This window comes from Streptomyces durocortorensis, from assembly GCF_031760065.1.
In the GTDB taxonomy this organism is placed as follows: domain Bacteria; phylum Actinomycetota; class Actinomycetes; order Streptomycetales; family Streptomycetaceae; genus Streptomyces.
On record NZ_CP134500.1, the window covers coordinates 2,798,238 to 2,855,908 of the forward strand.

The window sequence follows — 57,671 nt, forward strand, 5'->3', positions numbered from 1 at the left end:
GCGCGGGGTGGAGACGACGACGAGCACGAAGCCGAAGACGGCGGCCAGCTTGCAGTGCGGGGGCAGCCGGTGGACCGGCGAGTGTCCGTGCCGGTAGAGCTTGTGGGCGTGGCCCGATCCCATGTCAGGCGTTCTCGTGGTCGCGCGGGTTGGTACGGGGTGCGCCCTGCTCGTCGTCCTTGCGGCGGCGGACCATCCAGAAGACGCCCGTGCCGACGACGACGGTGGCGCTGACGCCGATCATCCCGGCGAGGCCGCCGGAGAGCCGGGCGTTCTCGATGTCGCCGACCCCGTAGTCGGCGAGCGGGGAGTCGGCGGCGCCGTGCTCCTCAGCCTTCTCGTCGATGCCCTTGTCGGCGGCGACCCGCTCCAGGCCGTCCGGGTCGGCGGAGGCGTAGAAGGAGACGACCCCGGCGAGGAGGAAGGCGGAGACCAGGCCGGTGGTCCAGAACCCCCGGGTGGACCGGGCGGGGGCGGGCTCCGGCTCCCGGGTGGCGGCCGGGGCGTCGACCAGTTCGCCGTCGACCCGGAGCTTGAGGGGCGTGGCGGGCCCCTGGACGCCGTGGACGAGGTCGGGGCGTACGGCGAGGACGGCGCCGACGGTCAGCGCGGTGATGACCGCTTCGCCGATGCCGATCAGGACGTGCACCCCGATCATGGCCGTGAAGACCGTGCCGATCGGGATGTCGGTGGTGCCGCCGATCCAGTAGAGCAGCGTGAACGCGGCGGCCGAGGCGGGCACGGAGACCAGGGCGGCGACGAACGCCGAGGCGGTCACGGACCGGCGGGTGCGCGGCAGGAGGCCGGTCAGCAGCCGGAATAGCGCGTACGCGACGACGACGGTGACCACGCCCATGACGGTGATGTTCACGCCGAGCGCGGTGAGACCGCCGTCCGCGAAGAAGATGCCCTGCATCAGCAGCACCACGGACAGACAGAGCACCGCTGTACAGGGCCCGACCAGGATCGCGGCCAGCGCCCCTCCCATCAGGTGGCCGCTGGTGCCGGCGGCCACCGGGAAGTTCAGCATCTGTACGGCGAAGATGAACGCGGCCACCAGCCCGGCGAGCGGCGCCGTGCGCTCGTCCAGTTCCCGGCGCGCGCCGCGGAGGCTGACGGCGAGGGCCCCGGCGGCGAACACCCCGGCGGCCACGGAGACAGGTGCATCGATGAATCCATCGGGTACATGCATGGGAGGCTCCGCTTCCTGCGGGGTCCGCGCGGCCTCCGCGCCCGTGCGGACGCGGTCCTGCGGGCGGGGTCATGAACCCGTCAATAGTAGTGCCCTCCTGCGAACCATGCGCAAGAGCGGGACCCCGGCAGTATCGCGAACGACGCCCACCGGGCCGCCCCCTCGGGGCATCCACCACGCCACCCCCACGAAATATGGGACATTAGATGACAGAGAGATGCATATAGGAGGAGCCGGCCCATGTCCCCTGTGATCGAAGAACATGCACGCGCCCGGCTCATCACGGACGGCCCCCTCACCCGCCCGGTCCCCGTCGAACTGCGCTACGACGCGTCCGACGACCCACGCACCGTCCACATCACCCTGCCCGGGGGCACCGACTGGGCGTTCGGCCGCGACCTCCTGGAGCGCGGCCTGCGCACCCCGATCGAGCGCGGGGCCGTCCGGGTCTGGCCCTGCGGCCGTACGCAGCTGATCGTGGAGCTGCACTCCACGGACGGCGTCGAGGTGTTCCAGTTCGAGATCCGGACGCTGACCCGCTTCCTGGCCCGCACCCGCGCGCAGGCACCGGCCACGCCGTCGGACGGCACCGGAGAGGCGCGCCCGCCGTCCCGCACCACCCGCCCTGAACGGGGCACCCAGCCGGCCCGCGGCTGAGGCGGCCACCGCGGGAAAGCCCCTGGGAAAGCCCCGGACCACCGCGAGAAAGGCCCCCGTGCGCGTCGCACGGGGGCTTTCTCTCCGCGCCCGGCCTCCCGTCCCCACAGGTGACCGGCGCTTCCGGGGCCGCGCTCCGCTCGGACGCGGCCCCGGGGCTCGATGAATCCGGACGGGGTCAGACGCGGGCGAGCTCGCGGTCGCTGTCGCCCTCTCCCGGCCCCTGCGGGGAACCGGACTCGTCGGTGAGCTGCTTCTGGAGCTTCTCGCCCTCCACGTCCACGTTGGGCAGGACCCGGTCCAGCCAGCGCGGCAGCCACCAGGCCCGCTTGCCGAGCAGGGCCAGCACGGCGGGCACGATCGCCATCCGCACCACGAAGGCGTCGAAGAAGACGGCGACGGCCAGCGAGAAGCCGATCATCTTGACCATCTGCTCGGAGGAGCCGATGAAGCCCGCGAAGACCGCCATCATGATCACGGCCGCCGCCGTGACCACCCGGGCGCCGTGCTTGAAGCCGGTCACGATGGCCTGCCCCGGGCTCTCGCCGTGGACGAACGCCTCGCGCATCCGGGTGACGAGGAAGACCTCGTAGTCCATCGCCAGACCGAAGACCACACCGACCATGAAGATCGGCATCATGCTCATGATCGGACCGGTCTGCTCGACCCCGAAGAGCGAGCCCAGCCAGCCCCACTGGAAGACCGCGACGACCGCGCCGAGGGCGGCGACCACCGAGAGCAGGAAGCCGAGGGCCGCCTTCAGCGGGACCAGGACCGAGCGGAAGACCAGCATCAGCAGCAGGAACGCGAGGCCCACGACGAGCGCCAGGTAGGGCAGCAGCGCGTCGTTCATCTTCTGCGAGAAGTCGATGTTCATCGCGGTGGCGCCGGTGACCAGTACCTCGGCCCCGGTGTCGGCCTTGACGCCCTCACCCGCGTCGCGGATGGCGTGGACGACGTTCTCCGTCTCGACGGAGGACGGCCGGTCCTTCGGGATGACCACGATCGTCGCGGTGTCACCGGCCTTGTTGAACTCGGCCGGGGCGACGGCGACCACGCCGATGGACTTGATCTCCTCGGAGACCCGCGCCACCGCGGCCTCGCCGTCCGCGCTGTTCTTGGTGTCGACGACCGTGACCAGCGGCCCGTTGAACCCGGGGCCGAAGCCGTCCGAGAGCATGTCGTACGCCTGGCGCTGCGTGGTCGACTTCGGCTGGGCGCCGTCGTCGGGCAGGCCCATCTCCAGCGAGGCGGCCGGTACGGCGATGACGCCGAGGCCGAGGACGCCGACCAGCATGACCCAGACCGGCTTGCGCAGCACGAACCGCGCCCAGCGGGTGCCCATGTTCGGCTTGGCCTTGCCGAGGTCGGCCTTGCCCGCCGACTCGGCGGCCCTGCGCGCCTTGCGGCCCATGACCCGCTTGCCCGCGAAGCCCAGCAGGGCCGGGACGAGGGTGAGGGCGATGACGACGGCGATGGCGACCGTTCCGGCGGCGGCGAAGCCCATCTTCGTCAGCATCGGGATGTTGACGACGGCGAGGCCGACCAGGGCGATGACCACGGTCAGGCCCGCGAAGACGACCGCGGACCCGGCCGTTCCGACGGCCCGCCCGGCGGCTTCCTCGCGCTCCTTGCCCTCGGCCAGTTCGGCGCGGTAGCGGGAGACGATGAACAGCGCGTAGTCGATGCCGACCGCGAGGCCGATCATCATGGCGAGCGTCGAGGTGGTGGAGCCCAGGTCCAGGACGTTGGCCAGGGCGGTGATGAGCGAGACCCCGATGCCGACCCCGATGAGGGCGGTCACCAGCGGCAGCCCGGCGGCGATCAGCGAGCCGAAGGTGATGACCAGGACCACGGCGGCGATACCGACACCGATGATCTCGGCGGCCCCGCTGTGCGGCATGACCTGGAGCGCGTCACCGCCGATCTCCACCTTCATGTCACTCTTCTGCGCGTCCTCGCCCACGCCTTCCAGGGCGTCCCGGGTCGCGTCGGTCAGCTCCATGGAGTTGACCTTGTAGGCGACCGAGATGTACGCCGTCGAACCGTCCTGGCTCACGGCCTGCGCCTGGAACGGGTCGGCGACCGAGGCGATCTGGTCCGAGCCGGACTGGAGCTCCTTGACGAAGCCGGTGATCTCGCGCTTGTTGTCGGCGTCGGTCACCTTCTCGCCCGAGGGGGCCTTGAAGACGACCCGGGCGGTGGCGCCGTCGGCGCTGGAGCCGGGGTTGCGCTGTTCCAGCAGGTCGAAGGCGCGCTGCGCCTCCGTACCCGGGATGGAGAAGGAGCTGGAGGTGGCGGTGGACGCGGAGGCCGCACCGAATCCGGCGAGCGCCAGCAGCGCCACCCATATCAGGGCGACGAAGCGGCGGCGGCGGAAGGTGAGCCGTCCGAGCTTGTAGAGGAAAGTGGCCACGGGGGCGTACTCCCGGTCAGGTCGTGTGTCTGGAAAACGGGCAGAGGAAACCAGCCCGACGACGAGAGCGGCGTGTCAGGTGGGGCGGGTCGGGGAGAGGGCCGTACGGAGGGGACGGGGACGTCAGACGCCGAGGGCGGGGAGAACCACGGAGTCCACGTAATCGATGAGGAACGCCTGGTCGACAGGCTGGTCCTCGATCAGCTGCCGGGCGGCCAGCGCGCCGACCAGCATGTGCGGGACGTACTTCAGCGCCGGATTGTCCGAGCGCAGCTCACCCCGGTCCACCGCCCGTTGCAGCAGCTGGTCGAGACCGGTCATCTCCGGTTCGATCAGCAGCTCGCGCAGGGCCTGGTGCAGCTCGGGGTACTCGTGGACGGCATGGCTCAGACCCCGCATCAGCGCGGCGTCCTTCTCCATCTGACAGTCGTCGGTCCGGCTCAGCGCGGCGCGGAAGTCGCCGCGCAGCGAACCGGTGTCGATCTCGGCGAGGTTCACCGGCTTGTTGTGCCGCAGCGCCTTCACGACCAGCTCGGGCTTGGAGCCCCACTGGCGGTAGAGCGTGGCCTTGCTCGACCGGGTGCGGGCGGCGACGGCGTCCATGGTCAGGGCGTCGTAGCCGACCTCGCGGAGCAGGTCGAGAACGGCCTCGTACAGCTCGCCCTCACGCTCGGGAGTCAGCCTGGTGCGTGCCATGTGCCGACCTCCTTCGCCGTATCGCTCTTCGCGGTCCCGCAGCCTCGCTCAGCCTCGCCCGGGAATCGAACGAAACTGTTTCGTACACCTGAACCGTACCTCCAGCACCCAGCGAAACGAAATCGTTTCGCTTGTGTGCTGCACCACAAGTTGCCCCGGGCCCTTCGCGCGGAAAGCATTGGGGGGTGAGTGACGACGTCGCGTATCTCCGTTTCCCGCACCTCCACCAGGACTTGCTGTGCTTCGCGGCCGAGGACGACCTCTGGGTCGCCCCTCTCGCCGCCGCGGGGCACCGGCCGGGCCGGGCCTGGCGGGTGACCGTCGACCGGACCCGGGTCAGTCATCCGCGCTTCTCGCCCGACGGCACCTCCATCGCCTACACGACCTGGCGCACGCTGGACCCCGAGATCCACCTCGCCCCGGTCGACGGCGGCCCGGCCCGCCGCCTGACCTACTGGGGTTCGACCGACGCCCGGGTCTGCGGCTGGAGCCCCGACCCCGGCGCCACCTCGCAGATCCTCGCCGTGTCCTCGCACCAGCAGCCGTTCTCGTACTTCTCCTGGGCCTACAGCGTCCCCACCGACGGCAGTCCGGGCGGCAAACTCCCCTGGGGCCCGGTCTCCGACATCGCGGTCGCCGACATCGACGGCGAGCGCCGCACCCTGCTGCTCACCGGCACGCCCCCGCACGAACCGGCCGCCTGGAAGCGCTACCGGGGCGGGGCCATGGGCCGCCTGTGGCTGCACGGCGAACGCCTGCTCCCGGACATCGACGGCCACCTCGCCACCCCGATGTTCGTCGGCCGCCGCATCGCGTTCCTCTCCGACCACGAGGGCGTCGGCAACCTGTACTCCTGCCGGATGGACGGCACCGGTCTGCGCCGCCACACCGACCACGACGCCTACTACGCCCGCAACGCCTCCAGCGACGGCCACCGGGTGATCTACCAGTGCGCCGGGGACCTCTGGCTGGTCGAGGACCTTGAGTCGCCGGACGCCACCCCGCGCAAGCTGGAGGTACGCCTGGGCGGGCCGCGCACCGGCCGCCGCCTCTACCAGGTGTCCGCCGCCAGCAACGTCGACTCGCTGTCCGTCGACGAGACGGGCCGGGCCAGCGCCGTCACCGTACGCGGCAGCCTCTACTGGCTCACCCACCGCGACGGCCCCGCCCGCACCATCACCGACACCCCCGGCGTCCGGGTGCGGCAGCCGGAGATGCTCGGCAGCGGCGGCCGGGTCGCCTACGTGACCGACGCGGAGGGCGCGGACGCGGTCGAGATCGCCCACCTGCCGCGCGCCAGCGGCGACCGCCCCCCGCGCCTGCTGGCCTCCGGGCAGCTGGGCCGGGTGCAGGAGATGGTCTCCGCCCCGGACGGCGAGCGCCTCGCGATCGCCTCGAACGACGGCCGCCTGCTGCTCCTGGACACCGCGGAACCGGAGGCGGAGCCGGCGCCCGAGCCCCTGGCGGCCGAGGAGGCGGCCGAGGTGACGCCCGAAGAGGCGTCCGCGAGGGCCCCCGGCGGCTCCACCCGCGCCGACCTCTACGCGGCCACGGGCGCGGCGGTCCCGGCGAGCGTGCCGGTCGACGAGCACCCGGGGCTCACCGAGGTGATCCGCTCGGTGAACGGCCCGGTCCGCGATCTGGCCTTCTCCCCCGACGGGGCCTGGCTGACCTGGTCGCACCCGGGCGTCGGCCGCTCGCTGCGGCAGATCAAGCTCGCCCGGATCTCCGGCCCCGGCGCCCCGGTGATCGTGGACGTCACCAACGGCCGCTTCGAGGACGAGAACCCGGTCTTCACGGAGGACGGCCGCTATCTGGCGTTCCTGTCCTGGCGCGGCTTCGACCCGGTCTACGACGTGCACACCGGTGACCTGTCCTTCCCGCTCGGCTGCCGCCCGTACCTGGTCCCGCTCTCCTCGGCCACGCCCTCCCCCTTCGCGCTCTCCCCGGACGGGCGCCCCGCGGCGGGCGGCCTGGACCCGGTGGACGTGCCGGACGGAGGTACGTCGGAGGGGTCGCCGGTGATGGTGGAGTTCGAGGGCCTGGAGAACCGGGTGACACCGTTCCCGGTCTCCGCCTCGAAGTACTCGGCGCTGGCCCCGGTGACCGGCGGCGGTCTGGTCTGGCTGCGCTGGCCGATCTCCGGTGCGCTGGGCGAGACGTTCGCGAACCCGGCCGACATGTCCGGGCGGCCGACCCTGGAGCACTTCAACATCGCGAAGGCCCGCAAGACGGAACTGGTCGACCACCTCGACTGGTTCGCGGTCAGCGGCGACTCGTCCCGGCTCGTGGTGATGGACGACGGCGAGCTGCGTGCCGTACCGGCGACCGAACCGGGCGACACCGACTCCACGGTCTATCTGGACCTGCGCCGCATCCTGCACGAGGTCGACCCGGGGGCGGAGTGGCGGCAGGCGTACGGGGAGGCGGGCCGGATCATCCGCTCCTTCTTCTGGGAGCCGGACATGTGCGGCATCGACTGGGACGGGGTGCTGGAGCAGTACCGCCCGCTGGTCGAACGGGTCGCGTCCCCCGACGAGTTCGCGGACCTGCTGCGCGAGGTGCTGGGCGAGCTGGGCACCTCGCACGCGTACGTCTCCCCCGCCCGCCGCAACGAGGGCCCGCCGCACTACCAGCGGGCGATCGGCCTGCTCGGCGCCAACCTGGTCTGCCGGGACGGCTCCTGGGTCGTCCAGCGCATCCTGCCCGGCGACTCCTCGGACTCCAAGGCGCGCTCACCGCTGGCGGGTACGGGGATCAGGGAGGGCGCGGTCCTCACCCATGTGGACGGCCGCCCGGTGGACCCGGTGGCGGGCCCGTACCCGCTGCTGACCGCGGCTGGCGGCACCACGGTGGAGCTGACGTTCGCCCCGGCGGGCGGAGGCCCGTCCCGCCGGGTGGCGATCATGCCCCTGGTGGACGAGCGCCCGCTGCGCTACCAGGACTGGGTGGCCAAACGCCGCGACGTCGTAAGGGAGTTGAGCGGCGGCAAGTGCGGCTACCTGCACATCCCGGACATGGGCGGCTCAGGCTGGGCCCAGTTCAACCGGGACCTGCGCCTGGAGGTGTCCCGCCCGGCGCTGATCGTGGACGTCCGGGGCAACGCGGGCGGCCACATCAGCGAGCTGGTCGTGGAGAAGCTCACCCGTACGATCCTCGGCTGGGACCTGACCCGCAACGCCCAGGCGGTCAGCTACGCCTCCAACGCGCCGCGCGGCCCAGTCGTCGCCCTGGCCGACGAGGCGACCTCCTCCGACGGTGACATGATCACCGCCGCGTTCCGGCTGCTGAAGCTGGGCCCGGTGGTGGGCCAGCGCACCTGGGGCGGCGTGGTCGGCATGACCGGCCGTCACCGCCTGGGCGACGGCACGGTGATCACGGTGCCGATGAACGCGGCCTGGTTCGACACCTACGGCTGGTCGGTGGAGAACCACGGCGTGGAACCGGACGTGGAGGCCCTGCGCACCCCGCTCGACTGGGCGGAGGGCCGGTACGCCGTACTCGACGACGCGGTCCGCCTCGCCCTGGACCTCCTGGCCGCCCACCCGGCGGCCACCCCGCCCTCGTACGACACGGCCCCGAACCTGCGGCGGCCGCCGCTGCCGCCGCGGAGTTCCTGAGCGCGGGGCGGACGCACCTCCTGGGGCTCGCTCGACGGCCCGGGGCCGCCCGGCGGTCAGCGCACCGGCGTGCGCCGTTCGTAGACCGTCACCCGGCGGCCCCGGGCCTCCTCGTCGGCCACGGCCGTGAAGTGCTCCTCCAGCACGGAGGTCTTGGCCTTGTCCCGGGCGGCGGTGACCGGCCGCGCCACCCGGGGCGCGTCCGTCACCAGCAGTATCCGCCGCTGGGCGAGCATCGCCGCCCGTATCCGGTCCGGCTCCGCCTCGATGCCTTTCAGCGTCCCGGACTTCTCCGGGCCCTGCGCCAGCGCTATGTCCGCGAGCCCGGAGAAGGCGTCCGGGGAGACCAGTTCGGTGTCCCGCCGGGCCGCCGGAATGAAGAGCACCGCGTTTCCGGGCCGCTTCAGCCGCTGGACGCCGGCGGCCGCCGCGAGGACGTCGTCCACCCGGCTCGCCGGAGACCGCTTGGCCAGCGACTGCGGGAGCAGGGCCACCATCGCCACGGCCATCACCACGGGGAGAATTCCCAGCGAGGCGCGCGGGTACCGGTACGACGCGGCCCGGACCGCCGCGCCGATGACCACCCCGATGAGCAGCGCCAGGCCCAGCAGGCTGAACAGGACGTACCGGTCCAGGAACAGCGGCTGGACCAGGGAGAGCCCGACGAGGCCGGCCTGCGGCACCGCCAGCAGCGGAAGCCCGACGGACGCCGCCGACAGCCGGCCCGCCCGGGGCCGGTCCGGCCGACGCTCCTCCCCCGGGGACCTGGCGGACGGATACCCCTCCGCCCGGGGCCGGTCCAGCAGGGCGCCGACTCCGCCGACGGCCAGCAGGACCGCCGGGCCGATCAGCATGTGCCAGGTCAGCGGCGGTATCCAGGACACCTGCGCGGACTGGCTCCGGCTGAACAGGATCAGGGGCAGCACACAGGCCGTGGCGGCCAGGGCGGCGGCGGTCCAGCGTTTGCCTGCGTCACGGCCCGCCCGGCTCCAGAGCAGGGTCGCCAGGTGCGCCGGAAGAATCATCAGCGAGAGCCAGTTCAGCAGACCGCCCAGCGCGACCGTGCCGCCGTAGGCGACCCAGTGCACCGCCCGGCCCCGCCCCTCCAGCAGGGTGACCAGGAGCAGGGTGGAGATCCCGGCCCCGGCCGCCACCAGGGCGTAGGGCCGCCCCTCCTGGAGGTAGAACTGCACGGCCGGGAGCAGTCCGAGGGCCAGCCCGCCCCCCAGCCCCGCCCACGCTCCGGCCAGCCGGTGGCCGAGGGCCGCCACACAGGCGGCCGCCAGCGTCATGGCCAGCACCGAGGGCAGCCGCAGGACGGCGGTGCTCGGCCCGAACAGCTCGAACAGCCCGTGCATCAGCAGGTAGTAGAGCCCGTGCACGACGTCGATGTTCCCGAGCATGCTCCATATGTCCGCCGTGGAACGCCGGGCCACCTGCCAGGTCGCGGCCTCGTCCCGCCACACACTGTCCTGCCGCGACAGGCCCCACAGGCCGAGCGCGAGCGTCCAGAGCGCCGGTACCGACCGGACGAGAAAACGGATACGCCTCGGGTCGGCCGGGGATGCCGGGGAGGCGGTTCCGCTCCCCGGGGAACAGGGCGCCGAACGCGCTATGTGCGCTGTGGACACGAAGAAAGGCTCCCCCGAGCGGCTGTCGTGCAGGGCGGGCGTCAGAGGCGCGAAAGCCCCTCATCGAACATGCATCCTACGCACCGCCGCACCCCGCGCGGTCGACAGCGCGGGGTGCGGCACAGCCCGAACACGCATGGAGGAGGCGCACCCGGTCACCCGGATGCGCCTCCCGACGTAACGCGTACGCACGCGCACAGCGCAGCGCGCACGCGTCACACCTCAGCGACCGTCAACGGTCAAAGCGCTCGCGCGCCTGGTCCGACGCGTCCTGAGCACGGTCCTGGACGTCGTCCCGGCCCTGCCGGGCCCGCTCCTGGCCCTGCCGGCCGCGCTCCTGGGCCTGCTCCTTGGCCTCACCGGCCTTCTGCTTGGCCTGGTCGGCGAGCTCCTGCGCCTTGTCCTTGAACTGGTCTGCGATACCCATGCTGTTCACTCCTGTGGGATGCGTGCGGTACGTGGGGGGATGGCCCCTTGCGGGGCCTCGCCCAGCGTTACATGACCCGACATCCCGCGCATTTCGGACAGCTACCTTCCGTTACGTACGGTCAGCGCGCTCCGCTCGCGCGTCCTGGTCCGCCGCGCCGCCGGCCCCGACCAGCCCTTTCGAAACGCCGTGGAGCCGGGGCTCGAAGCGCCGCATCTCGCGCGGCCCGCCCAGCGCGATGACGGAGGGCAGATAGCCGCGCACCGACTGCATCCCGCGCAGCCACCCCTGGGCGTACACATGCGCGGAGCGCCGCGCGATCCCGTCCACGATCCGTTCGACGGCCGGGCCGAGCGGATACGTACGGTTCATGGGCCACGGCAGCCGCTGGCGCAGCTCGCGCATCACGTCGTCCTGGTCCGCGCCGCGCACCATGTCGGTGTCGGTCCAGGAGAGGTAACCGACGCCCACCCGGACGCCCTTGTGGGCGACCTCCGCCCGCAGGCTGTGCGCGAAGGCCTCGACGCCCGACTTGGACGCGCAGTACGCGGTCATCATCGGGGCCGGGGTGATCGCGGCCAGCGACGCGATCTGGAGGAAGTAGCCGCGGCTCTCCGTCAGCACCGGCAGGAAGGCCCGCCCGGTGACCGCGCCTCCGATGAGGTTCACCTCGATGACCCGCCGCCAGGCGTCCGGGTCGGAGTCGGCGAACGGGCCGCCCGCGGCGACGCCCGCGTTGGCGACGACGACGTCGACCTTCCCGAAGCGCTCCTTGACCTCGCGCGCCACCTGCGCCATCGCCTCGTGGTCGGTGACGTCGGCGAACCAGTGGCCGCTCTCGCCGTGCAGCCGCTCGGAGACCTCCTTCAGCGCGTCCGGCTCCAGACCGACCAGTGCGAGGGTCGCACCGCGTGCGGACAGCTTGCGGGCCAGCAGCTCGCCCACGCCCCGGGCCGCGCCGGTGACGACGACGACCTGGCCCTCCAGACTCCGCCTGCTGCTCATGCGACATCCTCCTTCTCGGCCGTGGCGGCCGACCGCTCGGTGACGTACCGGGTGACCAGCTCCCTGATTCTCGCCGTGACGGCCTCCGGGGCCTCGACCGGCGTCATGTGTCCCACGCCCGTCAGCTCGGTCAGCCCGATGCCGAGGGGCAGGGCGGCCGCGATGGCCCGCGCGTGGACCGGCGGGGTCAGCCGGTCGTCCGTACCGGCGATCACCGCGGTCGGCACCCGCAGCTCGCGCACGCCCTCCGCGAGGTCCAGCCCGTCGAGCACGTGTCCCCACTCCACCCTCGCGCTGCGCGGGCAGGCGTGCACGATGCGGGCACAGGCCTCGACCCGGTCCGGAGCCGAACCGGCGCCCATCGTGGCGTACTTGAGGATCTTCTTCGAGACCGGGGTGACCGGCCCGAGCGGCGCCCGCGCCCCCAGCACGGCGCTGGTGAGCCGGGTCCGCAGCGCCCCCGGGCGGATCGGCAGGACGCGGGCCTCGGCGGTCAGCCGCGAACTGCCGGTGGAGCACAGCAGGACGGCGGCGGCGTGCGCACGCAGTCCGGGCCGGGCGGCCGCGGCCATCAGCGTCATCCCGCCCATGGAGTGCCCGGCGAGGACCGCCCGGCGGCCCGGGGCGAGTGTCGCGGCGAGGACCGCTTCGAGGTCGTCGGCGAGCGCGTTCGTGCTGTAGCCGCCGGGGCCGGGTGCGGGGGTGAGTCCGTGGCCGCGCTGGTCGTAGGCGATGACCCGGTGTTCGGCGGCCAGGTCCCGGATCTGGGCGTCCCAGAAGCGGGTGTTGCAGGTCCAGCCGTGGGCCAGGACGACAGCCGGGGCGTCCTCGGGACCGTGCAGTTCGACGTGGATGCGCGAGCCGTCGGCGGACCGCGCGGTCAGCTCGGCGGCGGGCACCGGCGGTACGGAGTCGCGGCGCAGGAGGCGGCTCATCGCCCGGCCTCCCCGACGACTGTCTCCGAAGCGGCTGCCCCGGAAGCGGCCGCGCCCGAAGTGGCTGCCGCCGATGCCGCCGCGCTCCCCCCTGCCGTCACGGTCTCGCGCTCGGCGCGGCCGGGCTGTTCGGGTACGCGCCCGGCCCCGGCTGCCCGCTGCGCCCCGCCCGTCGCCCCGGCCCGGACGACGTCGTACTCCGCGAGGTCCACCGTCCGCGTCTGCCGCCGGAACTCCCCCGTCGTGCCCGGCCAGACCGTCGTGTTGCGGCCCTCGGCGTCCAGGTACCAGCTGGTGCAGCCGCCGGTGTTCCACACGGTGCGCTTCATCCGCTCCTGGACCTTGTGGTTCCACGCGGTGACGGCGGCGGAGCGGGCGCCGAGCGCGGCGCGGCCGCCCAGGACGTTCAACTGGCGCAGATAGTCGGCCATGTAGTTCAGCTGGGACTCGATCATCAGGATCATCGAGGAGTTCCCGAGGCCCGTGTTGGGGCCGATGATCGTCATCCAGTTGGGGAACCCGGCGGCGGTGGCGCCGCGCAGCGAGTTCATCCCGTCCTTCCAGGACTCGGCGAGCGTGATGCCCTCCTCGCCGACGACCCGCTCCGCGATCGGCATGTCCGTCACATGGAAGCCGGTGCCGAAGATGATCGCGTCGGCCTCGGCCTCGCTGCCGTCGGCGGCGACGACGGTGGAGCCGCGTATCTCGCTGAGCCCGGAGGCCACGACGTCCACATTGGGCTGGGCGAGCGCCGGGTAGTAGGTGCTGGAGAGCAGGATCCGCTTGCAGCCGATGCGGTAGTCCGGGGTCAGCTTGGCCCGCAGGGCCGGGTCCTTGATGGCCCGCGCCATGTTGGACTTGGCTATCTTCTCCACCAGGCCGAGCTGGTCGGGGTGCTTGGTGAAGGCGCTGACCTGCAACTCCCTTATGCCCCACAGAAGTCCACGGCGTGCTGTGCCGGTGGCGGGGACGGCCCGGTGCAGGGCGCGCTCGGCCTTGCTGATGGTGCGGTCCATGCGGGGCATGACCCAGGGCGGGGTGCGCTGGAAAAGCGTGAGCTTCGCGGTCTTCGGCTGGATCGCCGGGACGATCTGGATGGCGGAGGCGCCCGTTCCGACCATCGCGACGCGCTTGCCGGTCAGGTCGTAGTCGTGGTCCCAGCGCGCGGAGTGGAAGACCTTGCCGGGGAAGGAGTCGAGCCCGGGTATGTCCGGCATCTTGGGGTCGGAGAGCGGCCCGGTGGCGGAGACGACGACATCCGCGCGGAGGGTGGTGCCGTTGGCCGACTCGATCACCCAGTACAGGTTCTCCTTGTCCCAGCTCATCAGCTTCACCTCGTGGTTCAGCCGGATGTGCGGGCGCAGCCCGAAGGTGTCGGCGACCCGCTCCAGATAGGCCCGGATGTGCTCCTGGCCGGAGAAGGTGCGCGGCCAGTCGGGGTTGGGCGCGAAGGAGAAGGAGTAGAGGTGGGACGGTACGTCGCAGGCGCAGCCGGGATAGCTGTTGTCGCGCCAGGTGCCGCCCACCGAGTCGGCCCGCTCCAGGACGACGAAATCGGTGATGCCTTCGCGGCGCAGCCGGACGGCGGCCCCCAGGCCCCCGAATCCGGTACCGATCACCGCCACACGTACGTGTTCCTGCTGGGCCATGCTGCCGCCTCCCGCGGTACGTCACACGACTCTGCCAGCAATCACTGGCATTGTTCGGAGAGTAGAGCAGGGCCGTACTGATGGGTAGAGGTCGGACCGAGGAAAGTTACTGGCGGTACAACATAGGGTGCTCCTGTGGCTGAAGGACGCGAGCACCGCGAATACCGCATGGAGGAGCTGGCCGAGGCGGCTGGTATCACCGTGCGGACCCTGCGCTTCTACCGGGAGCGCGGCCTGATCCCGCCGCCCCGCCGCGAGGGCCGGATCGCCTGGTACGACGACCACCACCTGGCCCGTCTGCGGACCATCGCGGGCCTGCTGGAGCGCGGCCACACCCTCAACGGCATCGCGGACCTGGCCGCCACCTTCGAGAGCGGCCGGAACGTCGCCGAGGTACTGGGGCTGGGCGAGCCGACCGAGGAGACCCCGGTCCGCCTCACCCCCGAACAGCTCGCCGACTACTTCGAGGGCGAGGTGACCCCGGAGAACCTGGCCGCCGCGCTGGACCTGGGCTATCTCGCCACTGACGGCGACGAGATCGTCCACATCAGCCGCCGCCTCCTGGAGGTCTCGGCGGAGCTCGTACGGGAAGGGGTGCCGCTCGCCACGGTGCTCTCCTCGGGCCGGCGCGTCCGCGAGCACGCGGAGGCGCTCGCCGAGATCTTCGTACGCGTACTGCATGCCCACACCGCGGAGACCGAACCCGCCCAGCTGCGCCCGCTGGCCCGGGCGGTGGTGGACGCGGAACTGTCCATGGCCCTGGACCGCAGACTGCGCCGCGAGGACGGCACACGGCCGCCGAAGGCGGATTGAGCCGAACCGCAGGCGCTACCGCTCGTAGACGACCGTCACCGGCGCATGGTCGCTCCACCGCTCGTCGTGCGTGGCGGCCCGCTCGACCCACGCCTTGACCGCGCGCCCGGCGAGCCCCGGGGTCGCCATCTGGTAGTCGATCCGCCAGCCGGAGTCGTTGTCGAAGGCGCGCCCCCGGTAGGACCACCAGCTGTACGGCCCGGCGACATCCGGGTGCAGCTGCCGTACGACGTCCACGTACGCGGCCTCCTCCAGGACCCGGGTGAGCCAGGCGCGCTCCTCGGGCAGGAAGCCGGAGCTCTTGCGGTTGGCCTTCCAGTTCTTCAGGTCGGCCTCCTGATGGGCGATGTTCCAGTCACCGCAGACCACGACCTCGCGACCGTCCGCCGCCGCCCGCTCCTTCAGCCCCTGAAGGTAGGGCAGGAAGGCGGCCATGAAGCGCTCCTTCTCGTCCTGCCGCTCGGTGCCGACCTCACCGGAGGGCAGGTACAGGCTCGCGACGGTCACGCCGGGAAGGTCGATCTCCGCATACCGGCCGCTCGCGTCGAACTCCTCGGCACCCGGGACCCCGAACCCGCCGAAGCCGATCTGGACCCGCTCCGGCACCTGCCGGGAGTAGAGGGAGACCCCGGCGCGCCCCTTGGCGGCGGCGGGCGCGTGCACGGTGTGCCAGCCCTCGGGGGTACCCACCCCTTCGGGCAGCTGGGCGAGCTCGGCCCGCACTTCCTGGAGGCAGACCACGTCGGCATCGGTCCCCGCCAGCCACTCGACGAAACCCTTCTTGGCGGCGGCGCGGAGCCCATTAACATTCACGGAGGTCACTGTGAGCATCCCGAAACAGTACCCACTCCATCCCTGCGCATAGATGTACGATACTTGGCATGATTATTCACCCTCGGCCGTTCGACCACCCCGACGCCGTCAAACTCAACGACCAGGTGCAGCTCGAATACGCCGAGCGCTACGGCGACGAGGGCGACATCACACCACTCGACCCCTCGATGTTCCTGCCGCCACACGGTCTGTATCTGCTCGCCTACGACGAGCGGGACCGCCCGGTGGCGACCGGCGGCTGGCGGACCCAGAACCGCAACGCGGAGGGCTACGAGGACGGAGACGCCGAGATAAAGCGGATGTTCGTGATCCCCGAGGGCCGCGGCCGGGGCCTGGCCCGACGGATGCTGGCCGCCCTGGAGGAGGACGCCCGGGCCGCGGGCCGGACCAGGATGGTCCTGGAGACCGGCGACCAGCAGCCCGAGGCCGTCGCGCTGTACACCTCGTGCGGCTACACGGTCTGCGAGGAGAAGTTCGGCCACTACCGGACGTACGACAGCAGCATCTGCATGGCCAAGCCGCTCACGCGGCCCTGAGCAGGGCAGGGCGGCCGACGGCTGCTCACGCGCCCGCCGGCCCGGCGTCCACCGGGGGTCCTTCGTCCGCGCCGAGCACCAGGACCACGTGCTCGTTCCCGCCGTGCCGGACCGTGCCGGTCGCCCGGAATCCGCACTTCTCCAGCAGCCGGACCGAGCCGGTGTTCCCGGCGGCGGGGTCCGCGTACAAGGGGCGGGCCTTCTCCCGCCCCAGGAACGCGGCCAGCGCCTCAGTGCCGATGCCCCTCCCCCAGTACGAGCGGCCGAACCAGTAACCGACGAAGCGGCGGTCCCCCTCCCACCAGGCCACGACGTTCCCGGCGGGCTCGCCGTCCACGACGACCGTCTGCACGAAGACCGTGGGGTCCCCCAGGATCTTCGTCGCCCAGTGCGCCATGAAGGCCTCCCTCTCCCGGGGAGGGAACCGCGATCTCCGGACCGCCTCCGGATCATGCTCATACGCGAGGAACGCTTCCAGATCGGCCTGCTCGACATCCCTGAGTCGCACGGTGGTCTCCATACCGGCCGAGTCTGGCACCGGGCACTGACAACCGGCCCGGATGCTCACCGATGCTCACCGCGGGGTGGCCAGCACCTGGGTCCAGTAGGGGCCGCGCGGGGAGTCGGCGATGCCCACGCCCACGTGGACGAAGTCGCAGTTGAAGATGTCGTTGTCGCGGCCCGGGCTGTTGCGCCACTGTTCGACGGCCGCCGCCGGGTCGCTCATGCCGGTGGCGATGGTCTCGCCGACGGCCGACCACTCGTAGCCCACGGTCGTCACCCGGTCGCCCGCGCCCCGGCCCGAGGAGTCGGTGTGGCCGAAGTAGTTCTGTGCGGCCATGTCCTCGGAGTGCCGCTGGGCCACCTCGGTGAGCCGGGGATCGGTACGCAGGTCCGGACAGCCGTTCTCGGCGCGCAGGGTGTTGACCTGGGTGACCACGCGCGTCTCCGGGGCGGGGCGCGGCTTCGGGGGCGCGGGCGAGGCGGCCGGCTCCGGGGCGGCGGGGGACGGTGTCCGGGAGGCGGAGGCGGTGGGACTCGGGGTGGGTGAGGCGGTGGTGGGCGTGGGGACCGGCTCGGCGGGGGCGGCGGCCGGGGGCGGCAGGGGCGCGGGGCTGTGCGTGGCTCCCTCGGCCCGGGGCACGGGCGGAGCGGGCTCGGAGGGCCAGAAGAAGACGGCGAGGGAGGTCACGGCTGTCGCGGCGGCCATGAGACCCGCCGCTTTCCCGGCCGAGAACACGCCGGAGGCGGCGGGAGCGGCGGCGGGAGCCCCGGCCGAGGCGGCGGGAGCGGCAGGCGCGGCGGAGGACACGGCCGCCGGGACCGCCTGGGTTACGGCCACCGCCGCCTGCTGTCCGGTGTCGTAGATCGGCAGCACCAGCGCGAGACCGGAGAGCAGGCCCTCCGGCGGGACCAGGCCCGCGCTGCCGTCGGAGCAGGAGGCGCAACCCCGTACATGGCGGGCGATCCGCTTGCGCCACAGGGGCGTCGGCGTGCCGTCCCAGTCGCCCAGCAGCTCCGCCAGGGCCGGGCAGCGGGGGTCGGCCGCCAGGGCCCGGACGACGGCGCGGCCGACGTCGAGCTGGTTCTTCACCCGCTGGACGCGTACGGCGGCGTGCTGCGGGGTGAGGCCGAGCGCCTCGGCCAGTTCGGCCCGGGTCAGCTCGCCGGTGGTTTCCAGCCACCACAGGGACAGCACATCGCGCTCGGAGTCGTCCAGCCAGCGGGTCGCCTCGGCCGTCTCGCGTCGCTGGCCGGAGAGTTCGAGGCGCCAGATGGTCAGGTCGACGAAGTCGGCGGCCGGGTCGGCGGGGTCCTCGGTCGCGTCCAGCGGGGCGGGCCGGTGGCCCAGACCGGACCAGCGGGTGCGGACCTGGTTCATGGCGATGGCGACGAGCCAGGAGCGGAAGCGGGCCGGATCGCGCAGGGAGGGCAGGCCGGACAGCGCCCGGAGCATGGTCTCCTGCACGACGTCGTCCACGTCCGGATGGCCGTTCAGCGCGCGACCGACGACGTTGTAGACGAGCGGCAGGTACTGGGCGGCCAGGCGTTCCCCGGCGGCCCGGTCGCCGTTCCTCGCCGCGACGACCAGAGCGGTGCTGTCCACGCCGTTCACGCCCTTCGTTCGGTTCGCCACCGGAGTGTGGGACAGGTCACCCCTGGGGGATTTGTTATCCGTCCCCCGTCCGGTGGTCAACCAGTATGCGGGGACACGCAAGCGGCCCCGCAGGGAGAGCACCGGAACGGGGAGGGCCATGTCGAGCGGAACGGACACCGACTTCGGACTGCCGGAGGCGGCGGGCGGCGGCACGTCCGGGACCGCCCCCGACGCCGCACCCCGTACGGCCGGGGCCCCGCAGGCCGCCGAGGCCCCGAAGACCGCACAGGCCCCGCAGGCCCCGCAGGCCGCCGAGGCTTTGCAGGCCAGCCAGGCCCCGCAGGGCGCCGAGGCCCACACCACCGCGGCCCGCACGGGCGAGGTCATCGCCGCCTCGGACCTGCACGCGGCGGCCACGGGTGCCGACACCTTCCCCGGGGCCCTGCGGGAGGCGCTGAACCGCCGCGGCCTTTCGCTGGAGCGGGTGAGCGAACGGCTCAGGGTGCGCGGCATCACCATCAGCCAGGCCACCCTCAGCAGTTGGCAGCGCGGCCGCAGCCAGCCCGAACGGGCGCGTTCGCTGCGGGCGGTGGACGTGCTGGAGGAGATCCTGGAGCTGCCCTCCGGCGCCCTGCGCTCGCTGCTCGGCCCGCGCCGCCCCCGTGGCCGGATCACGCCGGTCGGCGCTGAGGGCACCGCACTCCAGATCCTCGGCGAGGACTCGGTCGTGGAGAAGGCGCTCGGCGCGCGGTTCCGACACTTCAACCAGGAGACGGGGTCGCTGATGGTCCACGACGTCGTGACGGTCGGCGAGAGCGGCACGCTGAGCGGGATCACCACCACCAACGTGCTGCGGGCGAGCCGGGCGGGGGCCGACCGCGCGGTGTTCGTACACAGCTTCGACGACGAGGCCGCCGAGCCCGTCGACATCCGGGTCACCTGCGGACGCCTGGTGGAAGCCACGTACCTGAAGGGGCTCAAGTCCCTGGTGCTGGAGATCCACTTCGGCCGGGAGCTGGCCAAACTGGATACGACGGTGGTGAGTTACGCGGTCGAGGTGAGTCCGTCCGAGACACCGGCCACGCACTACGAGCGCTGGACGCGGACGAACCTCCACGAATACCTCCAACAGGTCTTCTTCCACCCCGGCGCCCTGCCGACGGACTGCCACCGCTACGTCCGGGAGAAGGTCGGGGCCCCGCCCCGGGCCAAGCGGCGCATCCCGCTGAACGACACGCACAACGTCCATGTACTGACCTCGCGGTGCAAGCCCGGTGTCCACGGGGTGGCGTGGGACTGCGGCCCCGGAGCGGGAACAACGGGAACGGGAACGACTGGAACGGGAGACCGCCCAGGATGAGTGGACGGTCTCCCGCGTTCGGGGGGGTGGCCTTGGCCGGTCGGGACTACTTGGTGTTGAGAGTCAGTCCGTAGTACGCGAGGGCGTCGTTGAGCGGCTGGAAGTAGGAGGAGCCGGGCGAGTTGACCTGGCCGGTGCAGCGCTGGTTCATCGGTCCGCCGGAGGTGAGGCCCTGGGCCTGGTCCCCGGAGACGTACGCGCCACCGCTGTCCCCGCCCTGCGTGCAGACGCTGGAGCTGGCCAGTCCGGTCACCACGGTGTCCGGGCCGCCGTTCTGGTCGGTGTAGGTGACGCTGACGTTGTACGAGCCGACCTTGCCGCAGGTCCAGCCGGTGGTCTGGCCGGACTTGCACAGCGCCGCTCCGGAGGGGGCCCGCTTGCTGCCCTTGACCGGGACGGTGCCCGCCCTGCCGTAGGTGGTGATGTCGAGGCCGATCGAGTGGCCGGCGTCGACGGTCGCGATGCCCATGTCGACGCTGCGGGTGCCCAGCGCGAACCGGGTGTGGGTGCCCTTGGCGAACCGGGTGCCGTTGTAGGCCAGTGCGGGCAGGTCCTCGATGCAGTGCCCGGCGGTCACGAGCACCTGCCTGCCGCTGCGGTCCTTGGCGCCGTAACCGACGGAGCAGAGGTAGCCGTTGAAGGTCATCCGGCTGCCGGGCGGAACGACGGCCTGGGTCTCCAGCTTCTCCTGCCCCTTGATGACGCGTACGGCGTCGCCGTTGCTCTTCGCCGCCCTGAGGAAGCTGCGGGTCGCGGCGTCCGATGCCCCGTTGACCTCGACGGTCACGGTGTCGGACGCGAGGTCGACGGACCACGCCGACACCCCTGCCGGGGCGCTCTTGAGGGCCTTGGCGTCCAGTTGGGCCTTGATGCGGTCGAGCTCGTCCTCCCCGCGTTCGGGGACCCGGGCCTTGAGACCCGCCGCCCTGACCTCCTTGGCCGCCCCGGCGTCGGCGGCGTTGACGACCAGGGAACCGTCGGCGGTGAAGAAGGCCCCGAGCGTGTCGACCCGGTGCTTCCGCAGCTCCGCGAACCGGTCCCGCTCCCGGGCCTCCCGGTCCAGCCGCTCGACGGCGGCCTTCTCACTGACACCCAGCGTCTCGGCGAGGGCCTGCACCATCTCCGGCTGATACGCCGGCGCCGAGGGCTCCGCCGCCGTACCGGCGTAGGCCCCTGTGGCGACTCCGGCCGACAGGAGGGCGCCGATGGAGGCGGCCACGATATACCTGCGCGCGTTCTTCTTTCCGTGCTTCACGGGATTCCTTCCGCTACACGGGCGAGCGTCCAGACAATGGGGGGGGTGGCCACACCTCGCTTGGGGACGCGCGATGTGTTCCATGGACACTGCCCGGCGGCGATGACATGTTCCTGTCGCCGCGCCCCGAACTCTGGCGCAGCCGCAACTGCCGGGACAAGAAGCGGAGATGGGGCTCTTTTCTACAGAACTGGCCGAGAACTGTAGAGAGACCGCCCGAAACACGTGGTCAGACCGGCACGGGGCGCAGCCCGCCCCTCCGCGCCTATCGCCGTATCGCCCTCGCGGCCTCAAGCGACTATGCGAAGGCGGACGGCAACGAAGGCACCGCACAAAAGCACCGCACAAGATGAATACAAGGGGGCAGCGCGGGGACGGCCGGGGAGTGGAGTTGTTCCCCCGAATCCGAAGAGGGGTGGGAGCAGTTCCTCCGCGAATCAGCCGAGGGAGTCACCAGGGAATCACCGACGAGCCTGAGGATCTATCAGCCCGCGCCCGACAGGAAACCCGCACCGGTCGGCGCACGCCAAGGGGCGGGCTGATGCAGACTGATGCGGGCCAAGGTACTCAAACACCCATCAAAGCCCGGGAGCCGGGGGCACCCTGGTTCAAGCCGGTGGTGCCGACGCCCCCAGGAGTTCGCCGACGAGCTTGCCCACCCGCACCTCCAGGGTGTCCCGTACGGCCCGAGCGCTCTCGATGTCCAGGCCGCTCAAGTCCGGCAGGTCCCAGTCGATGTAGCGGCGTCCCGGTCGTACGGGGCACGCATCGCCACAGCCGAGCGTGACGACCACGTCCGCTGCCGCCACCACCTCCGCCGTCAGCGGTTTGGGGAAATCGTCGGCCGCCTCCATTCCCTGCTCGGCGAGGAGTCGGCGCACCACCGGAGCGATATCGGGGGCGGGGGCGGAGCCCGCCGTCATGACGAAGACCGCGCCCGCCGCGCGCCGCCTCATCAGGGCGGCGGCCAGCTGGGAGCGGCCGGCGTTCTCCGTGCACACGAAAAGGACCTCGGGAACGTGCTTGGGGCGGATGCCCGACCCGCGCGCCAGGGCGCCGAGCCGCTGATCCGCGAAGCGCTCGACGAGCGCCGGGAGGTGCGTGCCCACCCGGGCCCGGCCGCCCAGCAGACCGGCGCACTCGGTCACGTACCGCTCGACCGTCTCGTACGAGAACGACGTCCGGTGGCGCGCCGCCAAGCGGCGGGTGATGCGGCCGAGCAGGGCGCTCGTGTCCCGCAAGGGCGGTACCGGACGCCCGAGATGAGCCGACTCGTCCACTGCGGACCTCCCTGATGCGTACGGGTCAGGCACCGTCCGGTCCGGTCAGACCGCGGCCGTGGCCATGGCCGGGGTCTTGTCCGCCAGGGCGGCGAGGTAGCGCTCGGCGTCGAGCCCTGCCGCGGCGCCGGTTCCGGCGGCGGTGACGGCCTGGCGGTAGGTGTGGTCGACGACGTCACCGGCGGCGAAGACGCCGGGGAGGTTCGTACGGGTGGAGGGGGACTCCACCCTGATGTAACCCTCGTCGTCCAGGTCGAGCTGGCCGGTGAAGAGTTCGGTGCGGGGGTCGTGCCCGATGGCGATGAAGAGGCCCGTGGCCGCCAGTTCGCGGGTACGGCCCGTGAGCGTGTCGCGCAGGGCCACTCCGCCGAGCATGCCGTTCTCCTCCTTGATCTCGACGATCTCGCTGTCGAACGCGAAGGAGATCTTGTCGTCGGCGAAGGCGCGGTTCCGCATGACCTGGGAGGCGCGCAGGGTGGAGCGGCGGTGGACGACGGTGACGGAGCGGGCGAAGCGGGTGAGGAAGGTGGCCTCTTCCATGGCGGTGTCACCACCACCGACCACGACGATGTCGCGGTCACGGAAGAAGAACCCGTCACAGGTGGCACACCACGAGACGCCACGTCCGGACAGCTTCTCCTCGTTCGGGAGGCCGAGCTTTCGGTATCCGGATCCGGTGGCGATGATCACCGCCCTGGCGCGGTGGACCGTGCCCTCGGAGTCCGTGAGTTCCTTGATCTCGCCGGTGAGGTCGACGGAGACGATGTCGTCGTCGATCATCTCGGCGCCGAACTTCTCGGCCTGGGCCCGCATGTTCTCCATGAGGACCGGCCCGTGGACACCGTCCGGGAAGCCGGGGAAGTTCTCGACCTCGGTCGTCGTGGTCAGCGAACCGCCCACGAAGATCGAGCTGCCGAACAACAGGGGCTTCAGCTGGGCACGGGCGGCATAGAGAGCGGCGGTGTATCCGGCGGGGCCGGATCCGATGACGACGACCTCGCGGACCTCGCTCATGCGGTCCGCTCCGGGTTCACCGGGGCGATCTCCTCGACCAGGTCCTCGACGAGCTTCTTGATCTGGTCGCGGATCGGGCGGACGGCCTCGACGCCCTGGCCCGCCGGGTCCTCAAGCGTCCAGTCGAGGTAGCGCTTGCCGGGGAAGACGGGGCAGGTGTCGCCGCAGCCCATGGTGATGCAGACGTCGGAGGCCTTGACCGCGTCGATGGTGAGGATCTTGGGGGTCTCGGCGGCGATGTCGATACCGACCTCGCGCATGGCCTCGACGGCGGCGGGGTTGACCTGGTCGGCGGGGGCGGAACCGGCGGAGCGGACCTCGACGCGGTCCCCGGCCAGGTGCGACAGCCACGCGGCGGCCATCTGGGAACGGCCGGCGTTGTGGACGCAGACGAACAGGACGGAAGGCTTCTCGGACACGACTGGTCTCACTTGTCTCACGGCGAAGTCAGGCACGAAGGACATCAGCACCCGGTGGTGTCAGCGACCACTGATGTGAGAGTATCAGCCCATGATGACGTCAGTCGACACTGAACTGATCCGGGTCCTGGGTGATCCCCTGCGCCTGCAGATCGTGACCCTGCTCGCCCGCGAGACCCTGTGCACCACTCACCTCGTCGAGGAGACCGGTGCCCGGCAGACCAATCTCTCCAACCATCTGAGAGTGCTGCGCGAGGCCGGAGTCGTGGAGACCGAGCCCTGCGGCCGCTTCACCTACTACAAGCTCCGTCCGGACGTCATCGCCCAGCTCGCCGGCCAGTTCGCCGACCTGGCCGAGTCCGCGCGTACCGCCGTCAAGAACAAGAGGGCCTGTCCGTGACCCCCACCCAAGCGCCCGCGACCACCGAGGAACCCTCGGTGGTCGCGAAGCTTTCCACGCTCGACCGCTTCCTCGCCGTCTGGATCCTCCTGGCCATGGGCCTGGGGCTGGGTCTTGGCCGGCTGATCCCCGGGCTGAACGACGCGCTGGCCAAGGTCGAGATCGGCGGCATCTCGCTCCCGATCGCCGCGGGCCTGCTGATCATGATGTACCCGGTTCTCGCCAAGGTCCGTTACGACAAGCTCGACGCCGTCACCGGCGACCGCAAGCTGATGGCCTCCTCGCTGGTCGTCAACTGGGTCCTCGGCCCGGCACTCATGTTCGCGCTGGCCTGGATCTTCCTGCCGGACCTGCCCGAATACCGCACCGGCCTGATCATCGTCGGCCTGGCCCGCTGCATCGCCATGGTCATCATCTGGAACGACCTCGCCTGCGGCGACCGCGAGGCCGCCGCCGTCCTCGTCGCCCTGAACTCCGTCTTCCAGGTCATCGCCTTCGGCGTCCTGGGCTGGTTCTACCTCGACCTGCTGCCCGGATGGCTCGGCCTCGGCGACGGCGAGCACCTCGACATCTCCATGTGGAAGATCGCGTTGAACGTCGTCATCTTCCTCGGAGTCCCCCTGGTCGCGGGCTTCCTGACCCGCCGCATCGGCGAGAAGAAGATGGGCCGCGAGTCCTACGAGCAGAAGTTCCTGCCGAAGATCGGCCCGTGGGCCCTCTACGGCCTGCTCTTCACGATCGTCGTCCTCTTCGCTCTCCAGGGGAAGACCATCACCTCACAGCCGCTGGACGTCGTCCGCATCGCGCTCCCGCTCCTCGTCTACTTCGCGGTGATGTGGTTCGGCACGTTTCTGCTCGGCAAGGCCATCGGCCTGAACTACGACCGCACCGCCACGCTCGCCTTCACGGCCGCCGGGAACAACTTCGAGCTCGCCATCGCGGTCGCCATCGCCACCTTCGGCGTCACCTCCGGCCAGGCCCTCTCCGGCGTCGTCGGTCCGCTGATCGAGGTTCCGGTGCTGGTGGCGCTGGTGTACGTCTCGCTCGCCTGGCGCAAGAAGTTCACTGCGGCGCAGGTGAAGTAGGCCGCCGCGAAGCATCGTCCGGCTGCCCCGCCCCACGCGGCGGGGCGGCCGTGGCGAAACCGATCGGCGCAGCCCGGCTTCGCGATCGGCACGGCCCGCCTCCGCGGAGGACACCACCCCGAAGCAGCCGCGCTCACACCTCGGCGCTGCGGCGTTCGACGAGGACGGTGTCGCGCCAGCGCCCTTGGTGGCGGCCGATGCGCTCGCGGGTGCCGATGACCCGGAATCCGGCCCGCTCATGGACGGCGAGGCTGGCTGCGTTCTCCGGGAAGATGCCGGCTTGGACGGTCCAGATCCCGGCCGCCTCGGTGGAGTCGACCAGCGCCTTCAGCAGCGCCGAGGCGACGCCTCGGCCCCGGGCGCCGGGATGCACGTAGACGGAGTGCTCGACGACGCCCGCGTACGCGCAGCGGTCGGAGACCTGGGTGGCGGCGACCCAGCCCAGGACCCGCCCGCTCTCGTCGAGCGCGGCGAAGCGGTGCTCGGGCAGTTTGCCGGTGTCGAACTCCTCCCAGGTCGGTGCGGTGGTCTCGAACGTGGCGTTGCCCTCGTCGATGCCGGCCTGGTAGATCGCGACGACCTCGTCGGCGTGCTCGGCGCTCAGCGGAACGACGAGGACGGAGGCGGTCACGCGCCGGAGGCCTTGGTGAGCAGCTGCCCCATGGCCGCGAGGACGGCCGGTTCGACGCGGTAGTAGACCCAGGTGCCGCGCCGCTCGGAGGAGAGCAGCCCGGCCTCCTTGAGCTTCTTGAGGTGGTGGGACACCGTGGGCTGGGAGACGCCGACGTCGGAGATGTCGCAGACGCATGCCTCGCCCCCCTCGTGCGAGGCGACGGCGGAGAACAGCCGCAGCCGGACCGGATCACCCAGTGCCTTGAACATCCTGGCGGTCCGCTCGGCTTCCTCCGCCGTCAGCGGCCGTTCGTCCAGCGGCGGACAGCAGGGCTCGACGGTGGGCTCCAGCAGAGGCAGCACCTTCGCATTCGACATGCATCTATGTTGACATATGTCGAACCAAGCGCCCAGGGCCGGCCCGGCGCAGCGGCCGGGCCGGACCGCCCGGCGCCGCTGAGGCTACGTCGACGCACTCCAGAGCCAGCCCCATGGTTCGACAAACATCTATGTTGATATCCATCGATACAGATGCCATGCTGGGATCTCAGGAGATCGACAGATGTCGAAACAAAAGGGGAATCGCCATGAACGCCACCGCCACCGCCACCGAACAGCTGCCCGTCGTGGTCGTCGGGGCTGGCCCCGTCGGCCTGGCCGCGGCCGCCCATCTCGTCGACCGGGGCCTTCAGCCGCTGGTCCTGGAAGCGGGCTCCCGGGCGGGTGCGGCGGTGTGCGAGTGGTCGCACGTACGGCTCTTCTCCACCTGGGGCGAGCTCACCGACCCGGCCGCCGAGAAGCTCCTCGCCCCCACCGGCTGGGCCAAGCCCGACACCGGGACCTACCCGACCGGCGGCGACTGGGCGGAACGGTACCTTCAGCCGCTCGCCGACGCCCTCGGCGACAGGGTGCGCCTCGGCGCCCGGGTCACCGGCGTCTCCCGCGTCGGCCGTGACCGGATCGTCGACGCCGACCGAGAGGCCCAGCCCTTCTCTGTCCATGTCACGTACACCGACGGCCGCGAGGAGAAGGTCCTCGCCCGCTCGGTCATCGATGCTTCCGGCACCTGGACCACCCCCGGCCCGGCCGGCGGGGACGGACTGCCGGCCCCGGGCGAGCGCGCGGCGGCCGACCGGATCTCCTACCGCGTCCCCGACCTCAAGGACCCCGCCGTACGGGCCCGTTACGCAGGCAGGCGCACGGCCGTCATCGGCTCCGGCGCCTCCGCCTTCACAGCGCTCGCCTCCCTGGCCGACCTCGCGAGGTCCGAGGCCGACACGGTCACGGGCACGGGACCGGGGACAGGAACCGGCGCGGGTGCGGGCACGAGCAGGGGAACGGGCACCGGCTCCAGCACCGGCACCGGCACCGGCACCGGCACGCACGCCACCTGGGTCCTGCGCCGCGGCATCTCGGGTTCCACCTTCGGCGGCGGCACCGCCGACCAGCTGCCCGCCCGCGGCGCACTCGGCCTCGCCGCGAAGGCCGCCGTCGACGAGGGCCACGCGGACGCGGTCACAGGCTTCCGGACGGAGGCGTTCGAAAAGGCGGGCGACCAGGTGATCCTCGTCGCCGAGGACGGCCGCCGTCTGGACGCCGTGGACGAGGTCATCGTCCTCACCGGCTTGCGCCCGGACCTATCCTTCGTCTCCGAACTCCGCCTCGGCCTCGACGAGCGCCTCCAGGCCCCCGTCGGACTCGCCCCGCTCATCGACCCGAACCAGCACTCCTGCGGCACGGTCTACCCGCACGGAGCCAAGGAGCTCTCCCACCCCGAGAAGGACGTCTACCTCGTCGGCATGAAGTCCTACGGCCGGGCACCCACCTTCCTCGCCATGACCGGCTACGAACAGGTCCGCTCCGTCGCCGCCGCCATCGCCGGCGACCAGGAAGCCGCCGAGCGGGTCGAACTCACCCTGCCCGAGACCGGCGTCTGCGGCGGAGCCGGCCTCTTCGACGAATCCGAGGCGAACCAGACCGACAGCGACGGCTGCTGCGCCGCCCCCGCCACCCTGACGGTCGGCATCGCCACCCCCGCCACCCCGACCGTCGGCACCCCGACCGTCGGCACCGCCACCTCCGGCGGCTGCTGACCACGGCGCCCGGCACCCGGGCCCCGATGGCCGCGACCGGAACGGGGGTCCGGTCGCGGCCGCACGCCGCACTGCCCGCCCGCGGCGCCACACAGATCACCTGCCGGGGAATCGTCTACTACGCCTTCCACCCTCGCCGCCTCCCCTGGCGGTCGTGAACCTGTCGCAGGCCGCCACGAAGGCTCCACCGTCACCAACGGCCTCAACGGCCTCAACGGCCAGCGTCTGCTGCGCGGCGAGGCCTGGGATCGCCCTCTCAGGGGCGAGGTCGCGTGGTCAGCGGCCGAGATGCTGGGCTTTGTGCGCGGCCCAGCGCTCCATCAGCGAGCCCAACTCCTTGTCCAGGAACTGGAAGAACTCCAGCGTGTCGTTGATCCTGCGCCCCTGGGGGGTTTCGAGCCCGAAGTGGCTCACGCCCTCCCGCAACGTCCCCTGCCAGCTCCTCAGCATGGCGTCGCGCTCCATCAGGGCGCTGTACCACTGATCGCCCTGCACACGGTAACGCTCACGCCGCGAACCCGGCTCCCTCTCACGGCTGACCATGTTGACCTGGGCGAGATAGCGAACGGCTCCTGATACGGCTGCCGGACTGATCTTGAGGCGCTCCCCCAGTTCGGCGGAGGTCAGGTCCCCCCGCTCGGAGGAGAGCAACGCGGCGAAGACCCTGGCCGGCATACGGGCCATCCCGGCCTCGACCAGCTGGGCGGCGAAGCGCTCGACGAACCGTGAGGCGGCCTCGCCGTCGGCGACCTCCCGACCATCGTTCGAACGACTGTCGCTCGAACGGCCGTCGTCCACACGGCCGTCTTCTCGCCGCCGCTCACTCATGCCCTGACCCCAGTCCTTGCGATTCGGCGCTCTGACGCCCCCGGCGCCCCGACACCCCCGACGCCCGGCGGAAGTCTACCGAGTGATTCATACGGTTCCTTAACTTCACATACTTCTGAAGGAAGCGTACGTTCGGCACCATGACGAAGGCAATCAATGTGGCCGGACTGCATAAATCGTTCGGCCGGACGCACGCCCTCGACGGCATGGACCTCTCCGTCGACACCGGCGAGGTGCACGGCTTCCTCGGCCCCAATGGAGCAGGCAAGTCCACCACCATCCGTATCCTGCTCGGGCTGTTGCGCGGCGACTCCGGCTCCGCGCAGCTCCTGGGCAAGGACCCGTGGAAGGACGCCGTCGAGCTGCACCGGCGGCTCGCCTACGTACCCGGCGACGTCGAGCTGTGGCCCAATCTCACCGGCGGGGAAGCCATCGACCTGCTCTCCAAGCTGCGCGGCGGCCTCGACCGGCAGCGGCTCGACGAGCTCGTCGAGCGGTTCGACCTCGACCCGACCAAGAAAGGCCGCGCCTACTCCAAGGGCAACCGGCAGAAGGTCGCCATCGTCGCCGCACTCGCCTCCGACGCCGAACTGCTGCTCCTGGACGAGCCCACGGCGGGCCTCGACCCCTTGATGGAGGTCGTCTTCCAGGACGTCATCCTTCAGGCGAAGGCCGCGGGCAGGACCGTGCTGCTCTCCAGTCACATCCTGGCCCAGGTCGAGAAGCTCTGTGACCGCGTGAGCATCATCCGGCAGGGCCGCAACGTGCAGTCGGGCACGCTGAGCGAGATGCGCCACCTGACGCGCACGACGGTGGAGGCCGAGACCGAGCACCCGGCCACCGGACTCGACACCCTGCCCGGCGTCCACGGGGTTCGAGCGAAGAACCACCGGGTGAGTTTCGCCGTCGACGGCGCACACCTCGACGCCGTCATCCGCAGGCTCGGCGAGTTCGGCATCCGCAGTCTGATCAGCCATCCGCCCACGCTGGAGGAGTTGATGCTGCGTCACTACGGCGACGAGCTCGCCGCCAACGGCGGTTCAGGGCGCACCGACGACTCCGCGGGCCCAGGGGGTACGGGCCCCGACGCGGTCACTCCGGTCCACGGCGGCGAGGGGACGGCCCGATGACCGCCACCGCGGCAGCGCCCAAGACCCACAGCTCCGCCGGACCCGGTGCAGGCGCCTTCGCCGGCACCGCGACCCTCATCCGGTTCGCCCTGCGCAGGGACCGTGTCCGCCTATCGGTCTGGCTGCTCGCGCTCGCCCTGGGCACGCTCGCCACAGCGAGCGAATACGCGACCCTGTACGCCACCGCGGAGGAACGGGCCGGGGTCGCCGCCACCATGGACAGTCCTGCCGCGCTCGCCATGACCGGCCCGCGCCACTACCTCTCCGACTACGACATCGGTGCGATGCTCGGCCACCAACTGCTCGGGTTCATGGCGGTCCTGGTCGGCTTGATGAGCGTCTTGACCGTCACCCGGCACACGCGGAACGAGGAGGAGACCGGCCGGGCCGAGCTGGTGCGCTCCACCGTCGTCGGACACCACGCCCAACTGGCCTCCGCGCTGGCGGTCGCCGCCGCCGCCAACGTAGCCCTCGCCGTCCTCGTGGCCCTGGCCCTCGTCTCGGCGCGCATCGACGGCATCGGCACCGACGAGGCACTTCTGTACGGGCTCACGCACACCGTGATCGGCCTCGTCTTCGCCGGCATCGCCGCCGTCACCGCGCAGGTGACCGCCCATGCCCGCGGTGCTGCCGGCATGGCACTCGCGCTGATCGGTGTCGCCTACGTGCTCCGCGCCTCCGGCGACGTCGGCAACGACGCCCTGTCCTGGCTCAGCCCGATCGGCTGGATCCAGCGCACCTACGTGTTCGTCGACAACCGCTGGTGGCCCCTGCTGCTCTGCCTGGCGTCGGCCGCACTCACCGCCGCCACCGGCTTCGTGCTGAGCGCCCGACGCGATGTCGGCGCCGGTCTCCGCCCGGCCCGGCCCGGCCGCCGCACCGCGTCCGAAGCCCTCACCCGGCCCTTCGGCTTCGCCCTGCGGCTGCACCGGGCGACCCTGCTGGGCTTCGGCGCCGGACTGTTCCTGATGGGCGTCATGTACGGCTCCATCCTCGGCGACGCCGCCGACATGGTGAAGGACATCGAACAGGTCCGGGAGGCGCTGGCGGAGATCGGCGGCAGCTCCGTCGCCGAGTCGTTCGCGTCGATGGTGATGGTCGTCATCGCGGTCGTCGCCGCTGTGTACGTGGTGATGGCCGGCCTGCGACCGCGAGCCGAGGAGAGCGCAGGCCGCGCCGAACCGCTGTTGGCCACCGGCCTCTCCCGCCACCGCTGGCTCGGCAGCCATGTCGCCGTCGCGCTGGCCGGCGGCACGGCGCTGCTGCTCGCGGCCGGGCTGGGATTCGGCGTCGCGGGCGCCGCGTCCACCGGGGACGCCGCCCTCGTAGGGGAGTTGCTCGGGGCCGCAGCCGTGTACGCGCCCGCGCTGTGGGTGACCGGGGGCGTGGCGGTCGTGCTCTTCGGCTGGTGTCCGCGTGCCGCGTCGGCGGCCTGGATCGTGCCCGTGTACGCGTTCCTCGTCGGGTACCTCGGCGCGATTCTCCGATTCCCCGACTGGATGAACAACCTCTCGCCCTTCGGCCACGCTCCCCGGCTCCCCGCCGCCCAGATGAACTGGACCCCTGTCCTTGTCCTCACCGCCCTCGCAGCCGGTCTGATCCTGCTCGGGCTGGCGGGCTTCCGCCGCCGGGATCTGGAGACGAAATAACGGGCAAGTGAGCGGACCTGCCCTCGGGGCGGGACGCGACAGGGGCGCGGGCCCTGCTCCTCCGGTGGCACCCACCAGCTGTCCGGCCCGCCCTCCGGGCGTCACTGCGCCCCATGAGCCCTGAGGAATTCCTCCACCACCCCGCAGACCTCCACGGGCGCCTCGTCCAGGAGCAGGTGCCCCGCGCCTTCGACCACCCTGAGCCCCACCCCCAAACGACGCTGGTGGGCCCGGCCGATGTCGCTACCTCGCGGCGGACATGGGCCACGTGCCACGCGTCCAGCCGGCTCAGGCACCAGTGCCGGACCTCCTGCTGGGCCGCGGTACTTCTGTAGACAGAGGGCACGTACCCGTCCTTCGTGATCGGCGTCGGCGGATGAGTGACGGCAGGGTCAGAGCTTCCGATCGGGCCAGTTGAGGATGCGGGCTCCGATGACCGCGGTCTGCAGGGCGTACCGGTGCCGGGGGTTGGTCGGGTCTGATCCGGTGAGCTGGTGGATGCGCTCCAGCCGGTAGGTGAGTGCGCGGACGCTCAGGGAGAGGTTCCGGGCCGCGTGGGTGGTGACGCATCCCGCGTCGAAATAGGCGGTCAGGGTGTCCAGATGGGGCTCCGGGCCGTTACGGGCGCCGAGCAGCGGGCCGAGCGTGGTTCGGACGAGGTCGGCCATGGCCTGGCGGTCGCGGGTCAGCACCGGATACACGAGAAGTTCCGCCGCGTGCAGCACCGGATCATCGAGTCCCAGCCGGACCGCCAGGTCCAGGGCCTGAAGGGCCTCCTCGTAGGAGTGGACCACGCCGCCCGCACCCGGGTGCGGGCGTCCGACGGCGGCCTTTCCACCGTCGGTCGCGGCATGGGCCTGCTTGGCGAAGTGGATGAGGACGTCTCGCTGGTCGCCGGGGGCGATACAGATCATCCGGCCGTCCTTGGTGGTGAGCAGGACGCTGCGGTCGCCGAAGCGTCCGGTCACCGCCCGCTCCACGAGGCGAGGTACGGCCTCGCCCTCGAGGTAGGGGTCGGGGCCTTCGGCGACCGCGACGGCATGGGCGTGGGAGAGCCTCAGCCCGAACTGCTCCGCACGCTCCACCAGGCGCCCCAGGTCGCCACGCCCGTACAGCAGGTCGTCGATGAACTCGCGGCGCCGTGACTCCTCCTGTCGGAAGGCGAGTTGCTGGGCCCTCTCGTAGCCCTCGCAGAGTGCCTCGACGGCGATCTGCACCGTGGCGAGCACGCGGTCCGCGCCGGCGGTCCCGGTGGGCCAGGCGGCACGGGCCCGTGCGAGGTGGTGCACGACCAGGGCGCGCAGCGTGATGCCGTCGGCGGCCGCCTGTTCCCCGAAGACCCGGAGGCCCTCCAACTCGGCCTCGTCGGGCTCCTGCCCCACCGCCGCAGCCGAGGCCAGCAGGGTTTCGTATCCGGTGCACGTCTGCATCCCGTAGTCCTGTTCTCAGGGTTCCGCCTGTACGGCCGCGGGGTCGCCGATGCCTTCGGGCTCGACGCTCCGGCTCAGGCGGGGCGGTCGTCGGCGTGGGTGACGAGCTTGTCGGCTCCGGCCCGGCGAAGAGCCTCGCAAGCCCCGGGAGCGGCTCCGCTGTTGAGGTCAGCCCGCGCGGTGCCCAGCACCTGCCGACGGTCCGGGGACGGCTTCATCGGCGACCGGCGCACCGGAACCTCCCCCGGGAGAACAGATCCGGGGATTCCGGGCGATGGTGCAGTCGTTCGTACATGGCGGGCAGCCTTCCGGGGTCGCAACGGACGGAGGGACGGCTGCCCCCGTCGCCGACCAGACTTCCCGGCACACCAGCGCCCATGACGGCGCGTTTCGCACATCCTAGTGGCGAGCCTCTGCGGAGGACATGGTGCGCCGACCGCCCTGGGAATCCGCTCAAGCTCAGCAACGGTACGGGAAGCCCGGCCCTGGGCACCCGGTGCCTGTGCGGCACCTGGACTTGTCCCTGTTACGTGATCGCGTGCCGACCGGCCTGGCGGGCCCGTACGGCAGACATGAGGACGACCGCCGCGCCCGCCTACACGGTCCGGGTACGGGCGACCTCGCGGGACACCACCGTAGGAATCACAACCACACAGCCAGCCTGAGAACCACGAAATCCCGCCCAGTTGAAGTAACTGGACGGGATTTCGTGAACCCTTCACGAGCTAACTCGTGAACGGCCCGTCTGTGGACCTGTGGGGATTTGAACCCCAGACCCCCTCGATGCGAACGAGGTGCGCTACCAGACTGCGCCACAGGCCCTTGCGACGTGTGAAACTCTAGCACCCTCATGGGGGTGCTTGGAAATCCGTTCCTCCGCTGGTCAGCGAGTCGTGGATCTCCGGGGCCCTGGGGCTCACTCATTGGCCGCACGCGGCCGGCCCTCGTCGTCGTACTGGTCGAAGAGCGGGGTCCTGCCGCGGTCGCGGGAACGGCGGGACTGGTTGGTGCGCTGGCGCGGTGCGGGGTCGACCGTGGGGGTGGCCGGGTGCGACGTGCCGGTCTGGTGGGTGGGCTCGGCGGTGCTGGAGCGGGCCGCGCTCCAGGTCTCCGGGTCGCCGACCTCCACGCCGCCGGTGGCCCGGGGGGCGACGGGTGCGGTGACGTAGGTGGGCAGCGGTACGGGAACGGGCTCCCAGCTGTCGCCCTGGACGCGGCCGCGCTCGCGCTGCTGGTCCACCCACTCCGCGTGGTCCGTCTGCTCGACGAGGGCGCGGCGGCCCGCCTCCTGGGGGGAAACCGTGGGGGTGGGGTCAGGCTCCGCGTGGTGGGCCTCGGCGTCGTCGTCGGGCTCGGCGGGGGCGGGGACCGCGGGCTGGTGCCTTCGGGGGCGGTTCTCGCGCAGCCGCTGCGCCGCGACCTCGGCCCGGCGCCGGTCCATGGTGAAGGCGAACCGCCGTCGCTCCTGGGCGCGCAGATGCACGATGTACGTGCTCAGCAGCACGGCGGGGACCGCGGGCGCCCACAGGAAGCCGAGGCCGCCGACCGCCGCGACGATCGCGCCGAGGGTGAAGGCGAGGAAGAGGACGACGGTGGTCCGCCTGCGCCGCGCCAGGACCTGGGAGCGCTGGGCGCGCCGAGCGCGCTCGGCGTCGGCCGCGCCGGAGCGAGGACGGGGCGGGGAGCCGGGCCCCGGCGCCCCGGACCGCTCGCCGGGCCGACGCTCGGGCGCCTGACGGTCCAGCGGCTGGTGGTCCGGCGGCTGGTGGTCCGGCGCCCGGTCCCTTTGGTCACGCGCCGGGCGGCCGGGAGCCTGGCGGCCCGGGGCACGCTCGGGCGCGTGCGCCGGGTCGTGCAACCTGGCTTCCGTATGCGCCGGAGGCGCGGCAAAGGCCCGGACGTCCACGGATTCCATACGGTCCGTTTCCCGGTCCGGGTCGACGTCGGGCCCCGCCTCCTCGGCGGTGCGCTCCCGCAGCTCCCTGGCGTACCGGCGCTCCATCGCCGCCCGTCCGGACAGCAGCCGGATGGCCGTGCTGAAGCGTTCCGTCGGACGAGCCTCGTTGAGCTCGTCCTGCCTGCGGAGCCACATCGGCACCAAGTAGGCGGCCCAGGCCCCGACGATGACTGCGTAGATGAGGCCGCTGCTGCTCACGCTCACACCGTAGAGGGGATTGCACGGGAGGATCCGCCAATTGGCCCGGTGTGTCGCACGATCCGGCTGATATCACGGACTTTTTTTGTGATTGATCGGATCAGCAGATGTCGAAAGCGCGGCCCATTGTCGCCACCCGGCGATCAAATTCGAACACCTATTTCATTTCGTCGGAGGGTCCGGGGCCCCGACGCGTCACCGGCCGCGACCGGCGCCAGCGCCGGAGCATGCCCTCGGGCACTTCCTCGGCGGTGAGGGCGAAGATCAGATGATCCCGCCAGGCCCCGTCGATGTGCAGATAGCGCGGGCGTACGCCCTCCGAACGGAATCCGAGTTTCTCCACGACCCTGCGGCTGGGCGCGTTCTCCGGGCGAATGCAGACTTCGATGCGGTGCAGGCCGACCGTGCGGAAGCAGTGGTCCACCGCGAGAGCCACGGCCGTCGGCATGACCCCGCGGCCCGCGACGCCCTGGTCGACCCAGTAGCCGATATGACCCGAGCACATCGAGCCCCAGGTGATCCCGGCGATGGTGAGCTGGCCGACCAGCCGGCCCTCGTATTCGATGGCGAACGGCAGCATCCGCCCCGCGTTCGCCTCGGCCCGCAGATGGCGGACCATCTGCCGGTACGTGGGGCGCTGCGCGACCGGGCCGCCGGGGGCGGGCGGCGGAACGGTCGCTTCCCAGGGGCGCAGCCAGTCGCGGTTGCGCCGGTTGACCTCACGCCACACCCGCTGGTCACGCATCTTTATCGGGCGCAGGACGATCTCGCCGTCGGTCAGCGTCACCGGCCAGGTCGCGATGTTCAGCTCGGGCTCCCCGGTCGGGGGTGGTCGCCGCCGCGCAGCTGGTCGACGGTGTGCACCAGGAGCCTGCCGAGAACCGCGAGCCCGTCCTTCACCCCACCGGTGGAGCCGGGCAGGTTGACGACCAGGGTGCGTCCCGCGACGCCCGCGAGCCCCCGGGAGAGCGCGGCGGTCGGGACCTTGGCCAGCCCCTCGGCCCGGATCGCCTCGGGGATGCCGGGAATCTCGTGGTCGAGGACGCGGCGGGTGGCTTCGGGCGTCGCGTCGGTGGGCGAGATGCCCGTACCGCCGGTGGTGACGATCACGTCGTACCCGGCGGCCACCCCGGCACGCAGGGCCGCCTCGACCGGGTCGCCGTCGGGGACGACCTGCGGCCCGTCGACCGTGAAGCCGAGCCCGGTGAGCGCTTCGGCGATGAGCGGGCCGCCCTTGTCCGCGTACACCCCGGCCGAGGCCCGGTTGGAGGCGGTGACGACGAGCGCGCGGTACGCGGCTGCGGCCGGAGCGGCAGCGGTGGGCTCGGGCGGCGTCACGGGGCCGTTCCCTCCGGTTCGGTGCGCCGGTAGTCGCCGGACTTTCCGCCCGACTTCTCCTCGACCCGTACGTCGGTGATGACCGCGCTCTTGTCGACGGCCTTGATCATGTCGACCACCGTCAGGGCCGCCACCGACACCGCGGTCAGGGCTTCCATCTCGACGCCCGTGCGGTCCGTCGTCTTCACGGTGGCCGTGATCTCCACCGCGTCGTCGGCCACGCTCAGGTCGACCTTCACGCCGGAGACGGCCAGCGGATGGCAGAGCGGGATCAGGTCCGGGGTGCGCTTGGCGCCCATGATCCCGGCGATCCGCGCGGTGGCGAGGGCGTCGCCCTTGGGGACTCCCTCACCGCGCAGCAGCTCGATCACGCGCGGGGACACGAGCACCCGGCCGCCGGCCCGGGCGACGCGGGTGGTGACGTCCTTCTCCGACACGTCGACCATGCGGGCCGCGCCCGCCTCGTCGATGTGCGTCAGCCTGTTCTGCGTACTCAACTCACTCCGCCTTGCGGTAGGGGCGCCGGTGGGCCTCGGGGAACCGGAGGGGGTCCCCCGGAAGGCACAGCGGCAGATACCGTACCGCCACCGCGCGGCGGTCAGCGGAGCAGGATCACGTCCGTCTCCGCGCCGGGCTCCACCGAGGTGATGCTCTCGGGCACCACGATCAGCGCGTCCGCCTGGGCGAGCGCGGCGATCAGATGCGATCCGGAACCGCCCACGGGGGTGACCGTGCCCGCCTCCGCGTCGTACGTACCGCGCAGGAACTGGCGGCGGCCGTCCGGGGAGGTGAGTGCCTTCTCGGCGCTCAGCACCGCTCGGGCCGTGGGGCGGTGCACGTCGGGCAGACCCATCAGGGCCCGGATGGCGGGGCGGACGAACAGCTCGAAGGAGACGTAGCTGGAGACCGGATTGCCCGGCAGGGCCAGCAGCGGGGTGTGGTCCGGGCCGATCGAGCCGAAGCCCTGGGGCTTGCCCGGCTGCATGGCCAGCTTGCGGAACTCGACCCCGCCGCCCGCCTCGTCCTCGTCCCCGACGGAGGACAGCGCCTCCTTGACCACGTCGTACGCACCGACGCTGACGCCGCCCGTGGTGACGACGATGTCCGCACGGATCAGCTGGTCCTCGATGGTGGCGCGCAGCGTCTCGGCGTCGTCGGCCACCGCGCCGACCCGGTAGGCGATGGCCCCGGCGTCCCGGGCGGCGGCGGTCAGCGCGAAGCTGTTGGAGTCGTAGATCTGGCCGCTCGTCAGCTCCTCGCCGGGCTGGACCAGTTCGCTGCCGGTGGAGAGCACGACCACGCGCGGGCGGGGCCGTACGACCACGGTGGAGCAGCCGATCGCCGCGAGCAGCCCGATCTGCGGCGGGCCGACGACAGACCCGGCCCGCAGGGCCAGATCGCCCGGGCGGACGTCGCTGCCGCGCTCGCGGACATGGGCGCCCGCCGTGACGGGACGGTGGACGCGGACCTCGCCGGTGGCGCCCTCCGGGGCGTCGGAGTGGGCGCGCATGGCGGCGGCGGGGCCCTCGCCCGTACCCCCGTCCGTCCACTCGACCGGGACCACGGCCTCCGCACCGGCGGGCAGCGGGGCGCCCGTCATGATGCGGGCGGCCTGTCCCGGTCCCACGACCTGGTCGTCGGCGAGCCCGGCGCTGCCCGCGGCCACGTCACCGATGACGGTGAGCACCGCGGGGAACTCCTCGCTGGCGCCCTCGACATCGGCGATCCGGACCGCGTAGCCGTCCATGGAGCTGTTGTCGAAGGGCGGCAGGGCCACCTCCACCACGACGTCCTTCACCAGGACGCAGCCCTGGGCGTCGGGCAGCTGGAGCTCGATGGGTTCGAGCGGCCTCACCGAGGCGAGGATGTCGTCCAGATGCTCGTCGACCGACCAGATCGTGCTGCTCACGGGGTTACATCTCCTCGGTGACGTACTTACGCAGCCAGGTCCGGAAGTCCGGCCCCAGGTCTTCACGTTCGCACGCCAGTCTGACAATGGCACGCAGGTAGTCACTGCGGTCGCCGGTGTCATAGCGGCGACCCTTGAAGACGACGCCGTGCACGGGGCCGCCGATCTCCTCGTCCGCGGCGAGCAGCTGGAGGGCGTCGGTGAGCTGGATCTCGCCGCCGCGGCCCGGCTCGGTGTGTCGCAGTATGTCGAAGACCGCGGGGTCCAGGACGTACCGGCCGATGATGGCGAGGTTACTGGGGGCGTCGGCCGGGTCCGGTTTCTCGACCAGGCCGGTGACCCGGACGACGTCGCCGTCGACGGTCGCGTCCGCGGCCGCGCAGCCGTACAGATGGATCTGCGCGGGGTCGACCTCCATCAGTGCCACGACACTGCCGCCCTCGCGCTCCTGGACCTCCACCATCCGGGCAAGGAGTGCATCGCGCGGGTCGATCAGGTCGTCGCCGAGGAGCACCGCGAAGGGCTGGTCGCCCACGTGCGGGGCGGCGCAGAGCACGGCGTGGCCGAGGCCGCGCGGGTCGCCCTGACGCACGTAGTGCATGGTGGCCAGGTCGCTGGACTCCTGGACCTTGGCGAGGCGTTCGGCGTCTCCCTTGCGGGTGAGCGCGGACTCCAGCTCGTAGTTGCGGTCGAAGTGGTCCTCAAGGGGGCGCTTGTTACGGCCGGTGATCATCAGGACGTCGGAGAGACCCGCCGCGACGGCCTCCTCGACGACATACTGGATGGCCGGCTTGTCGACGACAGGCAGCATCTCCTTGGGAGTGGCCTTCGTGGCGGGCAGGAACCGGGTACCGAGACCTGCTGCCGGGATGACGGCCTTGCTGATCCTGGAGGGCGACTGATTCATGTGCAGACCTTAACGGCTGCACCCCACCAGAAGCTGATCTTCCGGTTAACTTTGCCCTTAAATATGCCCATACGAGAACCGTGCGAGTCTCCATTGAACACCGACAAACCCGGAAAGACGTCCGCGAAGGCCGCCCTGCGGCGCGAACTGCTCGACGCGCGGGCCCTCCTGACGAAGGAGGACGTCACCCGGGCCGCCGCGGTTCTCGCCGCCTGCGCCCTGGACCTGCCCCAACTGGCCGACGCCCGGACGGTCGCCGCGTACGTCTCCGTGGGGCGCGAACCGGGCACCCGCACCCTGCTGGACGCGCTGCGCGAGCGCGGCGTACGGGTGCTGCTGCCGGTGCTCCTGGCCGACAACGACCTGGACTGGGCGGCCTACGAGGGCGCGGAGCACCTGCTGCCCGCCGGACGGGGGCTCCTGGAGCCGGACGGCCGCCGCCTGGGACCGGACTCCGTCCTGGACGCCGACGCGGTGCTGCTGCCCGGCCTGGCCGTGGACGGGGCCGGGATGCGGCTGGGGCGGGGCGGCGGCAGCTACGACCGGGTGCTGGCCCGGCTGACGGCCGCCGGGGCGCACCCGGCGCTCGTCGTGCTCCTGTACGACGACGAGGTGGTCGCGCGGGTCCCCTCGGAACCGCACGACCACCCCGTGGACGCCGTGGTCACTCCGGCCGGAGCGCGGCGCTTCGGCCGGTGAGCCGCTTCGGCCGGTGCCCCTCTTGTCGTTCACGCGCCCTCTTGCCGTTCCGGCGCGCCCGTCCTGTCGTTCAAGCCAGCCCCTTTATGGCTCACGCGTGAGCCATAAAGGGGCTGCTGATCCCAGAGGATGCCGCTGATTCCCTACGGCTTCAGCGTCAGCGTGTCGACGGTGCCCTCGCTCACCGCGTTCGGCCGGAAGGACCAGTCGAGCAGTTCACCGTCGACCCACTTGTCGGTCTGGTCGGTGTAGTGCGTGTTGAACGCGTGCCCGGAGGCGCCGGTGAGGTTGATCCAGCGGGACTTGTCCCAGTCCCCCACGTTGACGACCATCCGCATCGACGGCACCCAGATGACCTCGTAGCCGCTTGCCGCGTTCCAGCCGGTGGCGTTCACCGCCGCCTCGCCGCCGCCGAGGTTCCAGGGGCCCCGGTTGAGCGCCCGCTGGAGCAGGCCGGGCCCCTCGGTGCCGAGGGTCTGGTTCTTCAGCATCAGGCGGTGCAGCCGACCCCAGCTCCAGGTGGAGATGTCCTTGCCGAGCTTGGCGGTCAGCTCCCAGCGGGCGTCCTCCATCGCCTGGGCGAAGAGGTCGTCACGGCTCTCCAGCGCGCCCTCGCGGCCCCGGGCGGGCGCCTTCCACCACTCGTTGTCCTGGTCGTCCACGATGTCGCGGACCACCTGGAACCAGCGGTCGCCGCCGTCCGGCTGCGCCGAGTCGCCGTCGCGCTGGCCGCATTCACGGACGAGCTTCTTCTGCTCGTCGAGGGGACCGCTGTTCTTGGCCGGGGGCACGTTGATGCAGTCGCCCTTGACCCGCAGCTCCTTGGGGAGCTTGTTGCCGAAGGCGAGCTTGAGGATGTTGCGCCAGACGCCGTTGAAGTACGCGGCGGCCGCTGAGTCGGGTTCCTGGGTGTAGTCCCAGCCGTCCAGCAGCTTCTGCGCCTCGCGCACGCTCGGGTCGGAGATGTTGATCTTCTGCAGTTCGGGCACCAGCAGCGCGGCGATCTCGCTGAAGTTGTCCATCTGCATCTTCTGCATGTCGTCGGTCGAGATCTTCTCACCGCCCTTGATCTTCTGGGCGATGAGGTCGTCGATCCGCTGGCTGCGGGCGCCGTAGCCCCAGTCCTTGGTCAGGAGGTGGGGGTACTTGCCCTCGTCGATGACGGCCTGGTTGGCGGTGACGATGTAGCCGCGCTTCGGGTTGTACTCGTAGGGCAGCTCGTCGAAGGGGACGGGCTCCTTCTCCCAGCCGTACTCCGAGCTCCAGCCGGGGCTCGGCAGCGTGCCGTCGCCCTTGAGGCGGACGGGGATCGTGCCCGGGGCCTGATAGCCGATGTTGCCCTCGGTGTCGGCGTAGATGAGGTTCTGCGAGGGGACCTCGAAGTCCTCGGCGGCCGCCCGGAAGGTGGTGAAGTCCTTGGCCCGGTTGAGTGCGAAGACCGCGTCCATGGACCTGCCGGGCTGGAGCGCCGTCCACTTCAGCGCGACCGCGTAGCCGTCGGCGCGGTCCGGGGCGACGTTGGTGACGGGCGCTTTCTGGCCGACCTTCTCCAGCTCCTTGCTGCGGTCGGAGACCAGCGGCCCGTTGTCCGTCTCACGGACGGTGATCTTCCGGTCCCGGCCGCCGGCGACCTTGATGGTCTCCTCGCGGATCTTGAACGGCTTGACCTTGCCGTCGTACAGGTAGCCGTCGCCGGAGACCTTCTCCAGGAAGAGGTCGGTGACGTCGGCGCCCAGGTTGGTGAGGCCCCAGGCGATGTCCTGGTTGTGACCGATGATCACACCGGGCATCCCGGAGAACGTGTAGCCCGCGGTGTCGTACTGGCAGTTCTTGGACAGCTCCCGGCAGTGCAGGCCCATCTGGTACCAGAGGGAGGGCAGCATCGGCGCCAGGTGCGGGTCGTTGGCCAGCAGTGGCTTGCCGGTCGTCGTGTACTCACCGGAGACCACCCAGGAGTTGGACCCGATGCCGTTGCCGTTCGGGCCGAGCAGCGCCGGGATCTCGTCAAGAGTGTCGGAGAGGGCGGCGAGCTGGGTGTTCAGGCCTTCGGTCGCGCCCTGGGCGGTCGCCGACCCGATGTTGTCCGACGGAGTCGCCTCCGGGTCGAACTTCCCGGTGACCGGGGAGACCGCACCCTGCCTCACGATCGGCTTGTGCTTCTTGTACGGGTAGCCGGGGTACAGGTCCTCGATCTGGTCCTTGTCGAGACGGCTGGTCAGCAGCGAACGGTCGATCTCGTCCTGCATGTTGCCGCGCAGGTCCCAGGCCATCGCCTTGAGCCAGGCGACCGAGTCCACCGGGGTCCACTTGCCGGGCTTGTAGTCGTTGGTCAGCCCCAGAGCCGCGTACTCGACCGAGATGTCCCGGCCTTCCTTGCCCTTCAGATACGCGTTGACGCCCTCCGCGTAGGACTGGAGGTTCTTCTTGGTGCTCTCGTCCAGGACCTCGTCGTACTCCTTCTGCGCCACCTGCCGCCAGCCGAGCGTGCGCAGGAAGGAATCGGTCTCCACCTGTCCGGAACCGAACATCTCGGAGAGCCGGCCGGACGTCATGTGCCGCCGGACGTCCATTTCCCAGAAACGGTCCTGAGCCTGTACGAAGCCCTGGGCGCGGAAGAGGTCGGCGTCGGTGTCCGCGTAGATCTGCGGAATTCCGTACGCGTCACGTTTGACTTCGACGTCGCCGCCAAGGCCGTCGAGCGTGATCGACCCGGTGGTCTGCGGGTACGAGGCCCGCACGGTGGACACGGACCAGTACGCCCCGAAACCGACACCCGCGACGAGCGCCAGCACCAGGACGAGCACGATCAGGCGGGCGCGTCGCCCCTTCTTCCTGCCGGGCTTCTTCTCGTCGGAAGGGCCGGAAGAGGCGGTTGTATTGGCGGGCATCGCTGTCCTTCGAGGGGCAGGGTGGTCCTGGGAGTGCAGGAGCAACCATAGGCGCAGCGGAGAAGCCACTCGGACGCGGTATAGGGATGCATCCATTTGCGTCTTCCTCGTACGAACACTCGAAGCCGTCAAGGAAGCGTTAAAGATTAGGTAAGGTAACGAAGTACCGGGCTGCCGGAGGACGATCCGGCAGGCGCACGCAGGGAAGGAACGGACCCTGACTGTCCACGCGCTCAACGAACTCCTGCTCGTCTGCTCGCTCGTCCTGCTCGTCGCCGTGGTGGCGGTGCGGATCTCCTCGCGCAGCGGGCTGCCCAGTCTGCTGCTGTATCTCGGCATCGGGATCGCCCTGGGGCAGGACGGCATCTTCGACGTCAAGTTCGACAACGCCGAGCTGACACAGGTGATCGGCTATGCCGCGCTGGTCGTCATCCTGGCCGAGGGCGGACTCGGTGCGAAGTGGAAAGAGGTCCGCCCCGTCCTGCCCGCGGCCGCGGTGGTCTCCACCCTCGGCGTCGCCATCAGCGTGGCTGTCACCGCCTCCGCCGCCCACTACCTCGTGGGTCTCGACTGGCGTCAGGCCCTGATCATCGGCGCGGTCGTCTCCTCGACCGACGCCGCGGCCGTCTTCTCCGTCCTGCGCAGAGTGCCGCTGCCGCCCCGGGTCACCGGTGTCCTGGAGGCCGAGTCCGGCTTCAACGACGCCCCCGTCGTCATCCTGGTCGTCGCGTTCTCCGCGGTCGGACCGGTCGAGCACTGGTACGTCCTGGTCGGCGAGATCGCCCTGGAGCTGGCCATCGGCGCCGCCATCGGCGTCACGGTGGGCTGGCTGGGGTCGCTCGGACTGCGGCACGTGGCGCTGCCCGCCTCCGGCCTCTACCCGATCGCCGTGATGGCCATCGCCGTCTCCGCGTACGCCGCGGGCGCCATGGCCCACGGCAGCGGCTTCCTCGCCGTCTACCTGGCCGCGATGATCCTCGGCAACTCCAAGCTGCCGCACTGGCCCGCCACCCTCGGTTTCGCCGACGGGCTCGGCTGGCTGGCCCAGATCGGCATGTTCGTGCTGCTCGGCCTGCTGGTCACCCCGCACGACCTGGTCGACGACTTCTGGCCCGCCGTCGTCGTGGGCCTCGTGCTGACCATGGTGGCGCGGCCGCTGTCGGTGTTCCTGAGCCTCGCGCCCTTCCGGCTGCCGGCCCGCGAGAAGGCGCTCATGTCCTGGGCGGGGCTGCGCGGGGCTGTGCCCATCGTCCTGGCGACCATTCCGATGGTGTCCGGGGTGGAGGGCAGCACCCGGATCTTCAACATCGTCTTCGTCCTGGTCATCGTCTACACCCTGGTACAGGGCCCGACGCTGCCCTGGGTCGCGGCCAAACTGAAGATCGCCGACGACCAGGCCGAGCCCGACGACCTGGGCGTCGAGTCCGCCCCGCTGGAGCGGCTGCGCGGGCATCTGCTGTCGGTCTCCGTCCCTCCGCAGTCGAAGATGCACGGCGTCGAGGTCGGCGAGCTGCGGCTCCCGGCGGGCGCGGCCGTCACCCTGGTGGTCCGGGACGGCAAGAGCTTCGTCCCCGCACCGACGACCGTCCTGCGACGCGGGGACGAACTGCTGGTGGTGGCCACCGACCCGGTGCGCGACACGGCGGAGGCCCGGCTGCGCGCGGTCGGCGAGGGCGGCAAGCTGGCGGGCTGGCTGGGCACGGGCGGAGCGGGCAGCTCCGGTACGTCGCGGGCTTCGGCCGCTCCGGGCCCCCAGGGCGAATCCGGCATCCCCCAGGCGATGAAGCTGACCAAGAAGCTCGGCGGCGGCAGCGATACGAAGACACGCCCCTGAGTCACGGGCGGCGCGAACCATAAGGTGACACCGCAGGTGATTCACTGCGGACGCGTCGCAGATCACAGGCCGATACCGTAGCCCTGTGCGCAATCACAGGCGCACAAGGTTTCCTGCCTGTACCATGAAGGCAAGCATGATCGACCAACCCTGATCGACCAACTCTGTCTGAAGCAGAGCTGGCGCGACCGTATGGCGGTCGTGGTGTCTCTTGGCCCGGCGCTTCTCCGCCGATGGCAGCGAGCCGCCCGGCATCTACCGCAGTTCCGCGCGAAGAGGACAGCTCTCGGCCGCTTCCGTCCGGCCCGCCCCACAAGGGCGCCGGGAAGCAGGGCTACCAGGCGGCAGAAAGGCAAGGACCGTGGCACCCACGGTCTCCGACCGCCCCGGATACGGGCAACTGCTGCGCACCCCCGGTGCGTGGACCTTCCTCCTCCCGGGCTTCGCCGCACGGCAGCCCTTCGCGATGCTCACCATCAGCATCGTGCTCCTCGTGCAGCACACCACCGGCTCCTACGGCAGCGCGGGCGCCGTGGCGGCCGTCTCCGGCGTCTCCATGGCGCTGTTCGCCCCGCAGAGCGGCAAGCTCGCCGACCGCTTCGGCCAGCGCTCCGTACTGCTGCCCGGGGTCCTCCTCCACGCCGTCTCCGTGAGCACCCTGACCGTGCTGGCGCTGGCGGACGCCCCCCTGTGGGCACTGTTCGCCGCCGCCGTGCCGACGGGTGCCTCGATCCCGCAGATCGGCCCGATGGTTCGGGCCCGCTGGGCGGCGATGCTGGGCGCGACCCCCGACCGCCCCGCCTCTCCCCTGATGTCCACCGCGGCCGCGTTCGAGTCGGTGACGGACGAGTTCACGTTCGTCCTGGGCCCGGTCATCGCCACCGCGCTGTGCACTGGCGTGCACCCCGCCGCGGGCCTGGTCACCGAGGCGGCCCTCACCCTGATCGGCGGCCTGTTCTTCGCCGCTCAGCGGGCCACCCAGCCCGCACCCCGCGCCGCCGCGACCGCGGCCGAACCGCACGCCTCGGCACTCTCCGTACCGGGCGTGCGCGTCCTGGCGATCTCCTTCCTGGGCATCGGCGCGGTCTTCGGCGGGATGCAGGTCTCCCTGACCGCGTTCTCCGAGGAGATCGGCCACCCCGGGGTGAACGGCCTGCTCTACGGGATCTTCGCGGCGGGCAACATGCTCGCCGGCATCGCCTGCGGCGCGATCGCCTGGAAGAGCAGCCCGCGCCGCCGGCTGATCATCGGGTACGTGGCACTCACTCTGACCGCGTCCGGCCTGTGGGCCGTGCACTCGGTGCCGCTGCTGGCCGGGCTCGGCCTGCTGGTGGGCCTGTGCATCGCTCCGGCGCTGATCAGCGGCTACACCCTCGTCGAGGCGCTGGTTCCCGCCACCGCCCGCACGGAGGCCTTCACCTGGCTGACGGGCGCTGTGGCGCTCGGCCAGGCGGCGGCGGTGACCGTGGCCGGACAGCTCGCCGACGGCCACGGCGCGAGCACCGGATTCCTGGTGCCGCTGGCCGGCACCGCACTCGCCCTGGTGACGCTGCTGGCCCTGCGCTCGCGGCTGACACCGAGGTCCCCGGGACGCACCGTGGCACGTGGGATCGGTCACCGCGAGCCCGTCACAGTGGACTGATTCAAAGGAATACGTCAGTATGGAGCGTCGTTAGCACTCATTGAGTGAGAGTGCCAGGAGGAGCAAGTGCCGACCTATCAGTACCAGTGCACCGAGTGCGGCGAGGGCCTTGAGGCGGTGCAGAAGTTCACCGATGACGCCCTGACCGTATGCCCGAGCTGCGACGGACGCCTGAAGAAGGTGTTCTCTGCGGTCGGCATCGTCTTCAAGGGTTCCGGTTTCTACCGGAACGACAGCCGCGGCTCGTCGTCGAGCAGCACACCGGCGTCGTCGTCCTCGAAGCCGTCCGACTCCGCTTCGTCCGCGAAGTCGGGTTCGGAGACCAAGGCGAGCGCTTCGTCGTCGCCCTCCTCCTCGTCGTCGGCCTCCGCGTCGGCCTCGTCGAGCGGTACGTCGGCCGCCTGAGCCCACGTACGCCCCACACACGCTTCACCGGACCCCGCCGATCCACTGACACTGTTGGCGAATCCTGGGGCTGAGCGTGACGTCGGCCTTCATGACCCGTTGTGGTCGTGAAGGCCGACGTTGTGTTTGGGGAGGGTGTGTCGGTGTCGTTGCGCGCCAAGAGGATCGACGGGGTTCCTGAGGAGACGGCCCGGGTGGCACGGGCCGCGTTCCCCAAGGGCAGTTTGGCGATGCGGGTCCGTGACGAGTTGGGCGAGCTGTTCTCGGACGCGGACTTCGCCGGGCTGTACCCAAGCAGGGGGAAGCCGGCGTGGTCGCCGAGCAGGCTGGCACTGGTCTCGGTCATGCAGTTCGCCGAGGGCCTTTCGGACCGGCAGGCCGCAGACGCAGTGCGCGGGCGGCTGGACTGGAAGTACCTGCTGGGGTTGGAGTTGGTCGATCCGGGGTTCGACCACTCGGTACTCACCGAGTTCAGGGACCGGCTGATCGCGGGAGACGCCGGGATCGAGCTTCTGGACCGGGCCCTTGAAGCCGCCGTGGAGCACGGTTTGCTCAAGGCCGGTGGCCGTGCGCGCACGGAATCCACGATCGTGCTGTCCGCCGCCCGGCGAATCAACGGACTGGTGCGGCTCGGTGAAACCCTGCGTGCCGCGCTGAACAGCGTGGCGGTCCATGAGCCGGAGTGGTTGGCCGGCTGGACTCCGGCTGAATGGTTCGACCGGTACGCGATTCGGTTCGAGGACACCCGGCTACCCAAGGGGAAGGCCAAGCAGAGCGAGCTGATCGAACAGATCGGTGCCGACGGGCTGAGACTTCTTACAGCCGTGCACGCGCCCGAGGCCCCTGCGTCTCTACGGTTGCTCGACCGGGTCCAGGCCCTTCGGCAGATGTGGATCCAGCAGTACATCGTCGACAATGGACAAGTCCGTCGCCGGGACCTCAAGGACCGCCCGCCGGGCGCGGAGTGACTGGTAACGCCCTACGACACCGACACACGGGGCAGCGTCAAACGCGGCATCTTCTGGGACGGCTACAAGGTCCACCTCACCGAGACCTGCGAGCCGGACAGCCCGAACCTGATCACACACGTCGCCACGACCGACTCCACCGTCCAGGACGTGCGGCTGGGCGTCCCGATCCACGCCCACCTCGCCGAGCGTGACCTCTTGCCCGACTGCCACTTGGTCGACGCGGGCTACGCGACAGCCAGGGAAGTGGTCACCGCCCGCCGGGATCACGAAGTGACCCTGGTGGGCCCATCCTCGCCTCCACCAGCTGGCAGACCAAAGACGATGGTGGCTTCTCCCAGGCAGACTTCGCCATCGACTGGGAGAACCAGCAGGTGGCCTGTCCCAACGGCGCGACCAGCAGCCGTTGGGCCGAAGACCGCTCCCAGGAGGGGACAGCCGTGGTCCGGGCGCGGTTCCCGACGGCTGCCTGCCGTCCCTGCAAGGCCCGAGAGCAGTGCACCCGCTCCAACAGCAAGTGGGACAAGGCCCGCCGGATCACCCTCCGCCCGCAAGCGGAGTATGAGGCGATCCAGCAGGCGCGAGCTCAGGAAGACACTCAGGAGTGGAAAAAGCAATACGCACACCGGGCTGGCGTCGAAGGCACCATCTCTCAAGGTGTTCGAGCCTTCGGTCTGCGTCGATGCCGGTATCACGGCCTGGCCAAGGCGCGGCTGCAGCATCAGCTCACTGCGACCGCAATCAACTTGCACCGCCTCAACGCCTGGTGGACCGATACCCCGAGGGCCCGCACCCGCAAGTCCAGTCTGGCAGCCCTCCAGCCTGCCGAGTAGGCCGCATCAGCTCATCCGACGCTGCCCCGCTTTGGGCAGAGCAGAGGTGTCCGACTCCTTCAAGGGTGATACGAGCCGTTCTGTGCGCGGCCCCAGTGCAACGTCGGCGATCTGGGTCTCGACCAGGAAAACGTGCGGGTCCGGGCAGCAGGCTGCCTGGACCCGTAATGACCCCGCAAGGCGATACGATACGTCTCGTCTAGTCTCGGATTCGCCTTGGAGGAACACCATGCAACGCTTCATCGACGCAGCACCCGGCGTACGCCTCTGGACGGAAGGTAGGGGTGCCACAGACGCGTCTCCACTGCTATTGATCATGGGAGCGCAAGCACCCGGCCTGGGCTGGCCGGACGAGCTGGTGGACATGCTCACCTCCCGCCATCGTGTGATCCGCTACGACCACCGCGACACCGGCCGCTCCACTTGGGCGTTCGACCAGCGGCCCTATCCCCTCAGTCAACTCGCGGAAGACGCCATCACGGTGTTGGACGGTCTCGACATCGAACGCGCCCACATAGTGGGCATGTCACTGGGAGGGATGCTCACCCAACTTCTCATCGCGGACCATCCCAACCGGCTGCTCAGCGCGACGCTGATCGGTACAAGCGCGCTGAGCGCTATCCCATACGTCCAGCCGAACGGAACCCCGATCCCGCCCGAGGAACTCCCCGGTATCGCACCCCGCCTGCTGGAGATGTGGTCCCGTCCCGCGGAGGGCCTCGGTCTGGAAGCGGAGCTGGAACGGCGGGTCGAGCACTGGCGGATCCTGGGCGGAAGTCAGCTTCCCTTCAACGCCGAATACGCCCGCGCCCTGGAGCTGAAGGTCATCGAGCACACCGGGCACTACGTCACCAGCACCGCGCATGCCCGCGCCGACGCGTCCAACCTGAATCGCACCGAGCAACTCGCCCAGGCCACAGTGCCCACTCTCGTCATCTCTGCTCCCGCCGAACCAGTCTTCCCGCCGCCGCACCCCCACCACCTTGCCCAGGCGATTCAAGGCGCACGCATCATCGAAATCCCCGGCATGGGGCACGCACTCCCACGTGAGGTGCACACGCCGCTCGCTGCCGCGATCTTGAACCACACCAAACGTTGATGTGCAGCCGGGCCGAATTGCTGCCGGAACCAAGACTTCCGACCCGTTGGTGCCGACGCTGCAGAAGAAGCTCGACATCTCAACGTCGGTCTTCACGTCTATTCGCCAACAGTGTCATCCACTCGGCGGGGTCCGAGCGCTTTCCCCGGGCGGCACTTCCCCGCACACGGCACCCGGATACGGTGACCGCATGGTGAACGCACATACGGATACGAGCTCCGGCACGGACACGGGCACGGCGGGTACGGCGGGCGCGTCGGGTTCCGAGGCGGCCGCGGAGATCGGTGTCATCGGCGGCTCGGGCTTCTACTCCTTCATGGACGACGTCACCGAGGTCTCCGTGGACACCCCTTACGGGAAGCCCAGCGACTCGGTGTTCCTCGGCGAGATCGGCGGCCGCAGGGTGGCCTTCCTGCCCCGCCACGGACGCGGCCACCACCTGCCGCCGCACCGCATCAACTACCGGGCCAATCTCTGGGCCCTGCGTTCCGTCGGGGTCCGTCAGGTACTGGGACCGTGCGCGGTCGGCGGACTGCGGCCGGAGTTCGGGCCGGGCACCCTTCTCGTCCCGGACCAGCTGGTGGACCGCACCAAGACCCGGGTGCAGACGTATTACGACGGTGAGACCCGGGCCGACGGGACCGTGCCGAACGTCGTCCACCTGGGCTTCGCCGACCCCTACTGCCCCGAGGGCCGCAAGGCCGCGCTCACCGCGGCGCGCGGACACGGCTGGGACCCGGTGGACGGCGGCACCCTGGTGGTCGTCGAAGGCCCCCGCTTCTCGACCCGCGCGGAATCGCGCTGGCACGCGGCGATGGGCTGGTCGGTCGTGGGCATGACCGGGCACCCCGAAGCGGTGCTCGCCCGCGAACTGGGCCTCTGCTACACGACGATGACCCTGGTAACCGACCTGGACGCGGGAGCCGAAGCCGGTGAGGGCGTCTCGCACGAGGAGGTCCTCCGGGTATTCGCGGCCAATGTGGACCGGCTGCGCACGGTGCTGTTCGACGCGGTGGCCGGGCTGCCGAAGACGGAGATCCGCAACTGCACCTGCGCCCACGCGCTGGACGGGATCGACACGGGCATCGCGCTTCCCTGACAGGTGATGGAGTTATCCACAGTGCGGGCGCTGTCCACAGGGGTCAGCGGGATCTGCGCGGACGGGGGAAAGTGAGGGGAGTTCGGCCGGATCACCCGGGCCGGACTCCCCTTTTCCTTTGCGTTCGTTCGCCCGATTCCAGGTGGTGCCATGTCCACACCCACGTCCGCGTCCCTGCCTGCGTCCGCGTCCATCACGTCCAGGCCCGCGTCAACGTCCACGCCCATGCCCACATCCACGTCCACGCACTCCGGACACCACACCCACACCCACACTCACACCCCGGCAGGCCGGGTGAAACCGCCGCCCGGGCCCCCGGCACCGGTGCCCGCCCCCTGCCGGGTGGGGCCGTTCGCTCCGCTGCGTGTGCGGGGCGGCGGTGCGGACCGGCTGCGGCGCATGCTGCGCAGGCAGCGACGGGCGGCGGCCGCGGGGCTCGCCCTGGCGGGTGCCGCGCTGGCCACCAGCGGCCTGGGCGGCGGGGGCGACGGGGAGGCAGCGGCGTCGGATGCCCCGGCGGGCGCCGGGCGGCCGTCGGTGCGGCTGGTCTCCGCGCCGGTGCGGATCGCGGACGCGGAGACGGTGCGCCTGCTGCGGCCGGGAGACCGGGTCGATGTGATCGCGGTCGGTGACACGGGCGACGACGCACACGTCGTGGCACGGGGTGCGCGCGTGGCGAAGGTGCCGGACGACAGTGCGCGCGGGCCGGCGGCGGGGGCCCCAGGGGCCTTGGTGGTGCTGTCCGTGGAGCGGTCGACGGCCACGGTGCTGCTGGGCGCGGGCGCGTCGGGCCGACTGGCCGTGGCGGTTTCCGATGCGAACTGACACGCCATCAAGTCACCCGTGCGAATTAGCGGATTGGACAGTGCCTCCTTCTGCCGCCTTAGGTGACGGAGCAGTTTGCCCCCGTCACCGCACATGCGAAAGAAGGCTCACCTGTGAGCGAGAAGAAGGTCAGTCTGCTGGAGGGCTTCAAGGCCTTCCTGACACGCGGCAATGTGGTCGACCTCGCGGTGGCTGTCGTCATCGGTGCAGCGTTCACCAACATCGTGAACGCGTTCGTCAAGGGCATCATCAATCCGCTCGTCGGTGCGTTCGGCACGCAGGACCTGGACAGCTACAGCTCCTGCCTCCGGGGCCCCTGCACCACGAACCCGCAGACCGGGGAGATGGAGGGGATCAGAATGCTGTGGGGCTCGGTGCTCAGCGCCACCCTCAGCTTCCTGATCACCGCCGCCGTCGTGTACTTCCTGGTGGTGCTGCCGATGGCCAAGTATCTGGCCAGGCGGGCGGCGATGCAGGCCGCCAAGGACGGGGTGCAGGAGACGCTGGAGGTCAGCGAGCTGGAGGTGCTGAAGGAGATCCGCGACGCCCTGCTCGCACAGCGCACCGGCGGTGCGCCGGACGGCTCCGGTGGGGCGGGCCCCGGCGGCCTCCCGGGCGGGGACCGGTAGCCCGCCGCGCACCGGCTCAGATGTGGTGGGGCGGCTTCTCGTCCAGAAAGCGGGCAAGGTCGGCGGCGCTGCCACCGGCGAGAGGCCGCTCACCCCACCCCTGGTCCGTATCGTCCGCGGACTGCCGGTCCAGCGGATCGTCGAAGACCAGAACCGGCTTGGGCTTCGGTTCCTCAGGCAGCTGCCCCGACGGCTGCTGCTGCTTCGCATCGCGCGGGCGGGGGGCGGGGGCGGCGCTCATGCTTCCAGGGTACGGCGGACCCACGGGGAGACGTGAGCCGCCGTGGGGCCGGGCGGCGGCCGTCAGAGCGGCCCTTCGGATCGAGCAGGTCCCCGCCCGAGAGCTCAAGGCCCCGCCTGAACCGGACCGTGCGCCTCGCGGCACCGCTGAGCTGTGGTTTCGTGCGGGACCTTGGACCCTTGTGCGGTTGTGAACGCCTTCACGAAATCTGGGACGCGCGGGACCGTACGCATCGCGCCCCGCCCGCCGGTACGTTCGACGCACACCCCCGCGCCGACGTGAGGAGCCGCCCGATGCCCCGCGAGGACCAGACCCCTGAGAACCGGGCTTCCGAAAACCGGGCCCCCGGCAACCCGCCGCTGCTCGACGCGTTGACGGACGTGGCCGGTATCCGCGTCGGGCATGCCGAGGTCGCCGGTGCGGGCGCGTTGAGCGGTACGACCGTCGTCCTGGCGCCCGAAGGGGGCGCGGTGGCCGCCGTGGACGTGCGGGGCGGCGGGCCGGGGACGCGGGAGACGGACGCACTGGACCCGCGCAATCTGGTGCAGCGGGTCGACGCGGTCGTCCTCACGGGCGGCAGTGCGTACGGGCTCGACGCCGCGTCCGGCGTGATGGCCTGGCTGGAGGAGCGGGGCCGGGGTGTCCAGGTCGGCGCGGACCCCGCCCAGGTGGTGCCGGTCGTTCCGGCCGCCGCCCTCTTCGACCTCGGCCGGGGCGGTGACTGGCGGGCCCGGCCCGACGCGTCGACCGGGCGCGCGGCGGTGGAGGCGGCGGCCGCCACGGGCCCCGGGGAGCCGGTCGCCGAGGGCGGTGTGGGGGCGGGTACGGGGGCGGTGGCCGGGCAGCTCAAGGGCGGGATCGGCGCGGCGAGCGTACGTCTGGCGTCGGGCGTGACGGTGGCGGCCCTGGTCGCGGTGAACGCGGCGGGTTCGGTGGTCGACCCCCGGACCGGGGTGCTGTTCGGGGAGTACGGGGCCGGGTCGGAGTCGCCCGCGCATCCCCGGCCGGGGGAGCCGCCCGCGTACCCCCCGGCCGAGGTCCACGCGGAGGCGCTGCGGCGGCTGGCGCGGGAGCGGGAGGCGGCCGGGGGCGGGGCGCCGCCGTTCAACACGACGATCGCGGTGGTCGCCACGGACGCGGATCTGGTCCGGGCTCAGGCCCAGAAGCTGGCGGGCACCGCCCACGACGGGCTGGCCCGAGCGGTGCGCCCGGTCCATATGCTGACCGACGGGGACACGGTGTTCACGCTGGCCACGGGGCGGGTGCCGGTGCCCTCGCAGGACCCGGTCGCGGTCAACGAGATCCTGGCGGCGGGAGCGGATGTGCTGGCCCGCGCCATCGTGAAGGCGGTGCGAGCGGCCCGTACGGTCACGGGGCCGGGCGGGACGTTCCTCTCGTACACGGCCCTGTACGGCGACCAGCACGCCCCTGCCGGATGCGAGGGGGGCGTGCGGCGCGGGTGAGGGGCGCGCGAGGGCGGCCGACTGGGCGCCTGCGCAAGGGAGTTCATCCCAACCGCCCGAAATGCGCCGGGAACACCGGGGGAACTTTCTGCGTGCGCCCTACGTTTTTACGAACCCCGGTCACGATGTCAGACTCAGGGACTACGTTGAGCACGCATCAAGTAACACGCGGCGACGGCCTGGAGACAGCACCTTGAGCGATCCGTACGAGACAACCGAGCAACACCTCGACCGACTCCTGCGACGCGCCCTCAACTCTTTCGACCTTCCCGACAGCACGGTCGACCGCCTCGGTTCGGCGCTGGCGCACAGCAGTTCGCTGCATTCGTCGCACCACAGCTCCGTGCTGCACCGCGAGACCTACCGCCACACGTATCTCCTCGCCGACGGCTCCGCCCTGACTCTCTGGGAGCTGGTGCACAGCGGCGGCCGGGACGTCCGGGCCCCGCGTCGGCACGAGTTGTACGACGTGGAGGGCGACGCCCGCATCGCCGCGTCCCGCCTCGCCGGGAGCTGCTCCGACACCCCGGTCTTCGGCGAGGAGGGCGGTCAGGGGGAGATGGAGATGCTGTCGGTTTTGATGTCCGCCCCGCCGGCCCCGCTCCCCCGGACGTACGCCCCCGACAATTCCGCGGACCACGCCCGCCGGGTGCTGCGCCGCGCGGAGAACGCCGACCGGCCGGGCGAGCGGAAGGCCTCGCTGCTCCGGGCCGCGTTCGCCCACCACATCACCCAGATCTTCGGGCGGCAGTGCCGGGTCGACGGCCAGGAGGCCGGATTCACGCTGTACGAGCACGCGTTCCTGCTGCTCGACGGCAGTGAGACGAGCCTGTGGGAGGTCGAGCACACGGCGACGCCCGACGGCCGCCATATGTGCGAGGTGTACGAGGACGAGGACGCCGCCCGTTCGGCGATGGAGAGCCGCACGCAGATCTGCTGATCTCAACGACGACTCGTCGAACCCGGTCAGCAGATACGGCCCCAGCTACGCCCCTGCCCCAGCTACGGACCCGGCTACCGTCCCGGCTCCGGTCCCGGCGAGTCGTCGCCGGGACCGGAGCCGGGGCCGCCGTCCGCGCGGGGCGGTTCGCGTCAGCCTTCACCGGGCAGTCAGCGTCCGCCCCCGCCGTCAGTTCGCGTCCGCCTCCGCATGGGCGCGCGGTCGGGCGGGCAGCGCGAACATCACCAGGAAGATCACCGCGAGTACTCCGGCGACCCACCGCAGCGACTGCTGGAAGGCGTCGACGAAGGCCGGGCCGATCGCCTCGGGGGCCAGGCGGTCTCCGATCGCGCCGAAGAACACGACGGACACGAGGCCGAGGCCGAGTGCCGTCCCCATCTGCTGCACGGTGTTGATCAGCCCGGATGCCGAACCGGCGTGTTCCTTGGGCACTTCGGAGAGGATCGCGTCGGTCAGCGGGGCCACGATCAGGCCCATCCCGATGCCCATGACGACCAGCGGCACCGCCATCTGCCAGGGGGTGATGGCCATGCCGTAGTGCTCGGCCTCCCAGAGGTAGATCAGCAGCCCGGCGATCATGAGGAGCGCGCCGGCCTGGAGGACCTTGCGGCCGAAGCGGGGTACGAGCTTCTGTACGGAGATCCCGGCGGCCACCGAGACGGCGATGGAGAACGGGATGCCCGTCGTGCCCGCGCGCAGCACGCTCCAGCCGAGGCCCATCTGCATGTAGAGGGTCCAGACCAGGAAGAAGATGCCGAGGCCGATGCCGAAGGTGAGCTGCACGGCGATCCCCGCGGCGAAGCTCTTGACCCGGAACAGGGACAGCTCGACCAGCGGCGAGCCGTCGGTCAGCGCCTTCTGCCGCTGGTGCACGACGAGGGCCCCGAAGACGAACAGGCTGCCCACCATCGACACATGGCCCCACACCGGCCAGTCCAGCTCGTGGCCGCGGGTGAGCGGGTAGATGAGCATCAGCATGGCCAGCGTGACCAGGACGACGCCCACCAGGTCCAGGCGGACCGCCTTGGGGGCCTTGGACTCGGTGATGAACTTCGCGCCGAGGACCAGTCCGGCGATGCCGACGGGCAGGTTGATCAGGAAGATCGGCCGCCAGCCGAGCCCGAAGAGGTCCCACTCGGTGAGCAGTGCGCCCAGCAGCGGCCCGGAGACCGCCCCGAGCCCGACGACCGCGCCGAAGAGGCCGAAGACCTTGCCGCGTTCGTGCGCCGGGAAGGTGGCGTGCACGATCGACAGCACCTGCGGCACCATCAGCGCGGCCGTGCCGCCCTGAAGGATGCGGGCGGCGACGAGTATCTCCGGGCTGCCCGCGAAACCGCACAGGGCCGAGGCCACGGTGAATCCGCCGATGCCGATGAGGAAGAGCCGCTTGCGCCCGTAGATGTCGCCGAGCCGGCCGCCCGTGATCAGCCCGGCCGCGAACGCGAGGGCGTATCCGGCGGTGATCCACTGGATCGCGGAGACGGAGGCCCCGGTGTCGCGCGTGATGCTGGGGATCGCGATGTTGACGATCGTGACGTCGACCAGGTCCATGAAGGCCGCGGTCATCACGATGGCGAGCGCGAACCAGCGCCGCCGGTCGGCGGGGGCGGGCGCGGGTGCGACCGCTGTTCTCACCGGTGCGGGGGGTGCGGGCGGTGCGGGGGCGGTGGATGCCGCGAGGGGCGACGCCGCGGACGGCGGGGGTGCGGAAGAAGGCATGGGAAGAACATAAGTGCCCATTAGGTCAGGTCATGACCTGATGATCCGGCACCCTGGCGTCATGTCCGATACCCCGGCACGCCTGCTGAAGTTGCTGTCGCTCCTCCAGACCCCGCGCGAGTGGCCGGGCGGGGAGCTGGCCGACCGCCTCGACGTCAGTCCGCGCACGATCCGCCGCGATATCGACCGGCTGCGGGACCTGGGCTACCCGGTCGAGGCCTCGCGCGGTTCGGTGGGCGGCTATCGCCTGGTCGCGGGCGCCGCCATGCCGCCTCTGCTGCTGGACGACGAGGAGGCGGTGGCCATCGCGGTGGGACTGCGGGCCGGGGCGGGGCACGCCATCGAGGGCGTCGACGAGGCCTCCGTACGGGCACTGGCGAAGCTGGAGCAGGTGCTGCCCTCGCGGCTGCGGCACCGGGTCTCCGCGCTCCAGACCGCCACGGTGCCGCTGACCAGGGGCGACGGTTCCACCATCGACCCGCGGACCCTGACGACGCTGGCCTCGGCGGCGACCGGGCGGGAGCGGCTGAGGTTCGCGTACCGCAGCGGGGACGGCACCCGGACGAAGCGGCAGGTCGAGCCGTACCGGCTGGTGAGCACCGGGCAGCGCTGGTATCTGGTGGCGTACGACCTGGGCAGGGAGGACTGGCGGACGTTCCGGGTGGACCGGGTCGGCGAGCCGTTCGCGACGGGTGCCAGGTTCGCCCCGCGGCCGCTGCCGGTGGAGGGCGGCCCGGACGGTGGCGGCAATGGCGGCGGCGGCCGGGCGGACGGCGGCCATGGCAAGGAACCGAACGGCGAGGGGGACGCGGCGAGGTTCCTGGCCCGGTCGATGCGGCGGATGCAGCCGGAGCTGCGCCTGGACGTGCGGTTCGGCGCTCCGGCGGAGTTCGTGGCGGCGCGGCTGCCCACGACGCTCGGTGCGCCGGAGCCGGACGGGGAGGGCGGATGCCGGCTGCGGGCCTCGTGCACCGATTCGCTGGAGTGGGTGGC

Annotated in this window: 51 protein-coding genes, 1 tRNA gene and 1 pseudogene (2 of these 53 cut by a window edge); 22 read left to right on the forward strand and 31 right to left on the reverse strand. The window is 71.3% G+C overall.

What is annotated here, in order from left to right:
* A protein-coding gene (cbiQ, locus tag RI138_RS12285; protein ID WP_311119951.1) for a cobalt ECF transporter T component CbiQ crosses the window boundary here: on the reverse strand, positions 1-123 show its 5' portion. 639 nt of this gene lie to the left of the window's left edge; the window shows 123 of its 762 coding nt (coding positions 1-123); its start codon is at positions 121-123; its stop codon lies off the left edge, out of view.
* Between the two features lies 1 nt (position 124).
* Positions 125-1,192, reverse strand: coding sequence for an energy-coupling factor ABC transporter permease (locus RI138_RS12290; RefSeq protein ID WP_311119952.1), 1,068 nt, complete (start codon positions 1,190-1,192; stop codon positions 125-127).
* Positions 1,193-1,432: 240 nt separating this feature from the next.
* Between RI138_RS12290 and RI138_RS12295 the strand changes: the two genes are divergently transcribed.
* Positions 1,433-1,849 carry an SsgA family sporulation/cell division regulator gene (locus RI138_RS12295; RefSeq protein WP_311119953.1) on the forward strand — a complete coding sequence of 139 codons (417 nt, stop codon included), beginning with the start codon at positions 1,433-1,435 and terminating at the stop codon, positions 1,847-1,849.
* 178 nt (positions 1,850-2,027) lie between these two features.
* Here RI138_RS12295 and RI138_RS12300 read toward each other — a convergent pair whose 3' ends face one another.
* Together RI138_RS12300 and RI138_RS12305 are read right to left on the reverse strand one after the other, a co-directional pair.
* Complete coding sequence (locus tag RI138_RS12300; protein WP_311119954.1) at positions 2,028-4,265, reverse strand: MMPL family transporter; 2,238 nt, start codon at positions 4,263-4,265, stop codon at positions 2,028-2,030.
* A 123-nt stretch (positions 4,266-4,388) separates the two neighbouring features.
* Entirely contained in the window at positions 4,389-4,961 is a 573-nt protein-coding gene (locus tag RI138_RS12305; RefSeq protein ID WP_311119955.1) for a TetR/AcrR family transcriptional regulator, read from the reverse strand.
* 185 nt (positions 4,962-5,146) lie between these two features.
* On the opposite strand from RI138_RS12305, the gene RI138_RS12310 reads away from it, so the two are divergent.
* Entirely contained in the window at positions 5,147-8,581 is a 3,435-nt protein-coding gene (locus tag RI138_RS12310; protein WP_311119956.1) for a S41 family peptidase, read from the forward strand.
* Between the two features lie 56 nt (positions 8,582-8,637).
* Here RI138_RS12310 and RI138_RS12315 read toward each other — a convergent pair whose 3' ends face one another.
* The 5 genes from RI138_RS12315 to RI138_RS12335 all read right to left on the reverse strand — a co-directional run bounded on the left by RI138_RS12315 (position 8,638) and on the right by RI138_RS12335 (position 14,228).
* Complete coding sequence (locus RI138_RS12315; RefSeq protein WP_311122866.1) at positions 8,638-10,125, reverse strand: glycosyltransferase family 39 protein; 1,488 nt, start codon at positions 10,123-10,125, stop codon at positions 8,638-8,640.
* Between the two features lie 319 nt (positions 10,126-10,444).
* The gene (locus tag RI138_RS12320; protein ID WP_096627960.1) at positions 10,445-10,639 is read right to left on the reverse strand and encodes a hypothetical protein; all 195 of its coding nucleotides are present in this window, start codon (positions 10,637-10,639) and stop codon (positions 10,445-10,447) included.
* Positions 10,640-10,750: 111 nt separating this feature from the next.
* Entirely contained in the window at positions 10,751-11,644 is an 894-nt protein-coding gene (locus tag RI138_RS12325; protein ID WP_096627961.1) for an SDR family oxidoreductase, read from the reverse strand.
* Positions 11,641-12,579, reverse strand: a complete 939-nt coding sequence (locus RI138_RS12330; RefSeq protein ID WP_311119957.1) for an alpha/beta fold hydrolase — start codon at positions 12,577-12,579, stop codon at positions 11,641-11,643. Before RI138_RS12330 ends, RI138_RS12325 begins: the two co-directional genes overlap by 4 nt.
* Positions 12,576-14,228, reverse strand: a complete 1,653-nt coding sequence (locus tag RI138_RS12335) for a flavin-containing monooxygenase (protein WP_311119958.1) — start codon at positions 14,226-14,228, stop codon at positions 12,576-12,578. The genes RI138_RS12330 and RI138_RS12335 overlap by 4 nt, the downstream gene beginning before the upstream one ends.
* Before the next feature lie 168 nt (positions 14,229-14,396).
* Here RI138_RS12335 and RI138_RS12340 point away from each other — a divergent pair, with 168 nt between their 5' ends.
* Positions 14,397-15,041 (forward strand): MerR family transcriptional regulator, encoded by a 645-nt coding sequence (locus RI138_RS12340; protein WP_311122867.1) that lies wholly within the window; start codon positions 14,397-14,399, stop codon positions 15,039-15,041.
* Between the two features lie 15 nt (positions 15,042-15,056).
* Here RI138_RS12340 and RI138_RS12345 read toward each other — a convergent pair whose 3' ends face one another.
* Entirely contained in the window at positions 15,057-15,872 is an 816-nt protein-coding gene (locus RI138_RS12345; protein ID WP_311119959.1) for an exodeoxyribonuclease III, read from the reverse strand.
* A gap of 50 nt (positions 15,873-15,922) precedes the next feature.
* Between RI138_RS12345 and RI138_RS12350 the strand changes: the two genes are divergently transcribed.
* The gene (locus tag RI138_RS12350; protein WP_311119960.1) at positions 15,923-16,411 is read left to right on the forward strand and encodes a GNAT family N-acetyltransferase; all 489 of its coding nucleotides are present in this window, start codon (positions 15,923-15,925) and stop codon (positions 16,409-16,411) included.
* Between the two features lie 25 nt (positions 16,412-16,436).
* Here the strand turns inward: RI138_RS12350 and RI138_RS12355 are convergent, their stop codons facing one another.
* Entirely contained in the window at positions 16,437-16,931 is a 495-nt protein-coding gene (locus tag RI138_RS12355; protein ID WP_311119961.1) for a GNAT family N-acetyltransferase, read from the reverse strand.
* 54 nt (positions 16,932-16,985) lie between these two features.
* Positions 16,986-18,527: a sigma-70 family RNA polymerase sigma factor gene (locus tag RI138_RS12360; RefSeq protein WP_311122868.1), complete on the reverse strand. Its 1,542-nt coding sequence runs from the start codon at positions 18,525-18,527 to the stop codon at positions 16,986-16,988.
* Between the two features lie 139 nt (positions 18,528-18,666).
* On the opposite strand from RI138_RS12360, the gene RI138_RS12365 reads away from it, so the two are divergent.
* Entirely contained in the window at positions 18,667-19,869 is a 1,203-nt protein-coding gene (locus tag RI138_RS12365) for a helix-turn-helix domain-containing protein (protein ID WP_311119962.1), read from the forward strand.
* Between the two features lie 46 nt (positions 19,870-19,915).
* Here the strand turns inward: RI138_RS12365 and RI138_RS12370 are convergent, their stop codons facing one another.
* From RI138_RS12370 to RI138_RS12385, 4 genes are all read right to left on the reverse strand, one after another.
* Entirely contained in the window at positions 19,916-21,124 is a 1,209-nt protein-coding gene (locus RI138_RS12370; protein ID WP_311119963.1) for a S1 family peptidase, read from the reverse strand.
* Between the two features lie 608 nt (positions 21,125-21,732).
* Positions 21,733-22,365, reverse strand: a complete 633-nt coding sequence (locus RI138_RS12375) for an arsenate reductase/protein-tyrosine-phosphatase family protein (RefSeq protein ID WP_311119964.1) — start codon at positions 22,363-22,365, stop codon at positions 21,733-21,735.
* Positions 22,366-22,449: 84 nt separating this feature from the next.
* Positions 22,450-23,418 carry a thioredoxin-disulfide reductase gene (trxB, locus tag RI138_RS12380; RefSeq protein WP_311119965.1) on the reverse strand — a complete coding sequence of 323 codons (969 nt, stop codon included), beginning with the start codon at positions 23,416-23,418 and terminating at the stop codon, positions 22,450-22,452.
* Positions 23,415-23,837: an arsenate reductase ArsC gene (locus RI138_RS12385; RefSeq protein ID WP_311119966.1), complete on the reverse strand. Its 423-nt coding sequence runs from the start codon at positions 23,835-23,837 to the stop codon at positions 23,415-23,417. The genes trxB and RI138_RS12385 overlap by 4 nt, the downstream gene beginning before the upstream one ends.
* Positions 23,838-23,928: 91 nt before the next feature.
* Here RI138_RS12385 and RI138_RS12390 point away from each other — a divergent pair, with 91 nt between their 5' ends.
* Positions 23,929-24,237 carry an ArsR/SmtB family transcription factor gene (locus RI138_RS12390; protein ID WP_096627979.1) on the forward strand — a complete coding sequence of 103 codons (309 nt, stop codon included), beginning with the start codon at positions 23,929-23,931 and terminating at the stop codon, positions 24,235-24,237.
* Positions 24,234-25,322, forward strand: a complete 1,089-nt coding sequence (gene arsB, locus RI138_RS12395; RefSeq protein WP_311119967.1) for an ACR3 family arsenite efflux transporter — start codon at positions 24,234-24,236, stop codon at positions 25,320-25,322. Before RI138_RS12390 ends, arsB begins: the two co-directional genes overlap by 4 nt.
* A 133-nt stretch (positions 25,323-25,455) precedes the next feature.
* On the opposite strand, the gene RI138_RS12400 is transcribed toward arsB, so the two are convergent.
* The gene (locus RI138_RS12400) at positions 25,456-25,953 is read right to left on the reverse strand and encodes a GNAT family N-acetyltransferase (protein WP_311119968.1); all 498 of its coding nucleotides are present in this window, start codon (positions 25,951-25,953) and stop codon (positions 25,456-25,458) included.
* Complete coding sequence (locus RI138_RS12405; protein WP_096627983.1) at positions 25,950-26,312, reverse strand: ArsR/SmtB family transcription factor; 363 nt, start codon at positions 26,310-26,312, stop codon at positions 25,950-25,952. The genes RI138_RS12400 and RI138_RS12405 overlap by 4 nt, the downstream gene beginning before the upstream one ends.
* Before the next feature lie 209 nt (positions 26,313-26,521).
* Between RI138_RS12405 and RI138_RS12410 the strand changes: the two genes are divergently transcribed.
* Positions 26,522-28,027: an NAD(P)-binding domain-containing protein gene (locus RI138_RS12410; protein WP_311119969.1), complete on the forward strand. Its 1,506-nt coding sequence runs from the start codon at positions 26,522-26,524 to the stop codon at positions 28,025-28,027.
* 276 nt (positions 28,028-28,303) lie between these two features.
* On the opposite strand, the gene RI138_RS12415 is transcribed toward RI138_RS12410, so the two are convergent.
* Positions 28,304-28,855 carry a MarR family transcriptional regulator gene (locus tag RI138_RS12415; protein ID WP_398862860.1) on the reverse strand — a complete coding sequence of 184 codons (552 nt, stop codon included), beginning with the start codon at positions 28,853-28,855 and terminating at the stop codon, positions 28,304-28,306.
* A 140-nt stretch (positions 28,856-28,995) separates the two neighbouring features.
* Between RI138_RS12415 and RI138_RS12420 the strand changes: the two genes are divergently transcribed.
* Both RI138_RS12420 and RI138_RS12425 read left to right on the forward strand, forming a co-directional pair.
* Positions 28,996-29,985 carry an ABC transporter ATP-binding protein gene (locus RI138_RS12420; protein ID WP_311119971.1) on the forward strand — a complete coding sequence of 330 codons (990 nt, stop codon included), beginning with the start codon at positions 28,996-28,998 and terminating at the stop codon, positions 29,983-29,985.
* Complete coding sequence (locus tag RI138_RS12425) at positions 29,982-31,634, forward strand: ABC transporter permease (RefSeq protein WP_311119972.1); 1,653 nt, start codon at positions 29,982-29,984, stop codon at positions 31,632-31,634. Before RI138_RS12420 ends, RI138_RS12425 begins: the two co-directional genes overlap by 4 nt.
* Positions 31,635-32,026: 392 nt before the next feature.
* Here RI138_RS12425 and RI138_RS12430 read toward each other — a convergent pair whose 3' ends face one another.
* The 9 genes from RI138_RS12430 to galU form a co-directional block, all read right to left on the reverse strand.
* Positions 32,027-33,064, reverse strand: a complete 1,038-nt coding sequence (locus RI138_RS12430) for a PucR family transcriptional regulator (protein ID WP_311119973.1) — start codon at positions 33,062-33,064, stop codon at positions 32,027-32,029.
* 74 nt (positions 33,065-33,138) lie between these two features.
* The gene (locus RI138_RS12435; RefSeq protein ID WP_311119974.1) at positions 33,139-33,297 is read right to left on the reverse strand and encodes a hypothetical protein; all 159 of its coding nucleotides are present in this window, start codon (positions 33,295-33,297) and stop codon (positions 33,139-33,141) included.
* Between the two features lie 515 nt (positions 33,298-33,812).
* Positions 33,813-33,886: transfer RNA gene (locus RI138_RS12440), tRNA-Ala, on the reverse strand.
* Between the two features lie 94 nt (positions 33,887-33,980).
* Positions 33,981-35,219 carry a divisome protein SepX/GlpR gene (gene sepX / locus RI138_RS12445; protein ID WP_311119975.1) on the reverse strand — a complete coding sequence of 413 codons (1,239 nt, stop codon included), beginning with the start codon at positions 35,217-35,219 and terminating at the stop codon, positions 33,981-33,983.
* A 157-nt stretch (positions 35,220-35,376) separates the two neighbouring features.
* The gene (locus RI138_RS12450) at positions 35,377-36,006 is read right to left on the reverse strand and encodes a GNAT family N-acetyltransferase (RefSeq protein ID WP_096627996.1); all 630 of its coding nucleotides are present in this window, start codon (positions 36,004-36,006) and stop codon (positions 35,377-35,379) included.
* A 17-nt stretch (positions 36,007-36,023) separates the two neighbouring features.
* Entirely contained in the window at positions 36,024-36,557 is a 534-nt protein-coding gene (locus RI138_RS12455; RefSeq protein WP_311119976.1) for a MogA/MoaB family molybdenum cofactor biosynthesis protein, read from the reverse strand.
* On the reverse strand, positions 36,554-37,054 hold the full coding sequence (gene moaC, locus RI138_RS12460; RefSeq protein WP_096627999.1) for a cyclic pyranopterin monophosphate synthase MoaC: 501 nt from the start codon (positions 37,052-37,054) through the stop codon (positions 36,554-36,556). The genes RI138_RS12455 and moaC overlap by 4 nt, the downstream gene beginning before the upstream one ends.
* Positions 37,055-37,155: 101 nt before the next feature.
* On the reverse strand, positions 37,156-38,466 hold the full coding sequence (gene glp, locus RI138_RS12465; RefSeq protein WP_311119977.1) for a molybdotransferase-like divisome protein Glp: 1,311 nt from the start codon (positions 38,464-38,466) through the stop codon (positions 37,156-37,158).
* A 4-nt stretch (positions 38,467-38,470) separates the two neighbouring features.
* Entirely contained in the window at positions 38,471-39,373 is a 903-nt protein-coding gene (galU, locus tag RI138_RS12470) for a UTP--glucose-1-phosphate uridylyltransferase GalU (RefSeq protein ID WP_311119978.1), read from the reverse strand.
* Between the two features lie 93 nt (positions 39,374-39,466).
* Here galU and RI138_RS12475 point away from each other — a divergent pair, with 93 nt between their 5' ends.
* A complete protein-coding gene (locus RI138_RS12475; RefSeq protein WP_311119979.1) occupies positions 39,467-40,072 on the forward strand; it encodes a 5-formyltetrahydrofolate cyclo-ligase in 606 nt (201 codons plus the stop codon).
* Between the two features lie 143 nt (positions 40,073-40,215).
* Here the strand turns inward: RI138_RS12475 and RI138_RS12480 are convergent, their stop codons facing one another.
* On the reverse strand, positions 40,216-42,960 hold the full coding sequence (locus RI138_RS12480) for a penicillin acylase family protein (protein WP_311119980.1): 2,745 nt from the start codon (positions 42,958-42,960) through the stop codon (positions 40,216-40,218).
* Positions 42,961-43,237: 277 nt separating this feature from the next.
* On the opposite strand from RI138_RS12480, the gene RI138_RS12485 reads away from it, so the two are divergent.
* The 8 genes and pseudogenes from RI138_RS12485 (at position 43,238) to RI138_RS12520 (ending at position 52,294) form a co-directional block, all read left to right on the forward strand.
* On the forward strand, positions 43,238-44,794 hold the full coding sequence (locus RI138_RS12485) for a potassium/proton antiporter (protein ID WP_398862866.1): 1,557 nt from the start codon (positions 43,238-43,240) through the stop codon (positions 44,792-44,794).
* Between the two features lie 361 nt (positions 44,795-45,155).
* On the forward strand, positions 45,156-46,436 hold the full coding sequence (locus tag RI138_RS12490; RefSeq protein ID WP_311119981.1) for an MFS transporter: 1,281 nt from the start codon (positions 45,156-45,158) through the stop codon (positions 46,434-46,436).
* A gap of 66 nt (positions 46,437-46,502) precedes the next feature.
* Positions 46,503-46,841, forward strand: coding sequence for an FmdB family zinc ribbon protein (locus RI138_RS12495; RefSeq protein ID WP_096628010.1), 339 nt, complete (start codon positions 46,503-46,505; stop codon positions 46,839-46,841).
* Positions 46,842-46,984: 143 nt separating this feature from the next.
* Positions 46,985-48,642 (forward strand): annotated as a pseudogene (locus RI138_RS12500) (IS1182 family transposase).
* 229 nt (positions 48,643-48,871) lie between these two features.
* A complete protein-coding gene (locus RI138_RS12505) occupies positions 48,872-49,741 on the forward strand; it encodes an alpha/beta fold hydrolase (RefSeq protein WP_311119982.1) in 870 nt (289 codons plus the stop codon).
* Between the two features lie 190 nt (positions 49,742-49,931).
* Complete coding sequence (locus RI138_RS12510) at positions 49,932-50,840, forward strand: S-methyl-5'-thioadenosine phosphorylase (protein ID WP_311119983.1); 909 nt, start codon at positions 49,932-49,934, stop codon at positions 50,838-50,840.
* A 366-nt stretch (positions 50,841-51,206) separates the two neighbouring features.
* Positions 51,207-51,665, forward strand: coding sequence for a hypothetical protein (locus RI138_RS12515; RefSeq protein ID WP_398864260.1), 459 nt, complete (start codon positions 51,207-51,209; stop codon positions 51,663-51,665).
* 113 nt (positions 51,666-51,778) lie between these two features.
* A complete protein-coding gene (locus tag RI138_RS12520; RefSeq protein ID WP_311119985.1) occupies positions 51,779-52,294 on the forward strand; it encodes an MscL family protein in 516 nt (171 codons plus the stop codon).
* Positions 52,295-52,310: 16 nt separating this feature from the next.
* Here RI138_RS12520 and RI138_RS12525 read toward each other — a convergent pair whose 3' ends face one another.
* Positions 52,311-52,535, reverse strand: coding sequence for a hypothetical protein (locus tag RI138_RS12525; RefSeq protein ID WP_096627084.1), 225 nt, complete (start codon positions 52,533-52,535; stop codon positions 52,311-52,313).
* Positions 52,536-52,828: 293 nt separating this feature from the next.
* Here RI138_RS12525 and RI138_RS12530 point away from each other — a divergent pair, with 293 nt between their 5' ends.
* On the forward strand, positions 52,829-53,998 hold the full coding sequence (locus RI138_RS12530; RefSeq protein WP_311119986.1) for a P1 family peptidase: 1,170 nt from the start codon (positions 52,829-52,831) through the stop codon (positions 53,996-53,998).
* 193 nt (positions 53,999-54,191) lie between these two features.
* Positions 54,192-54,938, forward strand: a complete 747-nt coding sequence (locus tag RI138_RS12535; protein WP_096627085.1) for a DUF6227 family protein — start codon at positions 54,192-54,194, stop codon at positions 54,936-54,938.
* Positions 54,939-55,127: 189 nt separating this feature from the next.
* On the opposite strand, the gene RI138_RS12540 is transcribed toward RI138_RS12535, so the two are convergent.
* Positions 55,128-56,678 carry a DHA2 family efflux MFS transporter permease subunit gene (locus RI138_RS12540; protein WP_398862871.1) on the reverse strand — a complete coding sequence of 517 codons (1,551 nt, stop codon included), beginning with the start codon at positions 56,676-56,678 and terminating at the stop codon, positions 55,128-55,130.
* A gap of 61 nt (positions 56,679-56,739) precedes the next feature.
* On the opposite strand from RI138_RS12540, the gene RI138_RS12545 reads away from it, so the two are divergent.
* A protein-coding gene (locus tag RI138_RS12545) for a helix-turn-helix transcriptional regulator (RefSeq protein WP_311119987.1) crosses the window boundary here: on the forward strand, positions 56,740-57,671 show its 5' portion. Its footprint extends 169 nt past the window's final position; 932 of the gene's 1,101 nt are visible here — the first part of the coding sequence; the start codon lies at positions 56,740-56,742; the stop codon falls past the right edge of the window.

Bases quoted from the DNA above. Each gene is read 5' to 3' on its own strand.
- trxB (WP_311119965.1), bottom strand. From the start codon at position 23,418: ATGAGCGAGGTCCGCGAGGTCGTCGTCATCGGATCCGGCCCCGCCGGA.
- RI138_RS12540 (WP_398862871.1), bottom strand. From the start codon at position 56,678: ATGCCTTCTTCCGCACCCCCGCCGTCCGCGGCGTCGCCCCTCGCGGCA.
- RI138_RS12325 (WP_096627961.1), bottom strand. From the start codon at position 11,644: ATGAGCAGCAGGCGGAGTCTGGAGGGCCAGGTCGTCGTCGTCACCGGC.
- RI138_RS12530 (WP_311119986.1), top strand. From the start codon at position 52,829: ATGCCCCGCGAGGACCAGACCCCTGAGAACCGGGCTTCCGAAAACCGG.
- RI138_RS12355 (WP_311119961.1), bottom strand. From the start codon at position 16,931: ATGGAGACCACCGTGCGACTCAGGGATGTCGAGCAGGCCGATCTGGAA.
- RI138_RS12510 (WP_311119983.1), top strand. From the start codon at position 49,932: ATGGTGAACGCACATACGGATACGAGCTCCGGCACGGACACGGGCACG.
- RI138_RS12320 (WP_096627960.1), bottom strand. From the start codon at position 10,639: ATGGGTATCGCAGACCAGTTCAAGGACAAGGCGCAGGAGCTCGCCGAC.
- RI138_RS12335 (WP_311119958.1), bottom strand. From the start codon at position 14,228: ATGGCCCAGCAGGAACACGTACGTGTGGCGGTGATCGGTACCGGATTC.
- RI138_RS12430 (WP_311119973.1), bottom strand. From the start codon at position 33,064: ATGCAGACGTGCACCGGATACGAAACCCTGCTGGCCTCGGCTGCGGCG.
- galU (WP_311119978.1), bottom strand. From the start codon at position 39,373: ATGAATCAGTCGCCCTCCAGGATCAGCAAGGCCGTCATCCCGGCAGCA.
- RI138_RS12420 (WP_311119971.1), top strand. From the start codon at position 28,996: ATGACGAAGGCAATCAATGTGGCCGGACTGCATAAATCGTTCGGCCGG.
- RI138_RS12480 (WP_311119980.1), bottom strand. From the start codon at position 42,960: ATGCCCGCCAATACAACCGCCTCTTCCGGCCCTTCCGACGAGAAGAAG.
- RI138_RS12525 (WP_096627084.1), bottom strand. From the start codon at position 52,535: ATGAGCGCCGCCCCCGCCCCCCGCCCGCGCGATGCGAAGCAGCAGCAG.
- RI138_RS12290 (WP_311119952.1), bottom strand. From the start codon at position 1,192: ATGCATGTACCCGATGGATTCATCGATGCACCTGTCTCCGTGGCCGCC.
- RI138_RS12365 (WP_311119962.1), top strand. From the start codon at position 18,667: ATGTCGAGCGGAACGGACACCGACTTCGGACTGCCGGAGGCGGCGGGC.
- RI138_RS12330 (WP_311119957.1), bottom strand. From the start codon at position 12,579: ATGAGCCGCCTCCTGCGCCGCGACTCCGTACCGCCGGTGCCCGCCGCC.
- RI138_RS12410 (WP_311119969.1), top strand. From the start codon at position 26,522: ATGAACGCCACCGCCACCGCCACCGAACAGCTGCCCGTCGTGGTCGTC.
- RI138_RS12305 (WP_311119955.1), bottom strand. From the start codon at position 4,961: ATGGCACGCACCAGGCTGACTCCCGAGCGTGAGGGCGAGCTGTACGAG.
- RI138_RS12295 (WP_311119953.1), top strand. From the start codon at position 1,433: ATGTCCCCTGTGATCGAAGAACATGCACGCGCCCGGCTCATCACGGAC.
- RI138_RS12345 (WP_311119959.1), bottom strand. From the start codon at position 15,872: ATGCTCACAGTGACCTCCGTGAATGTTAATGGGCTCCGCGCCGCCGCC.
- RI138_RS12350 (WP_311119960.1), top strand. From the start codon at position 15,923: ATGATTATTCACCCTCGGCCGTTCGACCACCCCGACGCCGTCAAACTC.
- RI138_RS12405 (WP_096627983.1), bottom strand. From the start codon at position 26,312: ATGTCGAATGCGAAGGTGCTGCCTCTGCTGGAGCCCACCGTCGAGCCC.
- RI138_RS12425 (WP_311119972.1), top strand. From the start codon at position 29,982: ATGACCGCCACCGCGGCAGCGCCCAAGACCCACAGCTCCGCCGGACCC.
- RI138_RS12340 (WP_311122867.1), top strand. From the start codon at position 14,397: ATGGAGGAGCTGGCCGAGGCGGCTGGTATCACCGTGCGGACCCTGCGC.
- RI138_RS12390 (WP_096627979.1), top strand. From the start codon at position 23,929: ATGATGACGTCAGTCGACACTGAACTGATCCGGGTCCTGGGTGATCCC.
- RI138_RS12505 (WP_311119982.1), top strand. From the start codon at position 48,872: ATGCAACGCTTCATCGACGCAGCACCCGGCGTACGCCTCTGGACGGAA.
- RI138_RS12415 (WP_398862860.1), bottom strand. From the start codon at position 28,855: ATGAGTGAGCGGCGGCGAGAAGACGGCCGTGTGGACGACGGCCGTTCG.